Raw genomic sequence first — 57671 nt, 5'->3', positions numbered from 1 at the left:
GGCCTGCGCCGTGATGATCACCGCACGGGCCCGGTCCAGCCCGAACCACGCCACCCGGTCCAGCTCCGGGAACTCCTGCGTCCGGCCGGACCGCGGCGGCCACTCCATGGTGAAGGTCCCCGGGACGATCGTCTCCGGGTCGAGGTCCGCCTCCACCGCCCATGCCGTGACGATCTTGCCGTTGGCCTGCACGACCTCGCCCAGCGGTACGGCCTCCCCGTCGGGCGGCGCCAGCCCCAGCTCCTCCCGGAACTCCCGCCGGGCCGCCTCCCAGGCGGGCTCCTCCGGGTCGTACTCGCCCTTCGGCACGGTCCAGGCGCCCGCGTCCTTCCTCGCGAAGAACGGGCCGCCCATGTGGCCGAGCAGGACTTCCGGTCCCTCGGCGGTGTGCCGGAACAACAGCAGTCCCGCACTGCGCTTCGTCGTCCGTACCGTCACGGCCTGACCTCCGGGTGGGCTGCCAGCAGGGCCTCCACGGTATCGGCTTCCTCGGGCCGTTTGTCCTCGCGGTAGCGGACCACGCGGGCGAAGCGGAGGGTGACGCCGGCCGGGTAGCGCGTGGAGCGCTGGAGGCCGTCGTAGGCGATCTCGACTACCAGCTCGGGCCGCACCCGGATGCCCCAGCCCCGTTCCTCGACCGCCAGCCGACGGAGCCGCTCGGTCTGCCAGGCGAGCATCGCGTCCGTCATGCCCTTGAACGTCTTGCCGAGCATCGCGAAGGTGCCGTCCGGGTTGCGGGCGCCCAGATGGAGGTTGGACAGCCTGCCGGTGCGCCGCCCGTGGCCCCATTCGGCGGCCAGCACCACCAGGTCGAGGGTGTGGACGGGCTTGACCTTGAGCCAGGAGGCGCCGCGCCGGCCGGCGCTGTAGGGCGCGTCGAGCGCCTTGACCACCACGCCCTCGTGGCCGCGGGCCAGGGTGTCGGCGAGGAACCGTTCCGCCTCCGGGGTGTCCGGCGGTCCCGAGGCCACCGTGCGCCGGACCCGCATCGGCTCGGGCACCAGCCGGGCCAGTTCGGTGTGCCGCTCGGCGAACGGCAGGTCGAGCAGGTCACGGCCGTCGACCGAGAGGACGTCGAAGAAGACGGGGGAGACCGGGGTCTCCTCGGCGGCCCTCGCCACGTCCGTCCGGGAGCCGACCCGGCCCGCCGTCTCCTGGAAGGAACGGGGCCGGCCCGCCGCGTCGAAGGAGATCACCTCGCCGTCCAGGATGAACCGCTCGCCGCGCAACTCCAGCGCGGCGGCCGTCACTTCGGGCAGCCGCTCGGTGATGTCGTCCAGGGTGCGGGTGTGGATCCGTACCGTGTCGCCGTCCCGGTGGAGCTGCACCCGGATGCCGTCCAGCTTCTCCTCCACCGCGCAGGCGCCCAGCTTCTCCACCGCCTCGGCGACCGACGACGCGCTGTGTGCCAGCATCGGCAGCACCGGGCGGCCCACGGTGAGCCGGAACCGCTCCAGCGCCGCGGGCCCCTCCCCGAGCAGGGCCTGGGCCACCGTCTGCAGCGATCCCGCGAGCATCACGGCCCGCCGTACGTCCGCCGGGGCCGCGCCGGTCGCCTGCGCCAGGCCCTCCACCGCGACCGCGTCCAGGGCCCCCTGGCGGACCTCGCCGGTGAGCAGGCCGAGCAGGAAGCGCTGTTCCTCCTCGGTGGCCGCGCCCATCAGGTCCCCGACGATCCGGGTCCGCTCCGCCTGGGAGCCCGGCCCGGACACCTCGCCCAGCTCGGTGAGCCGGGCGTCGACCTCCCGGACCGTGAGGCCCGGCTCCGCGGCGGGCGGCACCCGGCGGCCCAGCACCTTCCAGCCGACGCCGAGCCGGCCCTGCGGGAGCCGCCCGGCCAGGTAGGGGATGACGATCGGCACGTCGTCCGCCTCCGCGTCCCGGAACAGCTCCGCGAGCAGCGCGGTCTTGCGGGACCGGGCCGCCGTGGCGGCCACCTCCCGGGACACCTGGGCGAGCCGGGTCAGCAGCATGCAGTCATGGTGCCTCAGCGCTCCGCCGGACGCGCGGAGCCTGCCCGTGGGGCCCGTCGTGTCCCGCGGCCGGTCGCGTCCGTGCGGAGGCAGCCGCGTGCCCGGCGCAGCCCCGCGCCCCTCACGGGGCGTGCCCGTCCAGGTCGGCCATGAGCAGCTCCCCGTTGATCGCCGCCCCGGCGCGGTACCCCCGGCTGGCCGCGTTCACCACCTGCTCGGCGAAGCCGCTCGCGTTGCCCGCCGCCCACAGTCCGGGCACGCTCGTCAGGCCCCGCTCGTCGGTCACCGGGTAGCTGCCGAACGGCGTCTCGCGCAGTTCCGCGCCCAGCGCGACCAGCAGACGGTTGTCCGGGACGGCGCGCGGGGCCGCGTACAGCACCTCACGGTCGTGGACCGTGCCGTCCGCGAGCCGGATCCCGGTGAGCCGGTCGCCGGCGATCACGAGCTCCGCCACCGCGCCGGGCACGACCGTGACCCCGGCGGCGGCCAGCCGGCGCACGTCCTCCCCGGTCAGCTCCGCCTCGCTCACCTCGTGCAGGAAGAGCCGTACGTCCTTCGACCACTGGGTGACCATGAGCGCCTGGTGCACGCTGAGCGCGGAGGTGGCGAGGACGCCGGTCGGCAGGTCACGGGCCTCCCAGCCGTGGCAGTACGGGCAGTGGACCACGTCCCGGCCGAACCGCTCGGCCAGCCCCGGGACCGGCGGCAGCTCGTCCCGCAGGCCGGTGGCGAGCACCAGCTGCCGGGCCCGTACGGTCCGGCCGCCGGCGAGGACGACGGTGAAGTCCCCGTCCCGGCTCGCGTCCACCACCCGGTCCCGGACCAGCTCCACCCCGTACCGGGCGATCTCCGCGTGCCCCACGGCCAGGAACTCGGCCGGGGACATGCCGTCCCGGGTCAGGTACCCCTGCATGTGCGCGGCCGGCGCGTTGCGCGGCTCGCCCGCGTCGACGACCAGCGTGCGGCGCCGTGACCGGCCCAGCACCAGCGCGGCGGACAGGCCGGCGGCTCCGCCTCCGACGACGACTGCTTCGTAGCTGTTGTTCTCGGTCATGAGGCGACCGTCGCCCGGAGCCTGCGGGATTGACAAACGGATTTGCCGTTCCCGCAATAGTCGTCATGAGCACAGACGACGTACTGGCGGACGTGGGGCCGAGGCTGCGCCGCATCCGCAAGGAGCGGGAGGTGACCCTGGCCGCCCTGTCCGAGGCCACCGGTATCTCCGTGAGCACGCTCTCCCGGCTGGAGTCCGGCCTGCGCAAACCCAGCCTCGAACTGCTGCTGCCCATCGCGCAGGCCCACCAGGTGCCGCTGGACGAGCTGGTCGGAGCGCCGCCGGTGGGGGACCCGCGGGTGCGGTCCAAGCCGATCGTCCGGGGCGGGCGCACGCACTGGCCGCTGACCCGCCAGCCCGGCGGCCTGCAGGCGTTCAAGGTCCTGGAACCGCAGCGCAGGCAGGAGCCGGACCCGCGCACCCACGAGGGATACGAGTGGCTCTACGTCCTCTCGGGCCGGCTGCGCCTGGTCCTCGGCGACCACGACGTCGTGCTGTCGCCGGGGGAGGCGGCCGAGTTCGACACGCGTGTGCCGCACTGGTTCGGCTCCACGGGGGAGGGGCCGGTCGAGTTCCTGAGCCTGTTCGGGCCGCAGGGGGAGCGGATGCATGTCCGGGCCCGGCCGTCGGCCGGGAAGTGAGACCGGCGGACTGTTCCCTGATCGGCAAGCGACCGCTTAGTATGCGAGCGGACCCGGTCAGACGAAGCAGTCGCGTGGAGGCCCCGCATGCAGGCATGGCAAGTGCACGAGAACGGCGAGCCGAGCGAGGTGATGCGCCTGGCGGACGTGGAGCGCCCCGCGCCCGGTGACGGCCAGGTGCTGTTGCGGGTGCGCGCCGCCAACGTCAACTTCCCGGACGCGCTGCTGTGCCGGGGCCAGTACCAGGTACGCCCGCCGCTGCCCTTCACCCCCGGCGTGGAGATCTGCGGCGAGACCGAGGACGGCCGCCGGGTGATCGCCACCCCCGCGCTGCCGTACGGCGGTTTCGCCGAGTACGCCCTCGCCGACGCCCGCGCGCTGCTGCCCGCCCCCGAGTCGCTGGACGACGCCGAGGCCGCCGCGCTGCACGTCGGCTACCAGACCGGCTGGTTCGGCCTGCACCGCCGCGCTCACCTCCAGGCGGGGGAGACGCTGCTCGTGCACGCCGCCGCCGGTGGCGTGGGCAGCGCCGCCGTACAGCTCGGCAAGGCGGCCGGCGCCACGGTCATCGGCGTCGTGGGCGGCGCGGACAAGGCCGCCGTCGCCCGGGAGCTGGGCTGTGACGTGGTGGTCGACCGGCGCGCCGAGGACGTCGTCGCCGCCGTGAAGGAGGCCACCGGCGGCCGCGGCGCCGACGTGATCTACGACCCCGTGGGCGGGGCGGCCTACGCCCAGTCCGCGAAGCTGGTCGCCTTCGAGGGCCGGATCGTCGTCGTCGGCTTCGCCAGCGGCACCATCCCGAGCCCGGCCCTCAACCACGCCCTGGTGAAGAACTACTCGATCCTCGGGCTGCACTGGGGCCTGTACAACACCAAGAACCCGAAGCTGGTCCAGCACTGCCACGAGCAGCTCACCGAGCTGGCCGCCCAGGGCGCCGTCAAGCCGCTGGTGAGCGAGCGGGTACCGCTCGACGGGGCGGCCGGCGCCGTGCAGCGGGTCGCCGACGGGGTGACCACCGGCCGGGTCGCCGTCGTGCTGGAGAACGGAGCCGCCGCATGACCGACGCCGAAGAGCTGCGCAGCCGTACCAGGGACCTGCTGGCCGCGCACCCGCCCGCCACGACCGACCGCCTGGAGTTCCTCCGGGCCCGGTTCGACGCCGGCCTCGCCTGGGTGCACTACCCGCAGGGCCTCGGCGGACTGGGCGCCCCGCGCTCCCTCCAGGGCGTCGTGGACGCCGAACTGCAGGCCGCCGGGGCGCCGGACAACGACCCGCGCCGCATCGGCATCGGCCTCGGCATGGCCGCGCCGACGATCCTCAAGTACGGCACCGAGGAGCAGAAGCGGCGCTTCCTGCGGCCCCTGTGGACCGGGGAGGAGGTCTGGTGCCAGCTCTTCAGCGAGCCCGGCGCCGGCTCCGACCTGGCCGCGCTCGGCACCCGGGCCGTCCGGGAGGCCGGGGCGGACAGCGGGGGGGACTGGGTCGTCAACGGGCAGAAGGTGTGGACGTCGAGCGCGCATGTGGCCCGCTGGGCGATCCTGATCGCCCGCACCGACCCGGACGTGCCCAAGCACCGGGGCATCACCTACTTCGTCTGCGACATGACCGACCCGGGTGTCGAGGTCCGGCCGCTGCGCCAGATCACCGGCGAGGCCGAGTTCAACGAGGTCTTCCTCACCGACGTCCGCATCCCCGACACCCGCCGCCTCGGCGAGGTCGGCGACGGCTGGCGGGTCGCCCAGACCACGCTCAACAACGAACGCGTCGCCATCGGCGGCATGGCCCTGCCCCGTGAGGGCGGCATGATCGGCCCGGTCGCGAAGGCCTGGCGCGAACGCCCCGAACTGCGCACCCATGAGCTGCACCAGCGGCTGCTGAGGCTGTGGGTCGAGGCCGAGGTGGCCCGGTTCACCGGCGAACGCCTGCGCCAGCAGCTCGTCGCCGGCCAGCCCGGCCCCGAGGGCGCCGGCATGAAACTCGCCTTCGCCCGCCTCAACCAGGAGATCAGCGGCCTGGAGGTGGAACTCCGCGGCGAGGAGGGCCTGTTGTACGACGACTGGACCATGCGCCGGCCCGAACTGGTCGACTTCACCGGCCGGGACGCCGGCTACCGCTATCTGCGCTCCAAGGGCAACAGCATCGAGGGCGGTACCAGCGAGGTGCTGCTGAACATCGTCGCCGAGCGGGTCCTGGGCCTGCCCGCCGAACCGCGCACCGACAAGGACGTCGCCTGGAAGGACCTCGCCCGATGACCGATCTTCTGTACTCCGAGGAGGAGGAGGCGCTGCGGGCCGCCGTCCGCGACCTGCTCACGGACCACTGCGCGGCGGCCGGCGTGATCACTCGCACCGAGTCGGACGCGCCCCACGACCGGGCCCTGTGGAAGTCCCTCGCCGAGGGCATGGGCCTGGCCGGCCTCCTGGTGCCCGAGGAGCGGGGCGGCCAGGGCGCCTCGCACCGGGAAGCGGCCGTCGTGCTGGAGGAACTGGGCCGGGCCGTCGCTCCCGTGCCGTACCTCACCAGCGCGGTCGTGGCCACCGAGGCGCTGCTCGCCTGCGGTGACGACGAGCTGCTGGGGCAACTGGCCTCCGGGCGCACCATCGGCGCCCTGGCGGTCGGCCTGCACGCGGGCCCGGACGCGGACCTCAAGGCCGTACGCGTCGAGAACGGCACCCTGCACGGCGAGTTGACCGGCATCGCGGACGCGGCCGTCGCCGACGTGCTGCTCGTCCCGGCCGCCGACGGCGGGCTGTACGCCGTCGCCGCCGACGCCGTGACCGTCACCCCGCAGCTCTCGCTGGACCTGACCCGCCCCCTGGCGACCGTCCGCCTGGAGGGTGCCTCCGGCCGCCGCCTGGGCGATGCCGAGCCCGCCGTACGACGTGCCCTGCGCGCCGCCGCCGGGCTGCTCGCCTCCGAGCAACTGGGCGTGGCCGACTGGGCGTTGACCGAGACGGTGCGGTACCTGAAGGAGCGCAGGCAGTTCAACCGGCCGGTCGGCGGCTTCCAGGCGCTCAAGCACCGGCTCGCCCAGCTGTGGCTGGAGACGGTCAACCTCCGGGCCGCGGCCCGCGCCGCCGCCGACGCCCTCGCCACGGGAGAGGACACCGACGTCACGGTGGCCGTCGCCCAGGCCTACGCCGCCCCCGTCGCCGTACACGCCGCCGAGGAGGCGCTGCAACTGCACGGCGGGATCGGCATGACCTGGGAACACCCGGTCCACCTCTACCTGAAGCGGGCCAAGGCCGACTCGATCGCCTACGGCACGGCCGGGGCGCACCGCGAGGCACTGGCCGCACTGGTCGGCCTCCAGGCACCCTGAACCCGTCACGGTGAAGCCCGCCCCACCGGGGGCGGGCTTTTCCGCGCCCGGCCGCCGGTGAAGTGAACAGAGCGCCAACTCCCCGCGAGAGCAGGGACCTTGAGCTGCGGTTGCACGCATACTCTCTCCGGTCCCATCCGGCACCCCCAGGGAGGCAGCGCATGGCCCTCACCACCCGTCGCAGAGCCCTCACCGCCCTCGGCGCCGCCCTCGCGGGCACGTTCGCCCTGCCCGCGAGCCGCGCGTCGGCGGGTGAACGCAAGCACCACCCGCGCCCGCTGTGGCACGCCCACGCCCACAACGACTACGCGCACCCGCGGCCCCTGTACGACGCCCTGGACCACCGCTTCGGCAGCGTCGAAGCGGACATCCACCTCGTCGGCGACCAGCTCCTCGTCGGCCACGAGCCCTCCGATCTCGACCCGTCCCGCACCCTCGAATCCCTCTACCTCGACCCGCTCGCCGCCCGCGTCCGGGCCGGCCACGGCTCCGTCCACCCGGGCTGGCACCGGCCGCTCCAGCTCCTCGTCGACATCAAGACCGAGGGCTCCGCCGCCTACCTCGCACTCGACCGCCGGCTGCGCCGCCACCCGCAGCTGTTCACCCGGTACGCGCACGGCCGTGTCCACCCCGGTCCCGTCACCGTGGTCGTCTCCGGCGACCGGGCGGCCCGCTCCCCGATGGAGGCGCAGACCGAGCGGCGCGCCTTCTACGACGGCCGGCTGACCGATCTGGGCAGCTCGGCCCCGGCCTCGTTCATCTCGCTGATCAGCGACAACTGGACGCAGAACTTCACGTGGACGGGCGAGGGCGCCTTCCCGGAGGCCGAGCGGCGCACGCTGCGGAGCCTCACCGGCGCCGCCCACGCGCGCGGACAGCAGGTCCGGTTCTGGGCCACCCCCGACACCGCGGGGCCGGCCCGGGACGCGTTGTGGACGGAGCTGCTCGCCGCCGGGGTCGACTACCTCAACACCGACGACCTCGCCGGCCTGGAGGCCTTCCTCGACGCCCACCCCTTCGCATAACACCACACGATCGGAGGACACGTCAGCAGCCCGGACGAACCCTCCGCTACGCCACACTTGCGGCCGAACGCCGCACACGGGGCGTGGCGGAGGAGGTTCCCGATGGTCATTTCCATCTCTGTGGTGCTGCTGCTTCTGACCCTTGCCGTGATCTTCATTCGCAACTGCTCGCTGAAGATCTCCCATGCCCTGGTCTGCACGATCCTCGGCTTCTATCTGGCCTGTACGAGCATGGCGCCCACCATCCACAGCGGACTCGACGCGACCGCCGACCTGGTGAGCAGCCTGCGTCCCTGAGCCGGCCGGCGCGGCGTCGGCCGGCTCAGGACCAGTCGGTCCCGGGGCGGACGGCTTCGGGTCAGCCGGCGGAGAAGACGCCGATACCGTTGGGCACCGGGCGCTCGGCGCCGCCGCTCGGGTGGTTGCGCACCGTCACGGCGGTGTCGCCCGAGTCACGGGTGACCATCTCCGTCGAACCCCCGCCGTCGAGGTTGAAGGCGTCGGTGGCCCCCAGCGCCCGCAGGGTGGCCGCCTCCTCGGCGACGGTGACACCGGTGCGGTAGCCGGCTCCGCCGTCCAGCGCCAGCAGCAGCAGTCGCCGCCCGCCGTCCGCCAGGCCCACACCCGTGCGCACCGCCGAGGTGACGTCGTCCAGGCCGGACAGCGGGGTGCCGCCCCGCAGGACCGGGAAGCCGCCGATCGCGAACGAGTACGGCACCCCCGACGAGGCCGCCACCAGGGTGTGCGTGACGTCCACCGGGTCTCCGGCCGACAGCTCGCGCAGCTGCCGCGCGCCCTCCTCACGGCCCACCAGCACCGTGGTGTCCGCGGGGATCGTCCCGCTGCCCGGCGTGTCGGCGGCGGAGACCACCCGGCCGTCGCGCACCGTCACCTCGTACGTGTCGCCGCTGCACGGCGCCGCACGCTGGGTGTCGGTGCCGCAGACGGCGCGCATCCGGGAGGCGCTGCCCCAGCGCGCGGTGAAGGCGCCGACGGAGTCCACCGCGAGCGCGTACTGGTTGAGCCCCCGGAGCGGCAGCCGGCCCTCCGGCGTGCCCACCGAGCCGGTCAGGGCGAGGCGGTCCAGACGGGCCCGCCGGTCGGTGCCCACGCCGAGGACGTCCAGGGTGTCCGTGCCCGGGGGCAGCGAGGGGCCGAACCGCTGGCCCTTCGGCACCGCCGCCTTGAGCGCCTCTCCCGCCGCCACGGCCGGTCCGACGGCCGCACCGGTGGCCTCCACGCCCGGGTGCTGCGTCTCGGTGATGTGGAAGAAGTCGCCGTTCACCCCGGCGACCGCCCCGGCCGAGTCCGCCAGCCGGGAGACCGTGGCCCGGGCCGCCACCGAGCCCGGGTACAGCAGATCGACGCGGACGTGCGGATCGGCCAGGTCCACCGTGACCAGGTGGGCGCGGGCCGGTCCCGCCGCCGCGTCGATGTCGAACTGCCGGTAGGTGACACCCGGCGCGATGCGTCTGCCCGCCGGTACGGCACCGGCCGGTGCCGCTTCCGCCAGGGCGGCCCCGGCCAGTACACCGAACGCCGTGACCACCGTGAGAACCGCTCTGCCCGCTGCCGAACGCCTGCGACGTCTGGTCACCGTGCCCCCTGATGCCTCGTCAACTGTCCCTAGGTGCAGGGGCAGTGGACCAGACTCGGGGGGCCGGCGGGCCGACTAGGCGTCGACGACGCGAGAACGGGTGAGAAAACGCACCCCCTCGGGTGCCTCCAGCGAGAAGCCGCTGCCCCGTCCGGGTACGACGTCCACGATGAGCCGGGTGTGGCTCCAGGCCGCGTACTGGCTCCGGGACATCCAGAACGTCACGGGCTCCGGCACGCCCTCCACCGCCAGCTCGGCCAGCAGGACGTCCGAGCCGCCGGTGCGGAACTCGCCGTCCACGTAGCACATCGGGGCGCTGCCGTCGCAGCACCCGCCGGACTGGTGGAACATCAGCGGGCCGTGCTCGGTCCGCAGGCGGCGCACCAGCTCGGCGGCCAGCGGGGTGAGCTCGACGCGCGGGATCTCCTCTTCCATGTCACCGTCCTCGACAGCCGGACCTCGGATCCGCTACCAGTCTCACGGTTGGTCAGGAACCCGTCCAGAACGCGTCGTCGCCCCGCGCGGCGCGCTGATCCGTCCGGGGCCGCACCGGGCGGCGGACGGTGACGGCGGCCCGGACGCTGCCGGGGACCGGGGCGGTGACGGAGTCTCAACGGTGGCGGTCGCCCTGTGGGGTGGTGAAGGCGCCGCGCATCAGCAGCGCGTACACCCCCGAGGCCACCACCAGACCCGCCGGCAGGGCCAGGTCGACACCGCCCAGGGCGGCGGCCACGGGCCCGGTGTACACGGTGTCGACGCACAGCGCGGCAGCCGTCACGCCCGCTCCCAGGGCCAGCGCCCCGGCCCGGTTGACGCCGCCCGTGTACCAGAAGGGGCCCGCGGGGGTCTCGTCGGTGAGGGCGGCACCGTCGTAACGGTTGCGGCGCAGCAGGATGTCCGTGGCGTAGACGGCCGTGCTGGGGCCGAGCAGGACCACGGTCAGCTGGAGCACGTTGCCGACGGTGTCGAGGAAGTCCGAGACCAGCAGCGCGTACAGGGTGAGGGAGACGGACACGGCGCCGTCCACCAGGACGCTGAGCGAGCGCCGGACGCGGAGACCCACGGCCTGCAGGGCGAGCCCGGCGCTGTAGGCCGTCAGCGCGTTCAGCGCGATCGTGCCGAGGACCAGCGCCAGCAGGAAGACCGGGCGGAACCAGCCGGGCAGCAGCCGCTGGAGCGAGGACTCCGGATCGCTCATGTCGACGGCGGTCGCGGCACACGCGCCGAGTCCGCACACCGCGATGCTCGGCACGAACCCGCCGAGCGCCGTCCAGCCGGCCACCGCCTTCGCGGGCGTGCTGCGGGGCAGATAGCGGGAGAAGTCGGCGCTGGTGGTGTAGGAGAGCGGGCCCGAGGCGATGAGGGCGACGCCGGCCAGCAGGGTCGCCCACAGGGCGCTCCCGGTCAGGGGCCGGTCGGGGACCTGGCCGAAGTCGGTGTGCCGGAGCACGGCGACGCCCAGCACGGCGAACACCGCCGTCAGGACGAGGGTGATCGGCACGTAGAGCCGGACGATCGCGGCATGACCGTAGACGCTGATGGCGAGGGTCACGGCGGCGATGAGCACCACCACGGCCGCCTTCGTGGCCGTGTTCACCGGCAGGCCGGCCCGGTCCACCAGGGAGAAGGCGGCGGTCGCCGCGGCGGCCAGGTTCAGCGCGAAGTAGCAGACGGAGATCGTCCAGCCGGTCACCGCGTTGTTCACCCGGTTCCCGCGCACCCCGTACAGCGCCCGCGTGACCACCTCGCTGGGCGCGCCCGCCGCCGGGCCCGGGACGGCCAGCAGGCCGGTGAGCACCCAGAACAGATTGCCCACGACGATCACGGCCAGCGCCTGCCACAGGCTCAGCCCCGTCAGCACGAGCGCGCCGCCGACCACCAGACTCAGGTAGGTGACGTTCGCGGCGGCCCACACGGAGAACAGCTCGCGCGGCCGGCCCCGGCGCTCGGAGTCCGGGATGGGGTCGATCCCGTGCGCCTCGATGCCGCCGGGCCGCTCGGGGGTCCGCTCGGAGGTCCGGGAGGCGGCGGCGATCCCGGCGGCGGCCGTGGGCCGCGCGTCGAGGTGCGGGTCGGGGAGCGGGGACGCCATGAGGCCCTCCGGGAGCGGTGGGATCGGCCCGGTCACGCTTATTGGTCACGCGACCAGTTGCTTATTGGTCGCACACTCAATAGCATCGCCGTCATGTCGTCAAGCGTTCAGCGCAAGCGGATCCGCAAGGACCCGGCCGCCCGGCGGGCGGAGATCGTCGACGCCGCCGCGGCCGTCGCCCTGGCCGAGGGCCTGGAGTGCGTCACCCTGCGCCGGATCGGTGAGGAACTCGCCGTCCGCCCGGGACTGATCAGCCATTACTTCCCCTCGGCCGAGGACCTCGTCGCCGAGGCGTTCGGCAGCGCCGCGACCGAGGAACTCGACCGCCTCCTCCCGGCCGGGCGCCCCGAGGGCACGCCCACGGGCGACCTGGCCCGCTTCCTCGCCCGCACCTCGGGGGAGGCGTACGACGCCATCAGCCGGCTCTGGATCAACGCCCGCCACCTCAGCCGCTACCGGCCCGTGCTCCGCGACCGGGTCGCGCGGCAGGAGGCCGCCTGGCGCGGACGGCTGGAGACCCTGGTCCGGGACGGCGTGGCCGCCGGCGAGTTCCGCACGGCCGACCCCCTGGCGGCCACCATCCAGATACTCGTCGTCCTGGACGGGCTGGGCGCCCATGTCAACACCGCGACGCCGGAGCGCCCGGCCGCGGTGCTCCGGATGGCCGCCACGACCGCCGAACGCGAACTCGGCCTGCCGCCCGGCGCGCTCGACCGGACCGCCGACTGAGCCCCGCCTCCCGCCGGCCTCCCCTGCCCGTTCCCTCCTCGCGTTCCCTCCTCCCGTTCCGCTGCCCGTGCCCTCTGTCCGTGCCCCCTGCCCGTGCCCTGTCCGTTCCCCTGCCGGCTCTCCCCGTGAAGCCCCCCCGTGAGTCAAGGAGCCCGCGTGCCCGCCGATCTCGTCCTGCTATCCGCCCGGCTGCTCGACCCCGGTACGGGCCGCTTCCTTCCGCACACCGCGCTCGCCGCCGACGAGGGGCGGATCAGCTTCCTCGGCGACGACCGGGACGCCCGCGCCCTGGCCGGACCCGGCACCACCGTGCTCGACCTGCGCGGCGCGGTCGTCACCGCGGGCCTGACCGACGGCCATCTGCACCCGGTCTCCGGCGCCGAGCGCACCATGGGCGTCGACCTGTCCGGCTGCCGCGACCTGGACGCCGTACGCACCGCGCTCGCCGGGGCGGCACGGGAGCTGGCGCCGGGCGCCTGGCTGCGCGGCTGGGGCCTGGACCCCAACGCCTTCGGCACCGCCCCGGTCGGTACCGCGGCCCTCGGCCCCGTCCTCGACGGCGTGCCCGCCCTCATCGACCTGTTCGACGCCCACTCGGCACTGGCCAGCGAACGGGCGCTGGAACTGGCCGGTGTCGACGGGCCGCGCACCTTCGAACAGGGCTCGGAGATCGTCTGCGACGCCGACGGCCGGCCCACCGGCCTGCTGCTGGAGGACGCGGCCTGCGCCCTCGTCGAGTCCGTCGCCCCCCGGCCCACCGAGGCGGCGGTACGCGCCCGGACCGCGGAGGTGCTGGCCGCCATGGCCGCGTCCGGCCTCACCGGCGGGCACGCCATGGACGCCAACGGGGACAGCCTCGCCGTCTACGCAGCCCTGGAGGCCGAGGACGCCCTGCCCCTGCGGCTGCGGATCGCCCCCTGGTGCCGGCCGGAGGCGGACGACGCCGCCGTCGGCGAACTGGTCCGGCTCCAGGGCACCGGCGGTGCCCTGTGGCGGGTGGCGGGCGTGAAACTGTTCATGGACGGCACCATCGACAACGGCACCGCCTGGCTGGAGACCCCCGACTGCCACGGCGAGTCCGGCCACGCCCACTGGCCCGACCCGCGGCGGTACACCCAGGTGATCACGGCCCTCCACCGGGCCGGAGTGCCCACGGCCACCCACGCGATCGGCGACGCGGCCGTACGCCATGTGCTCGACTCCGTCGAGAAGGCACAGGCGGACGGTCCGAGCGCGGTGCGCCACCGGGTCGAGCACATCGAGACCGTCCCGGACGACAGCGTCCGGCGCTTCGCGCCGCTCGGGGTCGCCGCCTCGATGCAGCCGACGCACTGCTGCGAGTTCACGCGGGCGGACCACACCGACAACTGGTCCCGGCGGCTCGGTGCGGAGCGGGCCGGGCGGGCGTTCCGCTGCCGTGATCTGTGGGAGGCCGGGGCGCGGGTCGTCCTCGGCTCCGACTGGCCCATCGCGCCGTACCCGCCGCTCCAGGTCATGGCCGGGGCCCGGCACCGCCGCCCCGCCGACCTCTCCCTGCCCCCGCACGGCCCCGGCCAGGCCCTCACCGCCCTCCAGGCGCTCCAGGGCATGACCGTCAACGCCGCCTGGGCCGCCGGCGAGGAGGACCACGCCGGCCGGCTCGCCGTCGGCCGCCGCGCCGACCTCACCGCCCTGGCCGACGATCCGCTGCGGGTGCCCGACACCGCACTGGCCGATCTGCCGGTGGTGCTCACGGTGGTGGCGGGGCGGGTCACGCACCGGGCGGCGCGCCTCTAGGGGGCTTCCCCCTGGCCCGACGAGCCGGGGCCGGCCCGCCGCTTACGGCGGGCGCGGCGGGCCTCCGGCAGCAGGGGCAGCAGGGAGAGGACGACGACCAGCGCGACCAGCGGCAGCAGATAGTCGTCGATGTGCGGGACGGAGGCACCCAGGGTGTACCCGGCGAGGACCAGCGTCTGCGACCACAGCACACCGCCCACGGTCTGCCAGAGCGTGAAGGTCCGCACCGGCACGCCCAGCGCCCCGGCCACGGGGTGCAGGACCGACCGCAGCAGCGGCACGAACCGGCCGATCACCAGCGCCTTGCCGTGGCCGTAGCGCGCCAGCAGCCGCTCCGCCCGCGCCGCCGCGCCCTTCACCCGCACGCTGGACGTGCGCGTCAGCAGCGCCCGCCCGCCGCGTTGCCCGATCAGGTACCCCACCTGGCCGCCCGCCACCGCCCCGACCGCCGCGCACAGCAGCACCTGCCACAGTGCCAGCCGCGGCGGCTGATGGGCGCTGCCCGCACACAGCACCCCGGCCGGGAACAGCAGCGTGTCACCGGGCAGGAAGAAGCCGACGACCAGCAGCCCCGACTCGGCGAAGATCACCACCAGGACGCCCAGCGCCCCGAAGGCGGCCAGCACCGAGGCGCTGTCCATCGGGTTGACGGCGATCACCGGCCGAGCCTCCTGGCCTCCTCGGGGACCTGTCCGCTCCCCAGCATCGCCTGCCCGGCGCACCCGTGCGACGCCGGCCGCGGAGGTCAGTCGTACGAGATGTGCCGCGACCGCAGGAGGATGACGTCGCCGTCGACGGTGAGGACGTCCTCCAGCAGGCAGCTGGGCCAGATGTCCGGGACCTTCTCCCCGCGCCGGGTCCGCACGACCAGCGCGTAGAGGGTGGCCCGGACCGAGTCGTCGGGCAGCGGTGTCAGCACGATCTGGGTGAAGTAGTGCCGCCTGGTGACCAGGTCGTCCTTCGTCGCCTCCCGGTGGGCCTCGGCGGTGGCGAGGATGCCCGCCCGGGTGCGGGCCGGCGGGGCGTCGGGGGAGTGGTGGAAGACCGCGTCCTCGGTGAACGTGTCCACGTATTCCTTGAAATTCCCGCTGTCCAGTGCGTGCGTCTGACGGGCGTAGAAGTGCTGTACCCGGGCGTACAGCTCCGGCGTCACCTGCCGCATCGTCGAACTCCTCCGTGAAGCGCCGTGGCGAATGGTCCGGGACGGAACCTATGTCCGGGTGCTGGAGGCGGAGTGGAACAGCGCTGAACGCCGTACCGGCGACGCGTCGCCCGGTCCGGCGGGCTGGAGCGGTGTTCCAGACGGGTTCCAGCGCGCGGGCCGAGGATCGGGCACCGACGGATGCGGCACTGCTGGAGAGGACGCTGATGCGCTGATGCCGGGAAACGAAGACGGTCTGGCCGGTCTGGTCGCTGCGGGACGCCGGCTGGCGGGAACGGCCGCACCGCACGCGCCGAAGTCGGAGACGGCCCGGCGGCTGACGCCGGAGGTGGCGGACGCCATCGTGGAGGCAGGGTTCCCCCGCCACTTCGTGCCCGCCCGCTGGGGCGGCACCGAGGGAACCTTCGCCGACTGTGTGCGGGCGGCGGCGCACACCGCGGAGGGCGATCCGTCCGCCGCCTGGGTGGCCTCGGTCGTCGCCTCGCTCGGCCGGATGGCCACCTATCTGCCCGAGGCCGGGCAGCAGGCCCTGTGGCAGGCGACGCCGGACACCTTCATCGCCTGCGGTCTGGTGGCGAGCGGCACCGCCGTGGAGGAGGACGAGGGCTGGCGGGTGAGCGGCGTCTGGCAGTACGTCAGCGGCGTGCACTTCTCCGACTGGGCCCTCGTCGCGTGCCCCGTGCCGGCCGGCGACGGCGGGCACGAGGTGCGCTTCCTGCTGGTGCCCCGGTCGGCGTACACCGCCGAGGACAGCTGGTTCACGGTCGGCATGCGGGCCACCGGAAGCGACAGCCTGCGCATCGAGGGGGCCTTCGTGCCCAGGGAGTTCTCCTTCCCCCGCGGCGCGCTGCTGGCCGGTACGCCCCCCGAGGGCGCGCCCCGCGCCTCCGCCGTGCCGCTGCGCGCCGTGAGCGGGCTGACGTTCGCCGGTCCGGTCCTCGGCGCGGCGCGCGGCGCGCTGCGGGCCTTCGGCGCCGACCTGGCGGGCCGCCGGGCGAGCGGCCCCGGCCACCGGGTGCTGGCCGGGAACGACGCCGCCGCGCAGACCGCGCTCGCCCGCGGCCTCGCCCGCGCCGAGGCCGCCGGGCTGCTGCTGGACCAGGCCGCGGCGGCGGCGGACGACGGCGTCGGGCCGGGCACCGACACGGCCCGGCTCGCGCTGCACCACGCCGTGGCCGCCGAACTGCTCGCCGACACCGTCCAGGATCTCCTGCGGCTGTCCGGCACCTCGTCCCACGACCAGCGGGCGCCGTTGCAGCGCTTCTGGCGGGACGCGACCACCGCGGCCAGCCACGCCGTGCTGCGGCTGGAGCCGGCGGGCCGGGAGTACGTGGACGCGCTCGTGGCCGGGCACGCCTTCGACGGCGCGCACACCGAGGAAGGGGAGGCGGGGCGTTGACGATCACCCCGGGGAAGATCGTCCTGCCGGGCTCGGTCGAGCCCGTGCGCTGGACGGTGGAGGCGGGCCGGTTCCTGCTGCGCGGCACGGACACCGGCGGGCTGTTCTCACTGATGGAGTTCATCACCCCGCCCGACGGGGGCCCGCCGCTGCATCTGCACGAGAACGAGGACGAGACCTTCGTCGTGACCAGCGGGGCCTACGAGTTCCGGCTCGGGGACCAGCGGTACGAGGGCGGCGTGGGCACCGTGGTCTACGGGCCCCGCGGCACCGGCCACGCGTTCCGGAACATCGCCGGTACGACCAGCACGATGCTGTGTTTCGCCACGCCGGGCGGCGCCGAGCTGATGTTCGAGGAGCTGATCGAGCTGCGCAGCAGTGAGCCGAAGCTCACCTGGCAGGACATCCTGGGGCTGGCCGCCAAGCACCGGATCAGCTATCCCGAGGGTCCGCCGCCCGGACGCGGCTGACCTCCCCGGCGTACCGCGTCCGCCCCGCGAGCCCCGAAGGCCGTGCGGGGCGGACGCTCCGCTGTGTGCGGACCGGGGCCCGGTCAGGCCTCGACGGCCGCGTCCTCGCTCGCGGGCTCGGGCGCGGGCGCGTTGGCGCGGGCCACCGTCCTGGTGATGACGTGGATGAGAAGGGTCATCAGGAACGTGATGCCGAACGCCGCCCACGCCGAGACCTCGGCCGCGTGCGCGTACGCGCCGGTGCCCGAGCCGCCGCCCAGCGTGGCGAAGAACAGGGTGCCCACGCAGGCGAGACCGGTGACGCTGGCGAACTGCTGGAACGTGGACAGCATGCCGGACGCCACACCCGCCTGCGCCGGCTCGACGGTGGACAGCGGCACACCCACCAGCGACGGCAGGATCAGGCCGTTGCCCAGGCCCATCAGCGTGAGGGCGACGAGGAGCACCGGCACCGAGTTGCCGTCGCCGACGACGTTCAGGCCCACCGCGACGACCAGGACGCTCACCGTGGTGACCGCCGAGCCCAGCGTCATGATCCAGAGCCCGTACGAGGCGATGAGCCGCCGTCCGATCAGCGAGGTGACCATGGCACCGACCGCGAGCGGCACGAAGCACAGGCCGGCCCGCAGCGGGCTGAGTCCGAGACCGTCCTGCACGAAGAGGCTGAGCACGAAGCTGATGCTCATGAAGAAGAGCATGAAGGCGGCGTTCATCGCCATGCCGACGTTGAAGACACGGCTGCGGAAGAGTGTCACGTCGAGCAGCGGCTGACCGCCCGTCCGGCTGATCCGGTGCTCCCAGCGGACCGTGAGGACCAGCGTGGGCACGGCGGCCACGAGGAACACCCAGATCCAGCCGGGCCAGCCGAGTCCCCGGCCGAAGATCAGCGGGACCAGGGCCAGCCCGAGGGAGCCGGAGACGCCCGCCACACCGACGAGGTCCAGCCGGGGCCGCTTGTCCGTGGCCGTCCGGGGCAGCAGCCGGTGGCCGAGCGTCACGAGCACGGCGCCCACCGGCACGTTGACCAGGAAGATGGTCCGCCAGCCGAGGCCGGCGACGTCCGCGACCAGCAGCAGACCGCCGACGATCTGGCCGAAGATGCCGGCGAGGCCGGCCGTGACGCCGTACCAGGACAGGGCCCGTGGGCGCTCCTCCGGCGGGAAGATCACGGTGACCAGGGCGAGCATCTGCGGCACCATCGCCGCCGCCGCGAAGCCCTGGAGCAGCCGGCTCACCACGAGCTGGGCCGGGGTCTGGGACGCGGCGCAGAGAGCGGACGCCAGGGTGAAGGCGGTCATGCCGCCCAGGAACATCTTGCGGTAGCCGATCAGATCGCCGAGCCTGCCGCCCGTCACCAGGCCGGTCGCGTACACGAAGACGTAGCCGCCGACGACGAGTTCGAGCGCGGCCTCGCCGGCGTGCAGATCGTGGCGTAAGGACGGAAGCGCGACGTTGACCACCTGCGCGTCGAATCCGTACATGAAGAAGGCGGACATGATGACGGGCAGGGTGAGCCAGCGCCGTGTGTTGTCGGCCTGCACGGTACCTCCTCGGTGAAATGTGAAGAATCTGTGGACGGTAATTCCGGGAAATGAATTCGCAATCCTAAAGGAATTGCGTCACGGGGAGTCGTTTCATGTCACAGGGGTTCGGGATATTACCCTGAATAAGTTGTGCATATAGCAAGGACGGGGTAAAAATGTGCACCTGACCAGGGTGATTGGCGTGAACCTTGCGGTGCCGCGTACCTGCTGTTAGCGTGATCAAGATCGGCTTTCCGGGCGTCGGCTGAATGAATGTGACGGACGGCCGGATTCGATGTATTACGCCTTTCTGGGAGTGTTCGATAATGGGGGATTCGTACATCGTTGGGGTGGTTCACGGGCACCCGTTGATCCGCTGGGCCATGGACCGGATCCTGAGCAGCGACCCGGCCATCACCGTCATCACCGTCATTCCCGACCTCGACGGCCGCGGGCTTCCCGAGCTGGACGCCGTCGTCACCGACTCCCCGCTTCCGGCGCGCATCGGGTGCCGGGTGCCCGACGCCAAGGTGCTGATGCTCGGACCCGACGACCGGCCCTCGCCGCAGGAACTCATCGCCTCCGTCCGGGCCGTGCTCGGCACCCCGGCGGCCGAGGGCGGTGACCGGCAGATCCCGCTGACGGTCCGTGAGCGCCAGGTCCTGCGCCATCTCGCGGCCGGCCTGACGCAGCGGCAGGTGGCGCGCCGGCTGCAGATCAGCCCCCACACGGTGGACACGTACGTCAGACGGATACGCAAGAAGACGGGGCCGGGAAACAAGGCGTACCTCACCCGGGCCACCCTGGTGCAGCGGGTGTGACATCGGGTGGGAGCATACATGTTGTGTCGTCAGCGACGGCTGACACCAGATGTTGTGTCTCCGATGGGTCGGCGGTTCGGACACCCCGTGAAGCGGGCGGCCCTTACCGCGTTTCCAGAGCGCTTCCAGAGCCTGCGGCGAGGCTGATCCCGGCAGTGCCCGGTCGGGGCACGGGCTCCGGCGTGCGCCGGGGGAAGCGAAAGGTGATCAAAGATGGCTGAAAGTCGGTCCGTCACCCACAGCATCGAGATCGAGGCACCGGCGACGGCGGTGTACGGCCTGGTGGCCGACGCCGCACGCTGGCCGGTGGTCTTCGGGCCGACCGTCCACGTCGACCTGCTGGAGCACGGCCCCGCCGAGGAACGCTTCCGGATCTGGGCCTTCGCCAAGGGCGCGGTGGCGTCCTGGTCCTCGCGCAGGCACTTCGACACCGAGAATCTGACGGTCGGGTTCCGGCAGGAGCGCAGCGTGCCGCCCATCGCGTCGATGGGCGGGCTCTGGGAGTTCCGGGATCTGGGCACGGACGGGGCGGGCGGAAGCCGGACACGGGTGCTCTTCCGGCACGACTTCACCCTCGCCGAGGACACCCCCGAGACCCTCCGGCGGATCACGGAGATCCTCGACCAGAACAGTACGGCGGAGTTGCAGGCACTCAAGGACGTGGCCGAACTGGGCGTTCCGGTGGACGAGTTGGTGTTCTCCTTCGAGGACACCGTGGAGTACGAGGGGGAGCCGGAGCCCGCCTACCGGTTCGTGTACGACTGCGCGGCCTGGCCGCGGCGGCTGCCGCACGTCGAGGCCCTCGACGTCACCGAGGACGTACCGGGCGTCCAGCACATGGAGATGGAGACGAGGGCCGCCGACGGCACCACGCACCGCACCACGTCGGTGCGGGTGTGCATGCTCGGCGAGCGGATCGTCTACAAGCAGACCAAGCTGCCCGAGGTCCTCCTCGGGCACAGCGGCAGCTGGCACTTCACCAGGACCGCGGACGGCCGGGCCGCCATCACCTCCCGGCACCTGGTGATGCTCGACCCCCGCCGGGTGGCACCGGGCGGCCTCGCGGCGTTCCGGGACCAGGTCGAGTCGACGCTGAAGCGCAGCAGCCGCACCACGATGGAGGCGGCCCGCGCCGCCGCGCTCGGGGAGCCCGCGGCACCCGTGCCCGGCGCCTGAGACGCCGGACGCCCCGGCGGGCCCGTGCCGGACGAGGAAGGCCGCACGCCCCGCCGGACCGGCGTCGGACGAGGAAGATCGCACGTCCTGCCGGACCGGCGTCGGCCGTGAAGGCCCGGTCCGCCGTCCGGCCCGCGTCGGACGGTGAAGCCGGAGCCGGTCCGCGCGACCGCGGTCGCGCGGACCGGCAGCGACGCGGCGAACCGCGCCGGCCGTCGCCCCGAGAGGCACGGACGCGGCGCGGCGGGGGTCAGGCCCGGACGGGGGCGGGAGCGGGGGTGCCCCGGGTGGCGGACAGGTCGAAGGCCCGGGCCGCCTTGCGGATCAGCTCCAGCCGTCCGCCGTGGTCGGTGCGCGCGGGGGAGAGCATCACCGTCAGCGTCGTCGCCCCGGCCGCGGCGAACTCCCGCATCCGCTCGGCGACCCGCTCCACCGGACCGATCAGGGAGACCCGGTCGATCAGCTCGTCGGGTACGGCCTGCGCGGCCCTGGCCAGGTCGCCCTCGGCGGCCCGCCGGTGGAACTCGGTCATGGCGGCGCCGTACCCGAGCCGGCGGGCCAGCGCCGTGTACACGTTGCGCTCCGGGTCGCCCATGGCGAGGAAGTGCGCGTAGTGCCCGCGCAGCCGCTGCACACCTTCGGCCACATCGTCGACGAACAGGGTCGGCACGCTCGGCGCCACCTCGAACCCGGTCATGTCCTTGTGCGCGCGCGCCCGCCCGTCGCCCAGGTCCCGCACCGCGTCCACCAGTGACTCCGGCGAGACGAACGCACCGATCCAGCCGTCGGCGATCTCGCCGGTCAGCCGCAGGTTCCGGCCGCTCAACGCCGCCAGGTACAGGGGGATGCGGGCGCCGCCGGCATCCGGGAGGTGCAGCGGTGCCGCGTCCCGGCCACCCGCCGGCAAGCGGTAGTGCGCACCGTCGTACCGCACCGGCCCGCCGCTCAACGCGGCACGGACGATCTCCACGTACTCCCGGGTCCGCGACAGCGGCCTGTCGAACGGCACCCCGTACCAGCCGTCGGACACATCGGGATTGGACACACCGAGGCCCAGCCGGAACCGGCCCCCGCTCAGCGCGTCGAGCGTCACGGCGGTGAGCGCGGCGAGCCCGGGGGAGCGGGCCGGGATCTGCATCACGCCCGAGGCCAGCCCGATGGTCCGGGTCTGCCCGGCGACCAGGCCGAGCACGCTGGCCGCGTCGCTGCGGTAACCCTCTCCGCAAATGACGAGATCGAATCCGGCGCGCTCCGCGCAACGCGCCAGTTCTCCGGCGTTTTCATGGACGAGATGTGCGGCGATGCGCATACGGAAAACCTTTCGCGAGGAGGGGGGATCCGGGACGGGGAGCCGGTCGCACACAGCCTCCGCGCGCGCCCTGTATTCGCGATGGAGACAGCCTGGACCTCGGCTCGGCACGCATTGATTCCGGGCGGCTCCAGAACTCTTCCGCAGCCGCTCCAGAAGCGCCCGAATACTTGTCGAATGCAGGCAACGAAAAGCGATCGGGAAGCGGCCGGCCGACAGGACGGCGGCGATCCCCGCCAGGAGGAGACAGCATGATTGTGGTGACCGGGGCGACCGGAAACGTCGGTCGGCATGTGGTCTCGGACGTCACCGCGGCCGGTCACCCGGTCCGCGCCGTGACCCGGAACGCCGCCGGTGCCCCACCCGCCCCCGGCGCGCAGGTCGTCGAGGCGAACCCGGCCGACCCCGCGACGATGGAAGAGGCGCTGGACGGAGCGACCGCCCTCTTCCTCAACTATTCGGCGGTCCGCGAGTCGACCCCCCAGCTCCTGGCGCTGGCCAGGAAACAGGGCGTGCGCCGGGTGGTCCTGCTGTCGTCCGCGGCCATCGAACGCGAACCGGGCGCCCCCGCCAACCCGATCGCCCGGCTGCACCGCACCCTGGAAGAGGCCGTGGAGGAGTCCGGTCTCGACTGGACCTTCCTGCGCCCCGACATGTTCGCCGTCAACACCATCCGGTTCTGGGGCGCGCAGATCCGTGACCACGGCGTGGTCCGCGCCGCCTACGGCGACGCCGCCCTCGCACCGATCGACGAGCGGGACGTGGCGGCCGTCGCGGCGACCGCGCTGACCGACCCCTCCCGCCGCCACACGGGACAGCGGTACCTCCTCACCGGGCCCGAGGCCCTCACCCAGCGCCGGATGGTGGAGCTGATCGGCGCCGCCCTCGGCCGGCCGCTGCGCTTCGAGGAGCTGACCCGCGAGCAGGCCGTCGCCGAGATGGCCGGGCTCGGCGTGCCCGAACCGGTCGCGCAGGGCCTGCTCACCATGCACGAGGGGTTCACCCGCGAGCCCATGCCCGTCGCCGAGCCGACCCGGCTCATCACCGGAAAGCCGGCCCACACCTTCGAGCAGTGGGCCCGGCTGCACGCGTCCGACTTCACCGCCGACACCACCGCCGCCTGAGGGACACCCCCGTGCGGACGGCAGCCCGAGAGGAAACAGGAACACGGATGAATCGACGTACGGTCATCACAGGACTCGCGGTGCGCACGCCCGGTGGTGGCAGCACCAAGGAGTTCTGGGACCTGATCAGCAACGGCCGGTCCGCCACCCGGATCATCACCCGCTTCGACCCCTCGCCGTACCGGTCGCAGGTGGTCGGTGAGTGCGACTTCGACCCGCGGCTGGAGAATCTGACGCCGCGGGAGATCCGGCGCATGGACCGGGCCGCGCAGCTCGGCGTGGTCTGCGCGCGGGAGGCACTGGCGGACAGCGGGCTCGACGCCCAGGCCCTGGACCCGGCGAAGGTCGCCGTCAGCGTCGGCAGCGCCATCGGCTCGCCGACCAGCCTGGAGCACGAGTACCGCGTCCTGTCCGACGGCGGGCGCCACTGGGAGGTCGACGAGGCCTATCTGTCGCCGCACATGTTCGACTTCATGGTGCCGAGCGCCATCGTCAAGGAGGTCGCCTGGGCGGTCGGGGCCGAGGGCCCCGCCATGATGGTCTCCGACGGCTGCACCTCCGGCATGGACGCGATCGGACACGCCCGTGACCTGATCACCGAGGGCAGCGCCGACATCGTCCTCGCCGGCGGCACGGACGCCTCCATCTCCCCGATGGTGGTGGCCTGCTTCGACGCGATCAAGGCCACGACACCGCGCGTCGACGAACCCGAGCGGGCCTGCCGGCCGTTCGACCGGACCCGCAACGGGTTCGTCCTCGCCGAGGGCGCCGCCATGCTGGTCCTGGAGGAGTACGAGCACGCCCGCCGCCGCGGCGCCCGGATCTACGGAGAGGTCGCCGGCTACGCCACCCGCTGCAACGCGTACCACATGACCGGCCTCAAGACGGACGGGACCGAGATGGCCGAGGCCATCCGGCACGCCCTGGACGAGGCCCGGGCCGACCCCACCGACGTCGACTACATCAACGCCCACGGCTCCGGCACCACCCAGAACGACCGCCACGAGACCGCCGCGTTCAAGCGCAGCCTGGGCGAGCACGCCTACCGCACGCCCGTGAGCGGCATCAAGTCGATGATCGGGCACTCCCTCGGCGCCATCGGCGCCATCGAGATCGTCGCCTGCGCCCTCGCCCTGGCCCACGACGTCGTCCCGCCGACGGCCAATCTGCACGACCCGGATCCCGCCTGCGACCTGGACTACGTGCCCCTGACGGCCCGTGAGGCGGAACTCGACACCGTGCTCAGCGTGGGCAGCGGCTTCGGCGGCTTCCAGAGCGCCGTCGTGCTGCACGGTCCCCGGAAGGCGGCGGCATGACGAAGCGCACCGTGGTGACGGGCATCGGCGTGATCGCCCCCAACGGCCTGACCACCGAGGACTACTGGGCCGCCACCCTGGAGGGCCGCAGCGGCATCCGGGAGATCGCGTTCGGCGACACCCGCTACTCCGCGCGGTTCGGCGGCCGGATCGCGGACTTCGACGACAAGCGGCACATCCCCAGCCGGCTGCTGCCGCAGACCGACCGGATGACCCGCCTCGCGCTGTACGCCGCCGAGTCGGCCTTCCGCGACGCCGAGCTGGAACCGGAGGCCGTCGAGGGCTACGGCAGCGGCGTCACGCTGTCCAACGCGGCCGGCGGGTTCGCGCTCAGCCACCGTGAGCTGAAGAAGCTCTGGGGCGAGGGCCCGAAGTCGGTCAGCGCGTATCTCTCCTTCGCCTGGTTCTACGCCTGCAACAGCGGCCAGATCTCCATCCGGCACGGGCTGCGCGGCCCGAGCGCCGCGCTGGTGGCCGAGCAGGCCGGCGGGCTCGACGCGATCGGCTACTCGCGGCGCAGCGTGCGCCGCGGCACCCGGACGATGCTGACCGGCGGCGTCGAGTCGGCGCTGGACCCCTGGGGGTGGATCTCGCACATCTCCAGTGGCCGGGTCGCCCGTTCCGGCACCGCCGACCGGGCCTACCTCCCCTTCGGCGCCGAAGCCGGCGGCTACGTCCCCGGCGAGGGCGGTGCCGTCCTGGTGCTGGAGGACGAGGACGAGGCCGACAGCCGCCGGGCGCCGCGCCGGTACGGCGAGATCGCCGGGTACGCGGCCACCTTCGACCCGGCGCCCGGCACCGGCCGGCCGCCCGGTCTGCGCCGGGCCGCCGAGAACGCCCTCGCCGACGCCGGGCTGGCCCCCGGGGAGATCGACGTCGTGTTCGCGGACGGCGCGGGCAGCCCCGACCTCGACCGGGCCGAGGCGGAGGCGATCAGCGCGGTCTTCGGACCGCGGGCCGTGCCCGTCAGCGTGCCCAAGGCACTGGTCGGCCGGCTCTACGCGGGGGGCGCCCCGCTGGACGTCGCCACCGCGCTGCTGGCCATCCGCGACGACGTGATCCCGCCGGCCCCCGCCACCGTCGAGCCCGACCCGGAGTACGGCATCGACCTGGTCGTCGGCGCACCGCGCCAGGTCCCGGTGCGGCGCGCCCTCGTACTGGCCCGCGGCCGGGGCGGCTTCAACTCCGCCGTGGTGGTCACGGCGGCCTGAACAGCACCGGAATCCGCGAACACCCCCTCAGGAGACAGGAGACACCATGTCCGCATCCGCTTCCGAACTCACCGTCGACAGCCTGCGCGCCATCCTCGTCGAGGTCGCCGGCCAGGACGAGTCGTTCGACGCCGACACCGACATCGCCACCATGACCTTCGACGAGCTGGGCTACGACTCGCTGGCCCTGATGGAGCTGTCGGCCACCATCGAGCAGCGGTTCGGCATCACGATCGACGAGGAGGAGCTGTCCAGCCTGTCCACGCCGGAGGCCCTCGTCCTGTTCGTGAACGGCATGCTGGCCGAGGTGTCGTGAAGCTGCCCGCACCGCTCGGCCTCGCCGGGCACACCTGGTACCCGCAAGGCCGCGACCTCACCGCCGACGCGGTCCGGGAGGGCCGCGTCGACGCCAAGACCGCACGCGAACTCGGTTACGAGGGGCTGCTGCTGTCGGCGGACACGGCACCGCCCGACATGGCGGTCCGGGCCGCCCGGCCGCTGCTCGAACGCATCGGCTGCCCGCCGGACGCCCTGGGCACGCTGTTCCACGCCAGCATCCACTACCAGGGCCACGACATCTGGTCGGCCCCCCACTACATAGCCCGCGAACTCGGCAGCACGGCCCAGCCCGTCGGCCTGCTCCAGCAGTGCAACGGCGGGGCCACCGGGATCGAACTCGCCGCGACGGCACTGCTGGCGGACCCGGAGTGCGGGCCGGGCCTCGTCACCACCGCCGACCGCTTCGAGCCGCCGGTGTGGGACCGCTGGCTCGGGGACTTCGGCATGGCCGTGGGCGACGCCGCCACCGCGGTTCTCGTGCACCGGGGCGACTACCCGGCGGACCTCCTGCTGCACGCCACCGGCACGGTGTCGGTACCGGAACTGGAGGAGATGCACCGCGGGAACGACACCCTCAACACCGCGCCGCTGGAACACAGCCGGGTGATCGACGTCCGCCGCACCAAGCGGGCCTTCATCCGGCGCCACGGCATCGACCGGTTCTACAAGGCCGCCCACCAGGGTGTCCGCCGGGCCGTGGCGGAGAGCCTCGCCCACGCCGGCCTCGCACCCGACGATCCGCGCCTGCGCTGGGCGGTCCTGCCCCGGCTCGGCAAGAAGGCGATGGAGGAGGCGTACATCCCGCCCCTGGTGCAGGTCACCCCCGCCGAGCTGCTGGACCTCGGCACCCCCACCGGCCACCTGGGCGCCGGCGACCTGAACGCCTCCCTCACCCAGCTGGCCCGCGAGGAGCGGCTGGCACCCGGCGAGTTCGCGCTGATCCTCAACAGCGGCGGCGGGTTCACCTTCAGCAGCTTCGTCGTCGGGCGGCCCTGACCGGCGCCGCGCCGTACGGCACAGCCTTCCGGCACCTCTTCGAGAGCCCACCATCCAGAAGGGACACGACCCATGCCCGTGGGAATCCTCCGGGTCGGCGGTCACACACCCGCCGAAGTCGTCAGCAACGAGCGGATAGCCGAGTGGAGCGGCACCACCCCCGAGTGGATCGCCGAGCGCACGGGCATCCGGGAGCGCCGCTACGCCGACGCGCACACCACCACCTCCGACCTCGCCGCCCACGCCGTGCGCCAGGTCTTCGCCGAGGCCCCCGACGCCCCGGAACGCATCGGCGGCATCATCGTCGCCACCTGCACCCCGGACGTGCCCCAGCCCGCCACCGCGGCGGTCCTCCAGCACAAGCTGGGCCTGCGCGACGTCCTCGCCTTCGACATCAACGCCGTCTGCAGCGGCTTCCTCTACGGGCTCACCCTCGCCGACGGGCTGCTGAGCCGGACCACCCGGCAGGACCAGCTGCTCCTGGTCGGGGCGGACAAGTTCTCCACCATCATGGACCGGAGCGACCGGCGCACGGTCTCGCTCTTCGGCGACGGCGCCGGGGCGGTGCTGCTCGGCCGGGTCCCGGACGGCTACGGTCTGCTCGCCTCGCGTCTGGTCTCCAACGGAGAGCTGCACCACTACGTCGGCGTCGAGGCCGGCGGCACCCGCGCACCGCTGGACGAGGCGGCCCGGGCGGCGGGCGACCACCTGCTGCGCATGGACGGGCGCGCGGTGAAGGACTACGCGGTGACCACGATGCGCAAGCTCGTCGAGCAGGTCCTCGACGACAGCGGACTGTCCGTGGAGGACATCGACCGCTTCGTCTTCCACCAGGCCAACACCCGGCTGCTGGAGGCGTTCGCGGCCGACCTGGGCATCGACCCGGCCCGGGTCCCGCTCACCGCGCCCCGCCTCGGCAACACCGCCGCGGGCTCCATCCCGCTGACGCTGCGGGCGACGGCGGACGAGCGGCCCCTCCGGCGCGGCGAGCACCTGCTCTTCGCCGCGGTGGGCGGCGGCATGACGGCGGCGGCCGCGGTCCTGCGTTGGTACTAGCCACCACGAAACGTCGGACACAGAGGGCGACAGGGAGAAGGAAGACATGCGTCTCGCAGGCCGTGTGGCCGTGATCACCGGCGGCACGAAGGGCCTCGGCCTGGCCATCGCCACGGCCTTCCTCGCCGAGGGGGCCCGGGTGGTCTGCGCCGCCCGCAACCCCCACGACATCGGCAAACTGGAGGCGGAGGCGCCCGACCGCGTCCTCTACCGCCCCGCGGACGTCGCCGACGAGCAGTCCGTACGGGACCTGATGAACGCCGCGGTGGAGCACTTCGGCGGGCTGGACGTGCTCGTCTGCAACGCCGGCACCAGCCGGGACGGCAAGATCGTGCGGCTGGGGCTGCCCGAGTGGCAGGAGACCGTGGCCACCAACCTCACCGGCACCTTCCTGTGCACCAGGGAGGCGGCACGGCACATGACGGAGCGGGGCACGGGCCGGATCGTCACCGTGTCGTCCAGCCTGGCCGGCCGGGTCGCGCTGGGCGCGGCGGCCTACAGCGCCAGCAAGGCGGCGGTGGAGATGTTCACCCGGACGGCCGCGGCGGAGCTGGGCCCCAAGGGGATCCACGTCAACTGCCTCTCGCCCGGCTATGTGGACGAGGGCATGGGCAAGCGGTTCTCCGCCGACCCGGCCGTCTGGGACGCGCACAAGTCCCGGCTCTCCCTGGGCCGCATGGGCCGGGCCTCGGAGATCGCGGACGCCGCCGTCTACCTCGCCGGCCCGGAGAGCACGTACGTCAACGGGCATGTGCTGGAGGTCGACGGTGGCCTCGCCTAGCCCCACCACACCGGGCACCCCACAGAAAGGGACGACCGTGAACGGCAAGACCGAGGAGCGGCTCGAAGAGCTGGGCGACGGCGTGTACGCCCACGTCCAGCTGGACGGCGGCTGGTGTCTGAACAACTCCGGCATCATCGTGGGCTCCGACTCCACCGTCGTGGTCGACACCGCCGCCACCATGCGGCGCGCCGCCCTCCTGCGCGACACCGTCGCCGGACTGTCCGCGCGGCCGGTCACGACCGTGGTGAACACCCACCACCACGGCGACCACTGCTTCGGCAACTGCGTGTTCGGACCGGAGACGTCGATCGTGGCCCACGATCTGGCGCGCACCGAACTGGACGCCGGCGGGCTCGCCCTGACGAAGCTGTGGCCGGACGTCGACTGGGGTGACGTCAGCCTCAGGCTGCCCGACCTGACGTTCCCGCACCAGATCACCCTGCACCAGGGCGGGCACGAGATCCAGCTGATCCACGTCGGCCCGGCGCACACGACGAACGACATCGTGGCGTGGCTGCCGGGCCCGCGCGTGCTCTTCGCCGGGGACGTGGTGATGAACGGCGCCGCACCGTTCATCCTGATGGGGTCCGTGCAGGGCTCCCTCGCCGCGCTCGAGCGGCTGCGCGCGCTCGACCCGGAGGTGATCGTGCCCGGTCACGGCCCGGTGGGCGGCCCCGGACTACTGGACGCGAACGCCCGCTACCTGCGGTGGATCCAGCGCCTGGCCGCCGCCGGCAGGACGGCGGGACTGACGCCGATCGCCGTGGCGCGCTCCGCCGACTTCGGCGAGTTCGCCGAACTGCTCGACGGCGAACGCATCGTCGGCAACCTGGTCCGCGCCTACGCGGAGGCCGGGGGCGGCGAACCCGGTGAACCTCTCGACGTCATGGCGGCCTTCGGGCAGATGATCGAGTTTCATGGAAGCACCCCGACGTGTTTCGCCTGAAGCTCCGCCCCGCGGCGGACGAACAGCGGCCACACCGCGTCGTCCTCCAGTGCCGGGTCGTTCACCAGGATGGCCTGGCGCAGCGCGGCCATGGCGGGCAGCGGGTCCAGCCCGAACTCGTCCGCCATCCGCGCGCGCAGCTGGTCGCACTGGGCGAGAGCGCGGGTGCGCTGCCCGCAGCGGTAGAGCGCGATGATGTACAGCGCCTGGAGGCCCTCGTGCGAGGGGTACTCGGTGGTCAGCCCGGCGAGTTCGCCCAGCACCTGGTGGTGCCAGCCGAGACGCAGATCGATCTCGATGCGCCGTTCGAGGAGCATCTTGCGGGACTCCTCCAGCCGGGTGACCTCGGCGGACAGCCGCGGCCCGGTCTGCACGTCGGCGAAGGCGGGGCCCCGCCACATGTTCAGGGCCGTCGTGATCCGGGCGTGCGCCGAGAGACAGTCGTTGGCCTGGGCCGCCTTGTGTCCCTCGGCGGCGAGCCGGTCGTACTCGGCGACGTCGAACCGGCCGGGTCCGGCGGCCAGCAGATACCCGCCGCCGTCCCGGCGCAGTATGTCCTTCGGATCGACCCGGTTCCCGGTCGGGGAGGTCGCGGCACCGATGAGCCGGCGCAATTGCATGACGTAGGTGTGCACGGTGGTGGCAGCGGTCCGCGGCGGTCGGTCGTCCCAGAGTTCCGAGATGATGACGGAGCTGGACACGACATTTCCGTTGGATGATCCGAGTAGGGCCAGGAGAGTGCGGGGCTTCGCTGCCTTTGGAACGACATTCTCGCCATTGTTCCGGACGGTGAATGGGCCTAACGCGAAGATATCCACGAAAGAGTCATCCTCTGGTTCGAATTGCGGGCGAGGCAGTCCCCATTGACTGCTTTGCTGTTGATCCTTCCTAGCTGGGACAACGAGGAAACGGAATCTCCGGTCCCGTAAAACCGTGACTTGACGGAACGATAGTTGCCTGTAGGCCTCATCCGTCCCTCCTACGCTGTCAACCGGTTCTGGAGCCCGTATGGAGCTGCACTGGTCCGCACCGGCGCCTAATGATCGGGACGGCGTCACGGATTTCGTCGTAAAGAATCATCGGAATGTGGTCTTGAGGAGGGCCGGGCATGTCCACTCCGGTCGATAGGCAGACGCGGCTGATAAAGGACTTCAAGGAGGTGATGAGCCACTGGGCGAGTGGCGTGACCGTGGTCACCACGGCCGGGCCCGCCGGGCGCCCGCACGGTTTCACGGCCAGTTCCTTCACCGTGGTGTCGCTGGACCCGCCGACCGTCCTGGTGTGTCTGGACCGGGCGGCGGACTGTGCCCCGGCATTCGCCGGTGCCCAGTGGCTGGCCGTCCATATCCTCGGCACCGGACAGCGCGAAGTGGCGGGACGGTTCGCCCGGAAGGGCACGGACAAGTTCGCCGGGCTCGTGACCGAGCCAGGCCGGTCGGGCACGCCGCTGCTGCCCGGTGCCGTGGCGACGCTGGAGTGCCGTACGGTACGGCGGCTCCCGGTGGGGGACCACATCGTGCTCTTCGCCGAGGTGCAGGAGGCCCGCACGGCGACGGCGGAGGACGGGCCGGCCGCGGACCCGCCGCTGCTCTACCACCGCCGCGGCTTCCACGCCCTGGACCGCGGCGACTGAGTGCGGACCACCCTCGCTCCAGGACTGCTCCTGTTCGGGTCCATACCCGGCTGCCAGCCTCGGGGCATGCGATCAATCGCCTTCCTCCTGCCGGGCCAGGGTTCGCAGAGCGCCGGGATGGCCACGCGTCTGTACGCGCACGACGAGGTGTTCGCCGCCGCGATGGACGAGTTCTTCGCCGTCCTCGGCGACAACGGCCGGCACCTGCGCGCCGACTGGCTGTCCGCCGACCCGGTCCTGCCCATGGACCACGTCCAGCGCTCGCAACCCCTGCTGTTCGCCGTCGACCACGCCTACGGACGCCTGCTGCGGTCCTGGGGGATCACTCCGGACGCCCTGCTCGGGCACAGCATGGGCGAGGTCGCGGCGGCCGTGCTCGCCGGCGTCCTCGACTTCGCCGAGACCGCCCGCCTGGTCTGGTGGCGCTGCGAACGTCTCGTGGACGCGCCGGCGGGCGGCATGCTGGCCGTCGCCGCGTCCCCCGACGCGGTACGGCCGCTGCTGCGCGGCCAGGTCGTCGTGGGCGGTGTGAACGCGCCGAAGCAGACCATCGTCGCCGGCCCGCGGGAAGCGCTGGACGAGGTGGCCGGGTCGCTGCGCGCGCAGGGCATCACATGTGCGGCCGTACCCTCGCGGACCCCGTTCCACAGTCCCGCGCTGAACGACTCGGTGCCGGCCGCCCGCGAGGCGTTCGCCCGGATCACGCGCCGGCCGCCGGCCGTGCCCGTCGTCTCCTGCTACACCGCGGCCCCCCTGACCGATGCGGAGGCCATGGACCCCGACTACTGGGCTCCGCAGCCGGCCCGGCCGGTGCTGTTCTGGCCGGCGCTGGAGACGCTGCTCGCCTCGGGCGACCACGTGCTGGTGGAGACCGGGCCGGGCCAGGTGCTGTCCCGGCTGGCCCGCCGCCACCCGGCGGTACGCGCGGGACGCAGCAGCGTGGTGCCGCTGGCACCGGTCCGGCCGGGCGGGGAGGTGGAATCGCTGCGGGCGGCCCGGGAGGCGCTCGCGGCGGCGGCGGAGGCGAGCGCGGTCGGCGGCTGAACCCCCCCGATCTCCCGGGCCCCCTTACTCCCACCCGGCTCCCTTACTCCCACTCGGCCGCCCCCTTCCCCCACCCGGCCACCCCTTGACGGCCTCGCCGTGTCGTGCCCGCGGGCGCCCGCGGCGAGGAGGCATGTCCCACCCGTTCCCCCATTTCGGAGGTCAGTCATGAGAGCAAGAACGCGAGCGGGCGTCGTCGCCGTCGCCGCCGTCCTCGGCCTGAGCACGGTCTGGTCCGTCAGCGCCGCCGGCGAGGAGCGCCCGGCCAAGAGCCCGGCGGCCAAGAGCGGCAGCGTCCCCGAGGAGATGCACCAGCTCGACTTCCTGCTGGGCTCCTGGAGATGCCCCACGACGGTCACGGCGCCGGGCTCCCCGTCGGAGACCAGCGTGGTGGTCGGCACCATCAAGCCGGTGCTGGGGGGTGCCTGGTACCAGTGGGACGCGCTGCGGCTGCCCAACGAGCAGATGCCGCAGAAGGCGCTGTCCCGCTGGATGATCGGCGGCTGGAACGCCACCGACCGGACCTTCACCGCCCTCTACACCGACGACCGCGGCACCTACGGGGTCGAGCACACCGAGCCGGGGGCCGCGTCGGCCGGGCAGGCGAAGTTCACCGGCCGATACACGATGGCCAAGGGCACGTTCACCTTCATCGACGAGTTCACCAAGGTCGACGACGACCACTTCCGTGACGTCATCTCCGCCAAGGACGCGGGCGGCAACGTCGTCCCGGCGGGTTCCGTGGAGTGCTACCGGCGCTGAGCCGGGCGACGCGCGGACACGGCGCTGCGGCCGGCCTGCCGGCCGGCCGCAGCGCCTTTCGCCTGCCGCGGGGCGGTCCGCTCAGTAGTTGCCGAGTCCGCCGCACACGTTGAGCGCCTGGGCGGTGATGGAGGCCGCCACGTCTCCGGCCAGATAGCCGACCAGCCCGGCCACCTCCTGCGGGGTGGTGTACCGGCCGAGCGGGATACGGGTGTTGAACCGCTCCAGCACCTCGTCGGTGCCGATGCCCCACTGCTCGGCGTACCCCTCGCGCACATGCACGGCCATCGGGGTCTCCACGAACCCGGGGCAGACCGCGTTGACGGTGATCCCGGACTTGGCCAGCTCCAGGCCGAGCGCCTTGGTGAAGCCCACCACGCCGTGCTTGGAGGCGGAGTAGGGAGCGGCGAGCACGACGCCCTGCTTGCCGCCCGTGGAGGCGATGCTGACGACGCGGCCGAGGCCCTGCTCCAGCATCCCGCCGGTGGTCAGTGCCTCACGGGTGATCCGGAAGACGCTGTTGAGGTTGGTCTCGATGACGTCCTCCCACAGCTCGTCGGGGATCTCCGCGGTCTTCCCGCCGCCCCCGCGCCCGGCGTTGTTCACGAGCAGGTAGAGCGGTCCGAACCGGTCCCGCGCGGCCCGCACCAGGCGGCGGACGTCGTCCTTCGAGGTCACGTCGGCCGCGATGCCGTCGACGTCCAGCCCGCGGCCCCGCAGCTTGTCGGTGACCGCCGTGACGGCACCGCCGTCGCGACCGCACAGGAAGACCGAGTAGCCCTGTTCCGCGAGGAGTTCCACGACGGCGAGGCCGATCCCGCTGGTCCCGCCGGTGACGAGGGCGGCCCGCCGTGCCTGTCCGTCGGACGCTGAGGCCATATGTCATCCACTCCTTGGGTGAGAGGTCACTGCACCCTCAGGTGTATGCCTGGCTGCTGGCGGCCTGCTGGAGTCCGCGTCCAGCGGGGGGCGGCCCGGTGCCGGTACCGGCTCGCTCGGGGCCGGTCGCCGGGCGGGCCGTTCCGGCGGCCCGCCCGGCTTCTCACCAGGTGACCGGCAGGCTCAGCGGGAAGCGGCGAATGGTCCCGGTGTCCCAGCGGACGTCCTCGGGGGCGATGTCGAGGCGCAGGTCGGGGAAGTGGGTCAGCAGGCCGGTGACCGCGCTGTCCAGCTCGGCGCGGGCGAGCGGAGCGGCGAGGCAGTGGTGGCCGCCCCAGCCGAACGTCATGTGCGGGCGCACCGGACGTTCGAGGTCGAGCTTGTGCGGGTCGGGGAAGACGGCCGGGTCGCGGTTGGCCGCCAGGTAGGACACGTGCACGTAGTCGCCGGCGGCGATCGGGGTGCCCTCGATCTCCGCGTCCTCCAGTGCGATCCGCGGGATGCCCACGCCCTTGCGGAAGGGGATGAACCGCAGCAGCTCCTCCAGCGCGCCCGGGAACCGCCCGGGGTCGCGCGCGAGAGCGGCCCGCTCCTCGGGACGGGTCAGCAGCAGGTAGGCGATGTTGCTGATCTGGCAGGTCGCGGTGTCGTTGCCGCTGAGGATGAGCGTCACGGCCAGGACCGCCAGCTCGTCGTCGCTCAACGGCTCCTCGCCCTCCGGCACCGGGGCGGTGGCCAGCGTGCTGAGCAGGTCCTCGCCCGGTGCGTTGCGCCGGCCGGGGATCATCTTGGCGAAGTACGCCCGCAGGTTCGCCTTGGCCTCGGCCGCGTCCTGCCGGGCGTCCGGCGAGGTGGCCAGGAGCCGCATGGTCAGCGTCCGCAGCTCGTCCCGGTCGGTCTCGGGGACGGCCAGGAGTTCGCAGATCGTCAGGTGGGGCAGCGGTACCGACAGATGGGTCACCAGGTCCGCGGGCGGTCCGGCCTCGGCCATCGCCGAGAGCAGCCCGGCCACCACCCGGTCCACCGCCGGCCGCATGGCCGCCACCCGCTCCCGGGTGAACGCCTGGGCCGCCACATGCCGCAGCCGGGTGGCGTGCGGCGGGTCCGTCACGTTGATGGACTCCGGGGACACGATGGGCTCGGGCGTCATCCTCGGATAGTCGCGCCCGACGATCGCGGCGCGGCTGAACCTCGGATCGCACGTCACCTGGCGCACTCCGGCGAAGCTGGTCACGAGCCATGCCTCGGCCTCACCGTAGGGCAACCGGATCCGGGTGACCGGACCGCGCTGCGCCAGCGAGTCCAGCGAGGGGTCGTACTCCAGCGCGTGTGCGAAGTCGAAGGGGCAGTCGAGGACTGCCGGGTCGTGGGACGACATACAGCCTCCTTGTGTGCGCCTGGGGCGCGTCACTTCCGAGGGTGCCGGTCCTTCCCGTGCCGGCCGTGCAGCGTCGGGGCGTGTCGCTGCGGCGGCCCGCAGGGGCGGAAGGCGTCGTTGAAGCGGCCGTGGAGGTCGGGGTCGACGGGCTGATGCCCTCCGAACACCGATGTCCGGGCACGGCGTCCTCCCGGGTCGTCCGGCCTGTAAGAGATCAATCCCGTTCAATATGCAGTAGTCTGCCCGAATTCGCAGTGCGGTAGCCTCAGGCAACTATATGGGCGTCGCTCTGACGACGATGACCCCGTGGAATCGCGAAGAGTGATGCCTTGGCCGTGAGTGTCACGACCTCGTGGCCGATCCGAGGGGCCGCCCGGCCGCGGACGGCCGGCGCGGCCGGGGCACTGCTCCCCGTCCCGCGCCGGCCGGCGGCCGGCCCTGATCCCCCGGTGGCCGCCCCCTGAATTCCCGCTCACTTCGCCAGGAAGGCGAGGAGCGCGGTGTTGACCTCCTCCGCGTGGGTCCACAGCAGGCCGTGCGGGGCGCCCTCGATCTCCACGTAGTCGGCGGACGGCAGCGCCTTGTGGAAGGGGCGCGCGGTGCCCTCGACGGGCAGGATCCGGTCGCCGGTCCCGTGCAGGATCAGGGCCGGGACGTCGATGGCCGGGATGTCGGCCCGGAAGTCGGTGTACCAGGTGGACGGCGCGGCCGCCGCGGCGAAGAAGCCGCCGCCCGCCGCGACGTTCCAGCTGTTGCGCACGGCCTCCTCGCTGATCCGGGTGCCGAGGTTCTCGTCCAGGTTGTAGAAGTCCTTGTAGAAGTCGGTGTAGTACGCGTAGCGGTCCGCCTTGACGGCCGCGACGACACCGTCGAAGAACTCCTTCGGGGCGACTCCGTCCGGGTTGTCGTCGCTCTTGAGCAGGCAGGGCTCCAGCGAGGCGAGGAAGGCGACCTTGGCGACACGCTCGGTGCCGTGGGCGGCCACGTAGCGGGCGACCTCTCCGGTGCCCATGGAGAAGCCGACCAGGACGGCGTCGCGCAGGTCGAGCGTCTCCATGACGGTGTGCAGATCGGCCGCGAAGGTGTCGTAGTCGTAGCCGGTCGTCGGCTGGCTCGACTGTCCGAAGCCGCGGCGGTCGTAGGTGATCACCCGGTAGCCGGCGTCCAGCAGTACGGCGGTCTGCCGCTCCCAGGAGTGGCCGTCGAGGGGGAAGCCGTGGATGAGCACGACCGGCTGCCCGCTGCCGTGGTCCTCGTAATAGAGGTCGATGCTGGTGGAGTTCTCCTGGCCAACGGTGATGTACGGCAAGATCTCGTTCCTTCGTTGGGAGTGAGTGACGCGCGGGACCACGCTCCGGCTCGACGGGGCGGGACGCGCTCGGCCCCTCGGCGACCGGAGCCCGGACGTTCGCGGCACGGTATGCAGGCACGCTACGGCGCCGGTTCCGCCCCCTGTTGTCGGTGAGCGCACCGCTTTTTGCCCTTGAGCGCCCTGAGGGGAGACCTGTGACGGCAGGCTCCCGATCATGGAGCGGGGGGCCTCGTACGGCGTCTTCCCCGTCTCCGCACACCGAACCCAGGGAACACCCATGTCGAGCAAACGCCGCTTCGCCGGTGCGGTATTCACCTTCTTCGCCTTCGTCCTGGCGATGACCCAACCGGCCTCCGCCATCCAGGGAGGCACCGTCAGCAGACACGGCCCGTGGGCGGTGCGGGTGTACACGGACGGCGAACCCTCCTGCACGGGCGCCGTCGTCGCTCCCGAATGGGTGATCACGGCCGGCCACTGCGTCCGGTACGACAACTGGGACGTCACCTTCCGCGTCGGCAGCCTCGACCAGCGGCACGGGACCGTCGTGCACCGCGTCGAGAACGCCACGGTGTTCGCGCCCACGGCCGACGTGGCCCTGGTCCGGGTCCCCCGGCTGAAGACCGCGCCGATCGGGCTGGGCGGCGCCGGCAGCGTCAAGACGGGGCGCACGGTGCGGTCCTACGGCTGGGGAGCCACCTGCGCGCCGCCGAAGAGCGAAGCCTCGTGCCAGTCGAACGTGCTCAAGCAGGCCCAGGTGAAGATCGTCGCGCCCTCGGACAAGCGGTGTGATCTGCTCGCGGGCACCGGGGACTTCTGCGCGCAGCGCGGCAGCGGCCTGCCGGCGGGCGGCGACTCGGGCGGGCCGGCGACGGCGTTCGACAAGGCGGGCCGTGAGGTGCTCGTCGGAGTGCTGGCCGCGTCGGACAGGACGGCCGTCGCGGCGTTCGGCGACGTCACGCGCCTGCGTGCCTGGATCGATGGCGTCATCCACGCCGGGACCCGCGGCGCCGGCGTCGTCTGACCCGGTGGGCCGCGCGGCCCGACGGGCCGCGACGGCCGCCGGGGGAGCGTCAACGCCCCTGGTGGGGTCCGGTGTTGTGCCGCCGGATCGACGGCGAAGTTGCACACCAGGGCACTGCTTTTGTTTCACAGGGCACTGATCGCCTGTGAAGTCGCGGGTGCCGGTGCCCCTCCTGCCAGGATCGTCCTCGAGCAAGTGAGGACGCACCCCGCAGTACACGGGTCCGGCATGGACTTGGATCGATCCGCCGAGATCGGCACGGCTCCTGGCGCTGACGATGCCCGGGTTCTGCTCCTGCCGGGTGCGGTGCCGTGCTCTCGAGAAGGAGCCCCCATGCCTGACAACACAGATGAAGCACGCCCGGTGCCGCGAGTCGTCGTAGAGGCCGACGACCCCCTCACCCGTGACGGCACGGTCGCCTTCCTGGCCGCGGACGAGCGCATCGAACTGCTGACGGACGACGATCTGGCCGACGCCGACATCCTGGTGATGCTCACCGCGGTGGTCAGCGGCAAGACGCTCTCGGCGATGAGCCGCGCCACCCAGTCCACCGGCGGACGGATACGGGTCGTGCTGGTCGCGGACCACATCTCGGAGCAGCAACTGGCGCTCGCGGTCAACCACGGCCTGGCGAGCTTCCTGGTGCGGCCGTTCACCAGCTTCAGCCAGATCGTCATGGCGGCCGTCGAGGCGTACCAGGGGCGATCGGTCGTGCCCCCGGTGCTGATGAACATGCTGCTGGACCGGATGCGGACCATGCAGAAGAGCGAGTCGGCCACCGGGCTGCTGCCGGTCGAGCTGGCACAGCGCGAGATCGACGTGCTCAGGCTCCTGGCCGAGGGGCTGGACACGGTGGAGATCGCCAGCAAGCTCAGCTATTCCGAGCGCCTGATCAAAAGCGTCATACAGACCGTGGTCAAGCGGCTGGAACTGCGCAACCGGACCCACGCCGTCGCCTACGCCATCCGCATGGGCATCCTGTGACCACGCATGGCGAAAAGGGTACGCCGGTTGTGCGAACGTGCATGATCCGCATCCGCCGGTGTAGCTGATCCCGTGCCCTCCTTAGGGTCTGGTCAGCGAGGCGTCCCACCGTGGCCGCCCTCCTTCGAGGTGTGCAGCCGTACTCCACGACCCGTCCTCCGACAACGGTCGGCAGGGCCGGCGCAGGGGCGGGGCCACACCCATCGGTCGCCGTTGATCGATCACCCACCCGTCGACCGGGAAAGGCATGCAGATGAACTACCGTGAGCCGGACGCCGGCGGTCCCGACCAGACCACCGGGCTGCCGGGCGGTGAGGCGGTGTGGGAGAGCGAACTCCCCTGGCAGCTGGCCCCGTTGGGTGAGACGGGACAGCATGGACCGGCCCCCGCTGGGGAGCTCACGGGCCACGGCATCGCCGCACGGGACGCCGGCACGGTCGGCTCTCCCGCCCCGTCCGACCCCGCGCTCACCGCCTCCGCGGCGCACGCGCCGACGACCGAGGCACGGAGCGCCGCAACCGAGCCCCACACCGACGAGGCCCCCGGCGGACGACGCCGGCGGGACCGCGGCGACCGGACGGGCACCGCCGCACCGCAGGGTACGGGGGACGGGCGCGGCAGGCTCCGCCTCGCTCTGGCCAAACCGGTCCTGGCCGGAGCGGGCATGCTCAGCGCCGTGTTCCTGCTGGCGCCGACCGTGTTCGGCGACGACACGCCCGCGCACACCTTCAAGGCGGGAGCGGGAGACGCGGGCGAGGACTACGCCTCCGAGAACCACTACCCGGACTCCGACGGCGGCGCGTCCCCCCGGCCGAGCGCGTCCAGCGGCACCACCACGAAGGACGACGGGCCGCGCCGCATCGCGGAGGTGGCGGCGGCCTCGCCCACGCGGGAGACGCGGACTGTGGAACCGATGTCGCAGAGCCACGCCCCGGCTCCCGGCACGACACCGCGCAGCAGCAGCTCACCGCGACAGCAGCAGTCCCAGCAGCCTCAGCAGCACTGGACGACGACCACGGTGAACGGCACCAGCGTGCTCGAACCCGGGCAGAGCTGGAGCACCAACCGGATCATGATGGCCTTCCAGGGCGACGGAAACCTGGTGCTCTACGACACGAAGGGCACCCCCCTGTGGTGGTCGGGCACCGTGGGACGGGGGGCCAAGGCGGTCTTCCAGGCCGACGGCAACTTCGCGGTGTACGCCCAGGACGGGTCCACCGCCTGGTCCTCCAGGACGGACGGCCACGACGGGGCCCAACTGGTCCTCGGAGCCAACGGAGACGTCACCATCCGCTCGGGCGGCGCGGTGCTGTGGTCGACGGGCACCGCCATGTGACGCGCCCCGTCCCCCGAGGGGCCGCCCCTCCTGATCGTCCGTCCCACCCGCCACCCCCGAGGGCCGGGACGGACTCCCTCCGCGTCGCCCGCCCCTCTCCCCGGAGGCGGGCGGCACGGCAGGGCTCCTCCCTCCGGTCGGCCCCGGTCGGTGCCCGTCACCCCATTGCCCCGCCTCCCGCACAAGGTCTCGCCGGCTGGAGATCCACCTGATGAACACCACCATCGTCAAGCGTCCGCCGCGCGCGTCGGGACCCCAGGCGCCGGAAGGCCAGATCGAACTCGCCCAGCCGCCGGTGCTCGGCGAACCGGCCATGGCCGACCTCGGTTCCGTCGTCGTCATGCTGCCCATGGGCATCGGGGCCGGCGCGATGGGCATGATGTTCGTCGTCGGCGGCTCCACGTCGACGTACATGATGTCCGGCATGATGGGCATCGGGATGATGTCCATGGGACTCGGCCAGCTGGGCCGGTCCGGACTCGAACGCAAACGGCGGATGCGGGCGGAACGCCGCGACTACATGCGCTACCTGGCCCAGTTGCGCGGCCAGGTCCGCGAGGCCGCCGCCGCCCAGGTCACCGCCGCCGTGTACGACAACCCCCCGCCCCGGCAGCTGTGGTCGCTGGTCCAGGGCTCCCGCGTGTGGGAACGCCGCGCCGCCCACGACGACTTCGCCAAGGTCCGCATCGGACTGGGCACCCGCCGCGCCGCGCTGGAGCTGGTCCCGCCGCAGACCAAGCCCGTCGAGGACCTCGACCCGCTCACCGCCATCTCGCTGCGCCGCTTCACCGAGGCGTTCCAGACCGTGCCGGGCATGCCGATCCCCGTCGCCCTGCGCAGCTTCACCAGCGTCGAGTTCGCCGGGGACATCGACGACGCCCTGGACCTCGTACGGGCCATGCTGGGACAGCTGGTCGCCCTGCACTCGCCCGACGAACTGCGCGTCGCCGTCCTCACCGACCCGCGCGACCGGGACGCCTGGGAGTGGGTGAAGTGGCTGCCCCACAACGCCCACCCGCGGGAACGGGACCAGGCCGGCCCCCTGCGCCTGGTGGCCACCGACCACGGTGAACTCATCGACCTGCTCGGCCCGGACGTCCTCGACCGGGGCGACCACGACCCGCAGGCGACCCCCGGCGCCGCCGAACCCTTCGTGGTGGTCGTCGCCCACCGCGCGCCGGTCCCGGCCGACTCGCGCCTGCTGGGCAACGGGCTGCGCAACACCGTCCTGCTCGACCTCACGGGCGCCATGCCGGGCGGCCCCTCCGTCCTGCGCCTGACCGCGGAGAACGGCACCGTCTCCTTCCCGGTCGGCGACGACACCCAGGCCCAGGCCGAGGCGGACACGCTCAGCGTGGACGGCGCCGAGAACCTCGCCCGGCTGCTGGCCCCCCTGCGCACCGGCGGCACCATCGACCTGACCGACAACCCCTTCGACGCCGACTTCGAACTCACCGCCCTGCTCGGCATCCGCGACCCGCGCGCCTTCGACGTCGCCGCCCAGTGGCGGCGCCGCAACGACCAGACCGCGCGGCTGCGCGTCCCCATCGGGGTCACCGAGGACGGCGAGGTCGTCGAACTCGACCTGAAGGAGTCCGCCCAGACCGGCATGGGCCCGCACGGCATGCTCATCGGCGCCACCGGCTCCGGCAAGAGCGAACTGCTGCGCACCCTCGTCATCGGACTCGCCGCCACCCACTCCTCCGAGATCCTGAACTTCGTCCTCGTCGACTTCAAGGGCGGTGCCACCTTCCTCAACACGGAACGCCTGCCGCACACCTCGGCCGTCATCACCAACCTCGCCGACGAACTGCCGCTGGTGGACCGCATGCAGGACTCCATCAACGGCGAGCTGATCCGCCGGCAGGAACTGCTCAGGGCCAGCGGCTACGCCTCGCTGTACGAGTACGAGAAGGCCCGGCTGGCCGGCGCCCCCCTCGCCCCGCTGCCCTCCCTGCTGGTCATCGTCGACGAGTTCTCCGAACTGCTCGCGGGCAAGCCCGAGTTCGTCGAGCTGTTCGTCACCATCGGCCGCGTGGGCCGAAGCCTCGGTGTGCATCTGCTGCTGGCGTCGCAGCGGCTGGACGAGGGACGCATCCACCGCGTCGAGGGACACCTGTCCTACCGCATCGCACTGCGCACCTTCTCCTCCATGGAGTCCCGCAGCGTCATCGGCGTCGCCGGGGCGTACGAGCTGCCCTCCACGCCCGGCAACGGCTACCTGCGGGTGGACACCACCAACCTGGTGCGGTTCAAGGCCGCCTACGTCTCCGGGCCCTGCCCGGAGGCACCCGCCGAGGGACCGGCCGCCGCGCCCACGGCGACGCGGCCCGGCGAACTCGTGGACTTCGGCCTCGACCAGCAGCGCCCGGCACCGGAGCCGGAGGAACCGGCCGCGACCCGCCCGGAGCCCGAGCCCGCCGCCCGGCCGGACAGCGGCGAGAGCCTCCTGGACGTCCTCATCGAACGCCTCTCGGACGCCGGACCGCCCGCCCGGCAGGTCTGGCTGCCGCCGCTCGCCGAGTCGCCCAGCCTCGACCAGCTGCTGCCGGGCATCGTCCCCGACCCGGTCCGCGGCATGACCGCCGAGTCCCCCGACCTGGGCAGCCTGCGGGCGCCGCTCGGCATGGTCGACCGGCCGCACGAGCAGGTCCGCGAACTCCTCGTCGCCGACCTCTCCGGAGCGGGCGGCCACGTGGGCGTCGCCGGCGCCCCGCAGACCGGCAAGTCCGCGCTGCTGCGCACCCTGATGCTGTCGCTGGCCCTCACCCACACCCCCGAGGAGGTCCAGTTCTACTGCCTCGACCTCAGCGGCGGCGGCCTGGTCTCCACCGCCGGACTCCCGCACGTCGGCTCGGTCGCCACCCGGCTGGAGCGCGACAAGGTGCTGCGCAGCGTCGAGGAGATCGACCAGCTCCTGGAGCGCCGCGAGCAGATCTTCACCGCGCGCGGCGTCGAGTCCATGGCGGCCTACCGCGAACTGCGGCGCGCCGGCGGCGTCGACGACCCCCACGGGGACGTCTTCCTGGTCGTGGACGGCTGGGGGACGCTGCGCCAGGAATACGACGACCTCGACGACCGCATCACGGCCATCGCCGCCCGCGGCCTGTCCTTCGGCATCCACGTCGTGGTGTCCGCGGTCCGCTGGTCGGAGATCCGCAACAAGCTGCGCGACCTGATCGGCACCAAGTTCGAGCTGCGGCTCGGCGACACCATCGAGTCCGAGGTCGGCTCCCGCCAGGCCGCGGGCGTCCCCCAGCAGCCCGGTCGCGGACTGACCTCCTCCGGCCACCACTTCCTGTCCGCGCTGCCCCGGCTGGACAGCTCCTCGGCCACCGACGACCTCACCGCGGCCACCAAGATCGCCGCCGCCGAGATCGGCACCTTCTGGACCGGGCGCACCGCCCCCGGCGTACGACTGCTGCCCAGCACCCTGCCCGTCGGCCAGCTGCCCGCGCCCGAAGGGGACCTGCGGGTCAGCCTGGGCTGGGACGAACAGCGCCTCCAGCCGGTCTGGCACGACTTCTCCGCCCATGCCAACCTGCTCGTCTTCGGTGACGGCGAGACCGGCAAGACCAACGCCCTGCGGCTGATCGCCCGGGCCATCACCACCCGCTTCACACCCGACGAGGCCCGCATCCTGCTCGGCGACCCCGAGCGCGGACTCCTCACCGACGTGCCCGAGGAATACCGCGCCGGATACGCCGTCGACGCCGCCGGGCTGCGGGAGCTTGCCAACAGCGCCGTGGTGTCCATGTCCAAGCGGCTGCCCGGACCCGACGTCTCGCCCGAGCAACTCGCCCAGCGGGACTGGTGGCAGGGCCCGCGGCTGTTCGTCCTGCTCGACGACTACGACCTGTTCGTCACCAGCAACCTGGACAGCCCCACCACCCCGCTCCTCCCGCTGCTGGCCCAGGGAGCCCACATCGGCATGCACCTGATCATCGCGCGCTCCACCTCGGGCGCCATGCGCGCCATGATGGAACCGCTGCTGCGCCGTATCTGGGAACTCGGCAACCCGGCCCTGGTGCTCTCCTACCCGAAGGAGGAGGGCAAGTTCATCGGCGAGGCCCGGCCGCGCACCCTCGTCCCCGGCCGCGCCCAGCTGGTCACCCGGCGCGGCATCCGGCTCGTCCAGACCGGCCTGGTCGACGACGCCTGACCCCGCCCCCCGGCGGACCGGACCCCGCCGCCCCGCCACCACCCAGGCCGCCCCACAGGAGACCCAGCCCCCCATGTCCCTCTCCAGCATCATGCCGGACCTCGACGGCACGGCCGTCTGCCGGATCACCGTGGCCGGACCCGAGAGCCGCGCCGACCTGGGCGTGCCCGCGACCGTCACCCTGGCCACGCTGCTGCCCGTACTCACCGCACGGCTCGCGCCCGACGGCGCGCCCCCCGGCGGATACGTCCTGCAACGTCTGGGCGAGGAACCGCTGGACCTCGACGACACCCCGGAGTCTTTGGGGCTGCGCGACGGCGACGTCCTCCACCTGCGCCCCGTGGAGCAGATCCTGCCGCCGCTCGTCTTCGACGACATCGCCGACGGCGTCGCCACGGTCGTCGGCACCCGCTCCGACCGCTGGCGCCCCGAGCTGACCCGGCGTCTCTTCCTGGCACTGGCCTGCCTCGCGCTGGCGGTGCTCGCCCTGTTCACCCTCGCCGCGGAATCCGCGGGAGCCGGGGCGGCGCAGTCGGGTGCCGTCGCCGTGGTACTCCTCACCGGATGCGTCATGGCCGCACGGGCCGGCGCCGACACGGGCACGGTGCTGGTGAGCGGTGTGGCGGGCTGGGCGTACGCCGCGGCGGCCGGTCTGACCGCCTGGCGCGGCCCCATCGGACTCCTGGCGCCCACCGGACACGAACTCCTCGTCGGCGCCGCCTGCGCGGCCGTCGCCGCCACCGCGCTGCTGCTCTCCGGCAAGGTGCCCGTCCAGGTGTTCGGCGCGCTGCTGACGGTGGCGGTCGCCGCCGAAGCCGGCTCCCTGCTCACCCTCGACCTCGACTGGTCCGTGACCACCGCCTGTTCGGTGGTCGCCGTCACCCTGTTCGTGCTCAGCACCGTCGCGCCCCGGCTCTTCCTGCGCCTGGCCGGGCTGCGCGTGCCGCAGCTGCCGCGCAACGCCGACGAACTCCAGGAGGACATCGAGCCCGCCACAGAGCCCGCCGTCGCGCGCCGGGTCGCCGCCGCCGACGCCCACCTCACGCTCTTCACCGTCGGCGCGTCCGTGGTCTACGCCCTGGACCTCGTGCTCCTGACCCGCCGCTCCGGCTGGTCCGACTGGCTGCTCGCCCTGACCCTCGCCGCCGCCGTGACCCTGCGCTCCCGCAGCGTCACCGAGATCTGGCAGCGCGTCTCGCTGGCCCTCGCCGGCACACTCGGCCTGATCCTGTCCCTGGCCTGGCTGCTGGTGCCCGGCGGCCCCCAGGCCCGGGCCGTGCTGGCCGTGCTCCTGCTCGCGGCCGTGGCGGCGCTGCTCGCCGCCCGGCGGCTGCCCTCCCTGCGGCTCCTGCCGATCTGGGGGCACACCGCCGACATCCTGGAGACGCTCACCGCCGTCGCCCTGATCCCGCTGCTCCTCCAAGTGCTGCACGTCTACTGGTACTTCCGCACCCTGGCCGGCTGAGAGGACCCCGTGCAAAGCCGTCGTGACCACGTCCACGCCTATCAGTTCGCCACCGGAAGGCTCGCGGCAGCACTGGTGTCGGGAGAACCCGCCACCGGGGAGCCGCCGGCCCGCCGGAGCGTCCTGGGCGTGGTGCTCGGAGTACTCTTCGGCGTCATCGCCTGTGCCGGATTCGCCGTCTACGGACTGATCAAACCGGGCGGCAACACGGCCTGGGCCAAACCGAACGCCATCGTCGTGGAGAAGGAGACCGGGACCCGCTTCCTCTACGTCGACGGCGTCCTGCACCCGGTGGCCAACTACGCCTCCGCGCTGCTGGGCGCCGCCGGCGGGGGCGCCGGCACCGGCGTGCACACCGTGTCCCGCAACTCGCTGGCCGACGTGCGCCGGGGAGCGGAGATCGGCATCCCCTCCGCCCCCGACTCCGTACCCCAGGCCTCGGCGCTGCTCACCGGTGACTGGACCCGGTGTCTGACGCCGGGCCGGAACAAGGGCGAGACGCTGGATCTCGCCCCCGCCGACCCGTCCGCGGCCCCCGCCCCGGTCACCGGCCGGCGCGCCCTGCTGCGCGCCGCCGACGGCACCGAGTACCTGCTGTGGAACGGGCTCCGGTACCGCCTCGGCGACCGGTCCGCACTGATCGCGCTGCAACTGGACGGACAGGACCCCCTCCCCGCCCCCGACAGCTGGCTCGCGGCACTGCCCGCCGGACCCACCGTGGCCGCCGCGGACGTACCCGGCCACGGCAAGCAGGGCCGCCGGGTCGGCGACCGCCCGGCCCGCATCGGCGACGTGTTCACCTCCGCCGAGGACGGCCGGAGCGCCGCCCAGTTCTACGTCCTGCGCCCCGACGGCCTGGCCCCGCTGACCCGGACCGAGTTCGAGCTGCTCGCCACCAGCAAGGGCGCGGCCGAACCCCGCGGGGTGACGCCCCGGGACATCGCCGCCGTCGGCGCCTCGGACGACCGGTCCCTGCTGCACCGGCTGCCCGACTTCCTCGCGGGCCCCGTCCTGCGCCCGGGCGCCTCGGCCGTGTGCCTGCGCCAGCACGTCACCGGCGGCACCAAGGTGCGTACCACGGTGACCCTCGAGAAGCATCCCGCCGCCACGGCACCGGCCGTCGACGTCCCCGTCGGCCACGGAGCGCTGGTCCAGGGCCTCCCGCTGCCACCGCGCGGCGTCACCCCCCAGGTCTACCTGATCACCGAGCTGGGCGTGAAGTACCCCCTCGCGGACACGGACACGCTGTCCGCGCTGGGCTACGGCGGCGGGCAGACACGCGCCGTGCCCCGGGCCGTCCTCGACCTGCTGCCCACCGGCCCGGCGCTGTCCCGAGCCGGCGCCCTGGCGGTCGTACGCGCCTACCCCTCCGGTACGCCCGCACCGTCCGCCTCCCCCTCCCAGGGCCGCTGATGGCGCTCGGAGCGAGGCTGCGCCGGGACGCCGAGACACCCGACCTGGGCTCCCGCAGGGCCGGCCACGCGCTGCTGATCCACCCGAGGGGCGAGCTGAGCCCACAGGCTCTCGCCTTCGCCGAGGGACTCCCCGACGACCCCGACCACCAGGTCGTCGTCCTCGACCTGCCCCGTGACCCCGCCGACGGCACCTGGCAGGTCGTCGCCCGGCTGCTGGGCCGCGGCGCCGCCGGCGGCTACCGCCTGGTCATGGGCCGCACGCTGCGGGGCGGGACCGTACCCGTGGGGCAGTGGCTCGCCGACCGGCTGGACCGCGCGGTCGTCGTGCCCGACGGCGCGGTGGTCCCGGCGGCCGGCGGTGTGCTCTACATCCCCGCGGACCGGGGACCGGGCTGGGTACGGCTGCTGCCGCGCCGGTCGCCCACCCCCGTCTCGCGCCGGTTCCCCCAACCGGCCTGGGAGTTCACCGTCTCCGACCAGGCCTGGCGGACCAGCGGCCGGACGGTGGTCGATCCGCTGCCCAGCGGGGTGTGGCTGCACGGCGACGGCCACGAGGGCGCGCTCACCCCGCACCGTGACCTGCTGGTCTCCCGGTTGGCGTACCGGCCCGAGCTGCTGACCGTCGTCCTCGGCTGCCCGGGCGGGGAGGCGCTGTCGCTGGACGACATCTCCCGGTTCTGGCACTCGCTGCTGCCCGGCGTCCGTGACCTGGTCAGATTCGTGCCCTACGGGCCCCTGGCGGTACCGGACGGCCCCGGACCGGGCCAGGCCCTGGCCGACCGGCTCGACGTCCCCGTGACCTTCGACAACGGCCTGCCGGTGAGCCACACCGCCGGGGACGCACCGGAGGTCCACGCCCTGGACGCCGACGGCTCACCCGGCTGGGCGGCCTTCGTCCGGCAACTGCGCTTCACCCCGGCCCGGCTGACCGGCGGACGGCCGACCGCGCCCGTGGTGGTCGGCCACCGGCCCGCCTTCGACGACCTCCTGGAGACGGCCCCGGGCCGCTACCGGTACGACGACGCCGTGCTGGAGGTGGTACCCAGCGGCCTGTGGCTGCGCCCCTCCGAGGAATCGGGGGAGCGCGGGGAATCCGGAGAGGGGGGAGGGCGCGGGGGGCGCGGCGAACCCCGGGGATCCGCAGGACCTGGGGCGTCCAGGGGATCCGGGGGATCCTTCGACGCATCGGAGGAGGCCGCCGTCATCCGGTCGGCCGCGCCGTCCGCCCGGCACGTCAACGTCGTCTTCGGCACCGCCGGGCACAGCGGCGGCCGGATGCGCGAACTCGCCGAACGCCTGCTGCAACGGCTCGATCCCGCGCTGCGCGCCATGGCCAGACTGGTACCGGCGGTGCAACTGGTCCGGGAGGCGAGCACACGCGAACCGGCCGAGGGCCGTGCTTCGGTGACCGACGGGGCCATGGGTGCCCGCACCTACACCGACACGGGCACCGACACCTACACCGGCGCCGCCACCGACACGGGCCCGGAGCCGACCGCGTACGGGTACGGGTACGGGTACGGAGCGGAGGGTTCCGCCGGTGTGACCCCGGGGCCGGCCGACGACGCGTACGGAGCCGAGGCCGCCGCTCCCGCGCCCAGGGTCGCCTCCGCGCACGCCGGTGCTCCGGTGACCGTTCAGGGACCGGGGGGCAGCGGCCCACGGCTACGGTTGGCGACCGCCGCACCGGTCCTCGGCGACGCGCGCGGCGAGCAGGCCTCCGCGGCGGCCGTGACCGGAGCGACGTCACCGGAGACCGTACGGACGGCCGCGTCGACGACCGGGGCCGCACCGAACGGGACACCACCGGACGCCGCCGACCGGACTCCGGCGGGACAGCGGATGCCCGTGCCGCCCGCCGGTGCGGCCGGTCCTGGTCCGGGTGGACCTGGGTACGGGGCGGGTGTGGGCGAGCTGGCTCTGTCGGGGGAGCGGAGGCCCGCGCCGCCTGGTGGCGCGGGTGGTCCCGGGCCGGGTGTTCCCGGGGACCCGGTGGGTGCCGTCGCGGCGCCGGTGGCGGAGCCTTCCGTGGACGAACACGGTCCTCAGGCGCCCGCCGGTGCTCCGGAAGCCCCCGCGGCGGACCTGCCGCCGACCCCGCCGGAGGAGCCCGTCGGCCCGGTGACGGGCGGGGTGCCGTCCGGGGGTGAGCCGTCCGCCGGTCCAACTGTCCCCGGGCCGTCGCTGTCCCCGGGGCCGTCCCTGCCGTCGGTCAGGCTGGTCTCGGCGCCCGGACTGCCCGCGCCCGGTCCGGTGCCCGGGTCCGCCGCCGGGGACAGCGGAGCGCCCGGCGTTCCCGGCACCGGGGGGCCGGACGAGGACGCCGGGGCGCAGCCGCCGGTCAGCCCTGTTCCGCCGTCGGCCGCGACCCCGCCGGACCCCGCCGGCGCCCGTGCCGCAGCCGTATCCCCGGGCCCCGCCGGCACCGCCCGCACCGAAGCCGTACCCCCGGCCCCGGACGCCGGTACCGGCGGAGCCCCGGAGCGGACGCCGGACGCGGCACAGGCCGTGGCGGACGGGCGGCCGGAATCCCCGGCCGCCCCCGCCGGTGCCCGCGTCCAGGCCGTACCGAGCCCGGCCGCCTGCGCGGTCCCGCCCCGCAACGGCATCGCGCGGGAACGCGAATGGCTGCGGGGTGCCTTCCGGCAGCAGTACAACGACGGCGCCGGCGCCGTCGCCCGCCTCCTCTCCGAGGTACCGGGACTGCGCGGCACCGCCCAGACCCCCACCGAGGACGTCCTCACCGACCTCGTGGCCGCCCGCCTCTACCTGCGCGGCGACAGCGCCCTGCTCGACCGTCAGGTCCGCGAGGCCACCGTGGGGCCGCACATCCCGCTCGCCCGCTGCGTGGCCGCAGGAGTGCGCAGACTGCCCTCCTACCGGGGCGCCACCGTCCTGCGCGCCGCGCTCGGCGGCGCCGAACGGGACTGGTACCGGCACCGCACCCTCGTCACCGAGTGGGCGTTCTGCTGGGCGCTGACCACCGCCGCGCCGGAACTGCCCGGTGACACCGACGTCCTGATCTGGTCGATGACCGCGCGCCGCACCGCCCTGCTCGCCCCGGACCAGCCGGCCCGCGTGCTCTTCCTGCCCGGCACGACCTTCAAGGTGCTGTCGGTCCGCGACGGCGACCGGCGGGCCGTACTGCTGCGCGAACTGTCCGCGTCGGAGATCTCCGCCGACGGCCGCGTCGACACCGGCCGCACCGCGCTGGACGACATGGCCCTGTCCGGACTCGAACAGGCGGACCGGACCTGGCAGGCCGGCGACCCCGCAACGGCCCCGGGCCTCCCGCCCGAGCAGGCCGTCCGGTTCACCGCCCCGCCCGGACTCGTCCTTCCCCCACCCCCCGCCCCACCGCCCCCGCCCGGAAAGAGGACAACACCATGAGCCGGCAGATGCTGCTGGTCTCCCAGGACGGCTCGGCGCCCTACCGCACCATCGGCCAGGCCCTGGCCGACGCCGCCGACGGCGCCCTGATCACCATCGCCGCGGGCACGTACCGCGAGGCCCTCGTCATCGACCGGGTCGTCACCCTGGCCGCGGGCTCCGAGCCGGGCGGCGTCCGCGTCGACGGCGGCACCGCCAGCGCCGTGGTGATCGCCGCCGAGGCGGCCCAGCTCAACGGGCTCGCCCTGGAGGGCGGCAGCGAGCAGATACCGGTCGTGGAGGTACGCCACGGCGAGGCGTCCCTCCAGCAGTGCACCGTCTCCGGAGACGCCTGGGCCGGCATCCTCGCCTGGCAGCGCGGAACCCTCATCGCCCGCTCGTGCCGGGTGACGGGAGCCGGCGGCGCGGGCATCGTGGTCACGTCGTCCGGCGCCAACGTGGTGGAACAGACCACGGTGGCACAGACCCGGTCCTCCGCGATCGTGGTCGCCGAACACGGACGGCTGACCGTACGCGACTGCCGACTGGAGGAAACCGGCGGCAACGGCGTCTGCGTCAACGGCCAGGCCCGTGCCGTGGTCGAGGCCACCGAGATCACGGCCAGCGCCCAGCCCGCCCTGGTCGTCGAGCAGAGCGGCGGCGCCGAACTGCGCGCGGTCACCGTGACCGCCAGCACGGGACTCGACGCCTACCTCACCAGCCGCGGCGAGGTCGTCCTCACCGACTGCGTGTTCACCGGCTCCCGCGCGGAGTCCGTCCTCGTCAGCGCCGGCTCGGCCCCGCGACTGCGCGGTTGCTCGATCACGGGCGCCGCCCGCACCGGCGTACGGATCACCGAGTCCGCGAAGCCGTACCTGGAGAGCTGCCTGGTGACCGGCTCACCCGTCGGCATCCTGGTGGACGGCGGCGCCGCACCCGTGCTCCGCTCGGTCCGGGTGAGCGACGCGAGCGGCGAGGGACTCCTGGTCGACGGCGCCACCGTGGACGGCGAGCAGCTGTCCGTCTCCGGCGGCACCGGCGCACGCGTGACCGGCGGCGCCGAACTGACGCTACGCGACACGGAGCTGGCGGCGGCGTCCGGCCCGGCCGTCGACGTCCGCGAGGGCGCGACCGCCCGGCTCACCGGCGTACGCCTCGGTGCCGTGGGCGCGCCCGGCCTGGCGGTCGCCGGGGCCACCGCCGTCGCCGCGGCGTGCGTCCTGCGGGACTGCGGAGTGCTCGTCGGGGCCGACGCACGGGCGGAACTGAAGGACACCGAGGTCGTCGCGTCGGACGCGGACGGCGTCCGGGTGGCGGGCGGCGGCGACCTCACGGCCGTCGGCTGCCGGGTGCACGGCGCCCACGGCCACGGGGTGCACATCCAGGCCGGTGGCCGCGCCGACGTCACCCACTGCGTGGTCTTCGACAACACCGGGGACGGCATCCGCACCAACACCGAGGAACCGGTGCGGATCCAGGACTGCGAGCTACGGGACAACGGCGGACAGGCGCTGCACCAGCTGCGCCAGAACCCCCGGTTCGACGCCGTGAACGTGACCGGGGCGGAGGACGGCGGGACCGCACGGGCGGAGCCCGGGCACCGGTGGTCGCAGCCCGGGGACGCCGCCGGCCAGGACGCGGGCTCCACCGCGCGCCACGTCGGCACCGGCCCGCTGGCCGAAATGGACGCGCTCGTCGGTCTGGAGAGCGTCAAGCAGGAGGTCACCGGCCTCATCAACCTGAACAAGATGGCGCGGCGGCGCGAGGAGATGGGCCTGCCCATGCCGCCGATGAGCCGGCACCTGGTGTTCGCCGGGCCGCCCGGCACCGGCAAGACCACGGTGGCCCGCCTCTACGGCGCCGTCCTCGCCGAACTCGGCATCCTGACCCAGGGACACATGGTGGAGGTGTCCCGCGCCGACCTGGTCGCCCAGATCATCGGCGGTACGGCCATCAAGACCACGGAGGTCTTCAACCGTGCCCTGGGCGGTGTGCTGTTCATCGACGAGGCGTACACCCTGACCAACCAGTCCAAGGGCACCGGCCCGGACTTCGGTCAGGAGGCCGTCGAGACCCTGATGAAGCTCATGGAGGACCACCGCGACGAGGTCGTGGTCATCGCCGCCGGCTACTCCGAGCACATGGACCAGTTCCTGGCCTCCAACCCCGGTATGGCCTCGCGTTTCTCGCGCACGGTGGAGTTCCCCAACTACACGGTCGAGGAACTGGTCACCATCGTGCGGGGCCTGTGCGCCAAGCACTTCTACGAACTCACCGACGGCGCCCTGGAGGCCGTGGGCCGCTACTTCGCGCACATCCCCAAGGGGCCCACGTTCGGCAACGGCCGGGTCGCCCGCCAGGTCTTCGAGTCGATGATCAACAGACAGGCGTCGCGGCTCGCCGTCTCCCCGCCGGGCAGCGACTCGGAGCTGAGCCGGCTGACCGAGGCCGATGTCGAGACGGTGCCCGAGCCATCCGGAGGCCCGGAGGAGAACGCCGCCGCCGCTCCCGAGGGCGCGGGAGCGGGCGCAGGCACGACGGCGGCCCAGGCTCCCCCCGATGCCGTGGCCGGCCACGCCCTCGCCCGGCTCGCCGGACTCGTCGGCCTCGACGAGGTGCGCCGGGCGCTCCACGACCGCCTGACCGCCCTGGTGCCGTCGCACCACCGGGGCGAACCGCTGGCCGGGCGGGCCAACCTGGTGTTCGCGGGCGCCGAGGGCAGCGGCCGTGACGCGGTGGCGGTGCTGTACGCCCGGGCGCTCGCCGAACTCGGCCTGCTGCCCACCGGCGCGGTGTACCGGGTGCCGATGTCCGCCTGGCCGGCCCGCTGGCCCGGCCAGGCGGAGATCAACGTGCTGACCGCGTTCGACGAGGCGACGGGCGGCGTACTGGTGCTGGAACTCGACGAGTTCTTCGCGGCCCGCACCCTCCCCGAGCGCACCGCGCTGCTCACCGCGGTACGGGAGCTGGCCGCCCTCCGGGACGACGTGGTGCTGGTCCTCTCCGGCGAGCCCGGTCCGCTGGCCGGCCTCCTGGGCAGCGCACCGGGAACCGAACTGGCCGCCGCCTTCGCGGGACGGGCCGACTTCGCGCCGTACGCCCCCGAGGAACTGGCGCAGCTGGCCGTACGGCGGCTGACGGTGACCGGACTGGAGGCCGGTGACGGGACGGTCGAGGCTCTGGTGGAGTACTTCACGCGGGTTCCGGCGGCGCGGGGCGCCTTCGACGCGCACGCCTTCGCCGACCGGCTGGCCGACGTCGCGGTCTCGCGCGTACTGACCGGAACCGACGTGGCCGACCTGCTCGACGAGGACACTGCCGAGCCGGAGGCCGCGACCCTGCCCGTCGCCTGAGAGGCGCCCCCGTACGGCTCGCAGGGGCAAAGAGCCTGTCCCACCGGGCAGCACGGCTCTCCATCGCTGTCCACGGGTGCGGCGGGCGAACAGGATGGAGGGCACGAGGACACGGGTTCCGTGTCAACCGCGCATACATCGGAGGAATCGGTATGGCGTCGGGAATTGAGGCAGTCAGCCTTGACGGTTTGGCAGGCTCGATCAAGGTGCACCTGTCCGCGCTGGAGGGCGTGGGCATGACCTACGGCGAGATGCAGCAGCTGGCGGAGCAGGCGGAGGCCGGCTGGAAGGGCACGGCCGGGCAGAACTTCAAGCAGGCGCTCGATGCCTGGCTCGCCAACTACAAGAAGGTGCACGAGTACGTCGACACCATGAACCAGAAGATGAACGCCCATCTGAACAACACCACAGAAGCACACAACACCACGAGCAACGCCACGGCGACGCTGGCCTCGGGCATGGTGACGCCCATCGGCCTCAAGGGCTTCTGACGAAAGTCTCCGATCCTCGTGTCGTGGAGCCGACTCCCGGGGGCCGCGGCACCTTACCTGTGAACCGGGCAGTGCCCTGGAAAGGGGAACAGCATGGCTGAGACGTACATGATCAACTGGGGTGCGGTCAACGAGGTGCTCGATCGGCTGAAGGTCGTACAGAGCCACATCGACGCTCTCACGAACGACTTCGACTCGGGCAACACCAACGCGCTCGCCGAGTGGGCGAGTGACGTCCGGGACGCGTTCAACGCGCACAAGGTGGACTGGATCAAGCGGTCCCAGGAGATGCAGGCGCAGGCCGCGCAGGCCCAGTCCGTGGCGGACTCGTGCAAGAACGAGTATCACGGGGCGTACGTCACCGGACTGCAGCTCTTCGCGGGCGGCCGATAGGCATGGCCGCCCTTCCCACTCGGGGCGGCTACGAGCCCCCGGACGATCCGGCACCGGACGGCGGTCCTCCGCAGGCGTGGGACCCTACCAGTGTCCACCGGCCCGACACGCCCAACGGACCGGAACCGGGCAAGGTACCGGATCCGCCCTCCGTACCCACGGGGGGCGGGAAGGGATCCGGCAAGGAGGCCGTGAACACGGCGTCCATGGACCTCTTCGCCAAGAACGTCGCGGCTCTCGTGCCGCACGTCGTCGAGGCACGCAACCGGATGGCCGCCGGCTCGGCCTCGGTCGTCCAGCCGGGCGCCTTCTACGACGCCTACCAACTGCGCTCCCAGACATCGGGACCCAACGGCGGCGCCGGTCTCCAGCAGAAGTACTACAACGTCCTCGCCGACCTCGCCGAGGGGTTGCAGGACGTCAGTACCGGCATGCTGAAACTGAGCAAGACCCACAGCACGGCAGAGGAACGCAACCGCATGAAGACCAGTGACCTCCTGGAGGCACTGGGCAACGCCTCGGCGGACTTCCAGCGGCTGGGAAACGACAGCGGTGCAACCGTCACGTCCACCGGTGGATCGTCGACCAGCACGGGCTCCGGAAACGGCAGTACCAAGACATAACAGCAACACCCGCCGCTGTCGGTGGCACCGGGACCCGGTGCCACCGACAGCGGCTCAGGCATGGACGTAAACAGCGCTCGGTCCCTCCGCCGCGGTCGTGCTCGTGTGCCGGAGGCCGAGGCCCAGACGAGAGCGCAGGCTGATGCCGGACTACAACCAGGGCGGATTCCACGAGGACGGCAGTGGCATCTATGTCGACCCCACGGTCCAGGGCTCCCCGTCCGACTACGACAGCTGGGACTGGAAGCAGATCATGGCGGCCGTCACGGGTGGCTCCGCCCTGGTGCCCGGTGGGGGCGGGGAGGCGCGTGCGTCGGCGGTGTCCTCACCGCAGAGCCTGGTGAAGGCGGCGAACGACTTCCAGTACGTCCAGCAGGTCATGGCGATGGTCGCCAAGAGCCTGGCGGACCAGGCGAAAGCCCTGGCCGGTGGCGACGGCGCGCCCTGGCAGGGCGGCGCGGCGGACGCCTTCATGGACACGATGACCACGTTCTCCAAGCAGGTCGCCTCCAACGCCGAAGCCCTCGGCGGCGGTGCCACCGGCAGTTCCGTCGGCCAGAACCTCGTCTGGAGCGCCAACGCGCTCACCGTCGCCCAGGCCAACATCCACGCCATCGACAGCTGGTACGCCAACCAGGCGGCGCGGCTCGGCGTCAAGCCCATGGCCAACGGGCTCATGCCGATCAGCCAGAAGCCCGAGCTGGTCCAGATGATGACGGACGACATGCGTGCCGAGCTGAAGAAACTCGCCACCAACTACGCCCAGGTGAGCCAGGTGCTCGGCCGTGTGCAGCCCAAGCCGGTCATGTCCCCGGTCAAGGACCCCGGCAGCACCGGCGGCGGGACGGGCGGCCCCGACCTGAGCAGCACGGGTGGCGGCGGCAGCGGTGGTGGGCCCGACCTGAGCACCCTCGGCGGTGGCAGCGGCGGCAGCGGTGGTGGGCCCGACCTGAGCACCCTCGGCGGTGGCAGCGGCGGCAGCGGTGGCGGGCCCGACCTCAGCACCCTGGGCGGTGGCGGAGGAGAGGGCGGCGGCACGGGATCGCCGTCCCCGTTCCCCGGCGGTACCTCCCTGCCCGACCTGGCCACTACCGGCGGAGGGGCCGGGGACCCCGGCGGGATCGGGGATCCCGGGACCACCGGTTCGATCTCCCCGTTCCCCGGCGGCACCTCGACCGGCGGCCCGGGATCCGGCGGGCCGGCCGCACCCGACCTGACTCTCCCCGGCACGGGCAACGCCGGCGGCACGGGCGGTGCCGTGGACCCGTTCACCGGCGGCGCCACGACGCCCGACCTGCCCACCGGTACTGGTACCGGTGGCACGGGAACGGGCGGCACCGGCACGGTCGAGCCGTTCCCCGGCTCCACGGGCACCGGTCTGAACGACATCCTCAACCCGTCCACCGGCGCCGGCACGGTCCCGGGCAGTGCCGTCCCCCTGCCCGGGTTCGGCTCCGTGGCCACACCGACGACGGGGAACACCGGTTCCTCGACCTCGGGCCAGGGCCTGACCGCACCCGTCTCGGCGTGGACCGGCGGTGCCGACGCGCCGGAGCTGGGCGCAGGTGGCACGGGAACCGTTCTGCCGGAGACCGGCGGCGCCGCGCTGCCGGAGGTCGCAACGGTCGGTACGCCGGACGTCGGCTCCGTCGGCGGTACCGGTGCGGCGGCACTGCCGAGCGACCTCCTGAGCGGCGCCCCCGGTGTCGGCACACCCTCCGCGATGCCGTCCGCCAACCTCGTCTCCACCCCCGGCATGCCCGAGGCGTCGGCAGCGGGCTCCGCCGGCGGTGCCGGTATGCCGATGATGCCGATGGCTCCGGGCATGGGTGCGCCGGGGGCCGGTGCGCAGGGTGGTGCGGGGGCCGAACGGCCGGACTCGTCCGGGCTGTTGGGCGGTGAGGTGAAACCGTGGTCCGGTGGTGCCGAGCTGGGCGGGTTGCCGGAGGCGGAGCCGGTGGCGGGTGTGGCGGCCGGTGGTGCGGGTCTGTCCGGCCTGGACACGGCGGACACGGGGAGTGCGGTGGAGCCGGTCACCGGCCTCGCCGAGTCTCCGCAGCCGGCGGGGGCCTCGGCGCCTGGCGTGGGTGAGGGCGCCGGGTCGGCTGCCGGTGTGCCGATGATGCCGATGGCTCCGGGCATGGGTGCGCCGGGGGCCGGTGCGCAGGGTGGTGCGGGGGCCGAACGGCCGGACTCGTCCGGGCTGTTGG

General features: G+C 73.3%; 49 protein-coding genes (1 of these 49 running past the window's edge). 35 read left to right on the top strand and 14 right to left on the bottom strand.

Annotated elements, in window-relative coordinates:
• From ACZ7KF_RS26515 to ACZ7KF_RS26505, 3 genes are all read right to left on the bottom strand, one after another.
• Positions 1-438, bottom strand: the 5' portion of a protein-coding gene (locus ACZ7KF_RS26515; RefSeq protein WP_471079852.1) for an NUDIX hydrolase. It extends 36 nt beyond the left edge of the window; 438 of the gene's 474 nt are visible here — the first part of the coding sequence; it begins with the start codon at positions 436-438; its stop codon lies off the left edge, out of view.
• Positions 435-1973, bottom strand: coding sequence for an ATP-dependent DNA ligase (locus ACZ7KF_RS26510; RefSeq protein WP_471079849.1), 1539 nt, complete (start codon positions 1971-1973; stop codon positions 435-437). Before ACZ7KF_RS26510 ends, ACZ7KF_RS26515 begins: the two co-directional genes overlap by 4 nt.
• A 121-nt stretch (positions 1974-2094) precedes the next feature.
• Complete coding sequence (locus ACZ7KF_RS26505; protein WP_471079846.1) at positions 2095-3027, bottom strand: NAD(P)/FAD-dependent oxidoreductase; 933 nt, start codon at positions 3025-3027, stop codon at positions 2095-2097.
• A gap of 65 nt (positions 3028-3092) precedes the next feature.
• Between ACZ7KF_RS26505 and ACZ7KF_RS26500 the strand changes: the two genes are divergently transcribed.
• The 6 genes from ACZ7KF_RS26500 (at position 3093) to ACZ7KF_RS26475 (ending at position 8312) form a co-directional block, all read left to right on the top strand.
• On the top strand, positions 3093-3668 hold the full coding sequence (locus tag ACZ7KF_RS26500; protein ID WP_471079843.1) for a helix-turn-helix domain-containing protein: 576 nt from the start codon (positions 3093-3095) through the stop codon (positions 3666-3668).
• Between the two features lie 87 nt (positions 3669-3755).
• Positions 3756-4727, top strand: coding sequence for an NADPH:quinone oxidoreductase family protein (locus ACZ7KF_RS26495; RefSeq protein WP_471079840.1), 972 nt, complete (start codon positions 3756-3758; stop codon positions 4725-4727).
• Positions 4724-5920 carry an acyl-CoA dehydrogenase family protein gene (locus ACZ7KF_RS26490; RefSeq protein ID WP_471079837.1) on the top strand — a complete coding sequence of 399 codons (1197 nt, stop codon included), beginning with the start codon at positions 4724-4726 and terminating at the stop codon, positions 5918-5920. Before ACZ7KF_RS26495 ends, ACZ7KF_RS26490 begins: the two co-directional genes overlap by 4 nt.
• Positions 5917-6990: an acyl-CoA dehydrogenase family protein gene (locus ACZ7KF_RS26485; RefSeq protein ID WP_471079834.1), complete on the top strand. Its 1074-nt coding sequence runs from the start codon at positions 5917-5919 to the stop codon at positions 6988-6990. Before ACZ7KF_RS26490 ends, ACZ7KF_RS26485 begins: the two co-directional genes overlap by 4 nt.
• A gap of 161 nt (positions 6991-7151) precedes the next feature.
• Positions 7152-8015 carry a phosphatidylinositol-specific phospholipase C/glycerophosphodiester phosphodiesterase family protein gene (locus ACZ7KF_RS26480; protein ID WP_471079831.1) on the top strand — a complete coding sequence of 288 codons (864 nt, stop codon included), beginning with the start codon at positions 7152-7154 and terminating at the stop codon, positions 8013-8015.
• A 102-nt stretch (positions 8016-8117) separates the two neighbouring features.
• A complete protein-coding gene (locus tag ACZ7KF_RS26475; protein WP_471079828.1) occupies positions 8118-8312 on the top strand; it encodes a hypothetical protein in 195 nt (64 codons plus the stop codon).
• 61 nt (positions 8313-8373) lie between these two features.
• Here the strand turns inward: ACZ7KF_RS26475 and ACZ7KF_RS26470 are convergent, their stop codons facing one another.
• The 3 genes from ACZ7KF_RS26470 to ACZ7KF_RS26460 form a co-directional block, all read right to left on the bottom strand.
• On the bottom strand, positions 8374-9564 hold the full coding sequence (locus ACZ7KF_RS26470; RefSeq protein ID WP_471079825.1) for a phosphodiester glycosidase family protein: 1191 nt from the start codon (positions 9562-9564) through the stop codon (positions 8374-8376).
• A gap of 123 nt (positions 9565-9687) precedes the next feature.
• Positions 9688-10047, bottom strand: coding sequence for a DUF779 domain-containing protein (locus ACZ7KF_RS26465; RefSeq protein WP_471079822.1), 360 nt, complete (start codon positions 10045-10047; stop codon positions 9688-9690).
• Positions 10048-10222: 175 nt separating this feature from the next.
• A complete protein-coding gene (locus tag ACZ7KF_RS26460) occupies positions 10223-11704 on the bottom strand; it encodes a purine-cytosine permease family protein (protein ID WP_471079820.1) in 1482 nt (493 codons plus the stop codon).
• Between the two features lie 93 nt (positions 11705-11797).
• Between ACZ7KF_RS26460 and ACZ7KF_RS26455 the strand changes: the two genes are divergently transcribed.
• Both ACZ7KF_RS26455 and ACZ7KF_RS26450 read left to right on the top strand, forming a co-directional pair.
• Entirely contained in the window at positions 11798-12433 is a 636-nt protein-coding gene (locus ACZ7KF_RS26455) for a TetR/AcrR family transcriptional regulator (RefSeq protein WP_471079817.1), read from the top strand.
• Between the two features lie 156 nt (positions 12434-12589).
• The gene (locus ACZ7KF_RS26450) at positions 12590-14209 is read left to right on the top strand and encodes an amidohydrolase (RefSeq protein ID WP_471079814.1); all 1620 of its coding nucleotides are present in this window, start codon (positions 12590-12592) and stop codon (positions 14207-14209) included.
• Here ACZ7KF_RS26450 and ACZ7KF_RS26445 read toward each other — a convergent pair.
• Positions 14206-14868 (bottom strand): DedA family protein, encoded by a 663-nt coding sequence (locus ACZ7KF_RS26445; RefSeq protein WP_471079811.1) that lies wholly within the window; start codon positions 14866-14868, stop codon positions 14206-14208. The genes ACZ7KF_RS26450 and ACZ7KF_RS26445 overlap by 4 nt on opposite strands.
• An 86-nt stretch (positions 14869-14954) precedes the next feature.
• Entirely contained in the window at positions 14955-15371 is a 417-nt protein-coding gene (locus ACZ7KF_RS26440; RefSeq protein WP_471079808.1) for a nuclear transport factor 2 family protein, read from the bottom strand.
• A 214-nt stretch (positions 15372-15585) separates the two neighbouring features.
• On the opposite strand from ACZ7KF_RS26440, the gene ACZ7KF_RS26435 reads away from it, so the two are divergent.
• Together ACZ7KF_RS26435 and ACZ7KF_RS26430 are read left to right on the top strand one after the other, a co-directional pair.
• Positions 15586-16770 carry an acyl-CoA dehydrogenase family protein gene (locus ACZ7KF_RS26435; protein ID WP_471079806.1) on the top strand — a complete coding sequence of 395 codons (1185 nt, stop codon included), beginning with the start codon at positions 15586-15588 and terminating at the stop codon, positions 16768-16770.
• Positions 16767-17240, top strand: coding sequence for a cupin domain-containing protein (locus tag ACZ7KF_RS26430; RefSeq protein WP_471079803.1), 474 nt, complete (start codon positions 16767-16769; stop codon positions 17238-17240). The genes ACZ7KF_RS26435 and ACZ7KF_RS26430 overlap by 4 nt, the downstream gene beginning before the upstream one ends.
• An 83-nt stretch (positions 17241-17323) precedes the next feature.
• Here ACZ7KF_RS26430 and ACZ7KF_RS26425 read toward each other — a convergent pair whose 3' ends face one another.
• Entirely contained in the window at positions 17324-18781 is a 1458-nt protein-coding gene (locus ACZ7KF_RS26425; RefSeq protein WP_471079801.1) for an MFS transporter, read from the bottom strand.
• Positions 18782-19113: 332 nt separating this feature from the next.
• On the opposite strand from ACZ7KF_RS26425, the gene ACZ7KF_RS26420 reads away from it, so the two are divergent.
• Both ACZ7KF_RS26420 and ACZ7KF_RS26415 read left to right on the top strand, forming a co-directional pair.
• Positions 19114-19584: a response regulator transcription factor gene (locus ACZ7KF_RS26420; RefSeq protein WP_471079798.1), complete on the top strand. Its 471-nt coding sequence runs from the start codon at positions 19114-19116 to the stop codon at positions 19582-19584.
• A gap of 213 nt (positions 19585-19797) precedes the next feature.
• Positions 19798-20760: an aromatase/cyclase gene (locus tag ACZ7KF_RS26415; RefSeq protein ID WP_471079795.1), complete on the top strand. Its 963-nt coding sequence runs from the start codon at positions 19798-19800 to the stop codon at positions 20758-20760.
• 250 nt (positions 20761-21010) lie between these two features.
• On the opposite strand, the gene ACZ7KF_RS26410 is transcribed toward ACZ7KF_RS26415, so the two are convergent.
• Complete coding sequence (locus ACZ7KF_RS26410; protein ID WP_471079793.1) at positions 21011-22069, bottom strand: LLM class flavin-dependent oxidoreductase; 1059 nt, start codon at positions 22067-22069, stop codon at positions 21011-21013.
• Between the two features lie 251 nt (positions 22070-22320).
• Here ACZ7KF_RS26410 and ACZ7KF_RS26405 point away from each other — a divergent pair, with 251 nt between their 5' ends.
• The 8 genes from ACZ7KF_RS26405 to ACZ7KF_RS26370 all read left to right on the top strand — a co-directional run bounded on the left by ACZ7KF_RS26405 (position 22321) and on the right by ACZ7KF_RS26370 (position 29841).
• On the top strand, positions 22321-23193 hold the full coding sequence (locus ACZ7KF_RS26405; protein ID WP_471079790.1) for an NAD(P)H-binding protein: 873 nt from the start codon (positions 22321-22323) through the stop codon (positions 23191-23193).
• Positions 23194-23240: 47 nt separating this feature from the next.
• Positions 23241-24509 (top strand): beta-ketoacyl-[acyl-carrier-protein] synthase family protein, encoded by a 1269-nt coding sequence (locus tag ACZ7KF_RS26400; RefSeq protein WP_471079787.1) that lies wholly within the window; start codon positions 23241-23243, stop codon positions 24507-24509.
• Positions 24506-25720 carry a ketosynthase chain-length factor gene (locus tag ACZ7KF_RS26395; RefSeq protein ID WP_471079784.1) on the top strand — a complete coding sequence of 405 codons (1215 nt, stop codon included), beginning with the start codon at positions 24506-24508 and terminating at the stop codon, positions 25718-25720. Before ACZ7KF_RS26400 ends, ACZ7KF_RS26395 begins: the two co-directional genes overlap by 4 nt.
• A gap of 46 nt (positions 25721-25766) precedes the next feature.
• Positions 25767-26036 carry an acyl carrier protein gene (locus tag ACZ7KF_RS26390; protein ID WP_225829254.1) on the top strand — a complete coding sequence of 90 codons (270 nt, stop codon included), beginning with the start codon at positions 25767-25769 and terminating at the stop codon, positions 26034-26036.
• Positions 26033-27055, top strand: a complete 1023-nt coding sequence (locus tag ACZ7KF_RS26385; protein WP_471079780.1) for a ketoacyl-ACP synthase III family protein — start codon at positions 26033-26035, stop codon at positions 27053-27055. The genes ACZ7KF_RS26390 and ACZ7KF_RS26385 overlap by 4 nt, the downstream gene beginning before the upstream one ends.
• A 72-nt stretch (positions 27056-27127) precedes the next feature.
• Positions 27128-28111, top strand: coding sequence for a 3-oxoacyl-ACP synthase III family protein (locus tag ACZ7KF_RS26380; RefSeq protein ID WP_471079777.1), 984 nt, complete (start codon positions 27128-27130; stop codon positions 28109-28111).
• A gap of 46 nt (positions 28112-28157) precedes the next feature.
• Positions 28158-28892, top strand: a complete 735-nt coding sequence (locus ACZ7KF_RS26375; protein ID WP_471079774.1) for an SDR family NAD(P)-dependent oxidoreductase — start codon at positions 28158-28160, stop codon at positions 28890-28892.
• 37 nt (positions 28893-28929) lie between these two features.
• Complete coding sequence (locus ACZ7KF_RS26370; RefSeq protein ID WP_471079771.1) at positions 28930-29841, top strand: MBL fold metallo-hydrolase; 912 nt, start codon at positions 28930-28932, stop codon at positions 29839-29841.
• Here ACZ7KF_RS26370 and ACZ7KF_RS26365 read toward each other — a convergent pair.
• Positions 29811-30659 (bottom strand): AfsR/SARP family transcriptional regulator, encoded by an 849-nt coding sequence (locus tag ACZ7KF_RS26365; protein WP_471079768.1) that lies wholly within the window; start codon positions 30657-30659, stop codon positions 29811-29813. The two genes, ACZ7KF_RS26370 and ACZ7KF_RS26365, sit on opposite strands and share 31 nt — an antisense overlap.
• A 290-nt stretch (positions 30660-30949) precedes the next feature.
• Between ACZ7KF_RS26365 and ACZ7KF_RS26360 the strand changes: the two genes are divergently transcribed.
• From ACZ7KF_RS26360 to ACZ7KF_RS26350, 3 genes are all read left to right on the top strand, one after another.
• The gene (locus tag ACZ7KF_RS26360) at positions 30950-31474 is read left to right on the top strand and encodes a flavin reductase family protein (protein ID WP_471079766.1); all 525 of its coding nucleotides are present in this window, start codon (positions 30950-30952) and stop codon (positions 31472-31474) included.
• Positions 31475-31540: 66 nt separating this feature from the next.
• Positions 31541-32518, top strand: coding sequence for an acyltransferase domain-containing protein (locus ACZ7KF_RS26355; RefSeq protein ID WP_471079763.1), 978 nt, complete (start codon positions 31541-31543; stop codon positions 32516-32518).
• 168 nt (positions 32519-32686) lie between these two features.
• Positions 32687-33280 carry a DUF1579 family protein gene (locus ACZ7KF_RS26350; RefSeq protein WP_471079760.1) on the top strand — a complete coding sequence of 198 codons (594 nt, stop codon included), beginning with the start codon at positions 32687-32689 and terminating at the stop codon, positions 33278-33280.
• Between the two features lie 81 nt (positions 33281-33361).
• Here ACZ7KF_RS26350 and ACZ7KF_RS26345 read toward each other — a convergent pair whose 3' ends face one another.
• The 3 genes from ACZ7KF_RS26345 to ACZ7KF_RS26335 form a co-directional block, all read right to left on the bottom strand.
• On the bottom strand, positions 33362-34159 hold the full coding sequence (locus tag ACZ7KF_RS26345) for an SDR family NAD(P)-dependent oxidoreductase (protein WP_471079757.1): 798 nt from the start codon (positions 34157-34159) through the stop codon (positions 33362-33364).
• Positions 34160-34322: 163 nt separating this feature from the next.
• Positions 34323-35537, bottom strand: a complete 1215-nt coding sequence (locus ACZ7KF_RS26340; RefSeq protein WP_471079754.1) for a cytochrome P450 — start codon at positions 35535-35537, stop codon at positions 34323-34325.
• Positions 35538-36009: 472 nt separating this feature from the next.
• On the bottom strand, positions 36010-36846 hold the full coding sequence (locus ACZ7KF_RS26335) for an alpha/beta fold hydrolase (RefSeq protein ID WP_471079751.1): 837 nt from the start codon (positions 36844-36846) through the stop codon (positions 36010-36012).
• Between the two features lie 280 nt (positions 36847-37126).
• Between ACZ7KF_RS26335 and ACZ7KF_RS26330 the strand changes: the two genes are divergently transcribed.
• The 12 genes from ACZ7KF_RS26330 to ACZ7KF_RS26275 all read left to right on the top strand — a co-directional run.
• Positions 37127-37870, top strand: coding sequence for a S1 family peptidase (locus ACZ7KF_RS26330; protein WP_471079748.1), 744 nt, complete (start codon positions 37127-37129; stop codon positions 37868-37870).
• A gap of 333 nt (positions 37871-38203) precedes the next feature.
• Positions 38204-38854 carry a response regulator transcription factor gene (locus ACZ7KF_RS26325; RefSeq protein WP_471079746.1) on the top strand — a complete coding sequence of 217 codons (651 nt, stop codon included), beginning with the start codon at positions 38204-38206 and terminating at the stop codon, positions 38852-38854.
• Between the two features lie 247 nt (positions 38855-39101).
• Positions 39102-40190: a hypothetical protein gene (locus ACZ7KF_RS26320; protein WP_471079743.1), complete on the top strand. Its 1089-nt coding sequence runs from the start codon at positions 39102-39104 to the stop codon at positions 40188-40190.
• 211 nt (positions 40191-40401) lie between these two features.
• Positions 40402-44352 (top strand): type VII secretion protein EccCa, encoded by a 3951-nt coding sequence (gene eccCa / locus ACZ7KF_RS26315; protein WP_471079740.1) that lies wholly within the window; start codon positions 40402-40404, stop codon positions 44350-44352.
• Positions 44353-44425: 73 nt separating this feature from the next.
• Entirely contained in the window at positions 44426-45817 is a 1392-nt protein-coding gene (eccD, locus tag ACZ7KF_RS26310; RefSeq protein WP_471079737.1) for a type VII secretion integral membrane protein EccD, read from the top strand.
• A 9-nt stretch (positions 45818-45826) separates the two neighbouring features.
• Positions 45827-47230 carry a type VII secretion protein EccB gene (eccB, locus tag ACZ7KF_RS26305; RefSeq protein WP_471079735.1) on the top strand — a complete coding sequence of 468 codons (1404 nt, stop codon included), beginning with the start codon at positions 45827-45829 and terminating at the stop codon, positions 47228-47230.
• A complete protein-coding gene (locus ACZ7KF_RS26300) occupies positions 47230-50622 on the top strand; it encodes a hypothetical protein (RefSeq protein WP_471079732.1) in 3393 nt (1130 codons plus the stop codon). The genes eccB and ACZ7KF_RS26300 overlap by 1 nt, the downstream gene beginning before the upstream one ends.
• Positions 50619-53954 (top strand): right-handed parallel beta-helix repeat-containing protein, encoded by a 3336-nt coding sequence (locus ACZ7KF_RS26295; RefSeq protein ID WP_471079729.1) that lies wholly within the window; start codon positions 50619-50621, stop codon positions 53952-53954. The genes ACZ7KF_RS26300 and ACZ7KF_RS26295 overlap by 4 nt, the downstream gene beginning before the upstream one ends.
• 188 nt (positions 53955-54142) lie before the next feature.
• A complete protein-coding gene (locus tag ACZ7KF_RS26290) occupies positions 54143-54445 on the top strand; it encodes a hypothetical protein (protein WP_471079725.1) in 303 nt (100 codons plus the stop codon).
• Positions 54446-54538: 93 nt separating this feature from the next.
• Positions 54539-54838, top strand: coding sequence for a hypothetical protein (locus tag ACZ7KF_RS26285; protein WP_471079723.1), 300 nt, complete (start codon positions 54539-54541; stop codon positions 54836-54838).
• Between the two features lie 191 nt (positions 54839-55029).
• A complete protein-coding gene (locus tag ACZ7KF_RS26280) occupies positions 55030-55461 on the top strand; it encodes a hypothetical protein (RefSeq protein ID WP_471079720.1) in 432 nt (143 codons plus the stop codon).
• A 142-nt stretch (positions 55462-55603) separates the two neighbouring features.
• Positions 55604-57671: WXG100 family type VII secretion target (locus tag ACZ7KF_RS26275; RefSeq protein ID WP_471079718.1), on the top strand; the 2068-nt coding region annotated here is incomplete at its 3' end.

It is taken from the genome of Streptomyces sp. NPDC038200 (assembly GCF_055600785.1).
Note: the sequence above shows the minus strand (reverse complement) of the source record. Positions and strands in the feature narration are given on the sequence as shown.

What these genes read in the sequence shown, in the direction of transcription:
- ACZ7KF_RS26460 (WP_471079820.1), bottom strand. Translation starts at nt 11,704, where the DNA reads ATGGCGTCCCCGCTCCCCGACCCGCACCTCGACGCGCGGCCCACGGCC.
- eccCa (WP_471079740.1), top strand. Translation starts at nt 40,402, where the DNA reads ATGAACACCACCATCGTCAAGCGTCCGCCGCGCGCGTCGGGACCCCAG.
- ACZ7KF_RS26480 (WP_471079831.1), top strand. Translation starts at nt 7,152, where the DNA reads ATGGCCCTCACCACCCGTCGCAGAGCCCTCACCGCCCTCGGCGCCGCC.
- ACZ7KF_RS26295 (WP_471079729.1), top strand. Translation starts at nt 50,619, where the DNA reads ATGAGCCGGCAGATGCTGCTGGTCTCCCAGGACGGCTCGGCGCCCTAC.
- ACZ7KF_RS26330 (WP_471079748.1), top strand. Translation starts at nt 37,127, where the DNA reads ATGTCGAGCAAACGCCGCTTCGCCGGTGCGGTATTCACCTTCTTCGCC.
- ACZ7KF_RS26355 (WP_471079763.1), top strand. Translation starts at nt 31,541, where the DNA reads ATGCGATCAATCGCCTTCCTCCTGCCGGGCCAGGGTTCGCAGAGCGCC.
- ACZ7KF_RS26435 (WP_471079806.1), top strand. Translation starts at nt 15,586, where the DNA reads ATGCCGGGAAACGAAGACGGTCTGGCCGGTCTGGTCGCTGCGGGACGC.
- ACZ7KF_RS26410 (WP_471079793.1), bottom strand. Translation starts at nt 22,069, where the DNA reads ATGCGCATCGCCGCACATCTCGTCCATGAAAACGCCGGAGAACTGGCG.
- ACZ7KF_RS26380 (WP_471079777.1), top strand. Translation starts at nt 27,128, where the DNA reads ATGCCCGTGGGAATCCTCCGGGTCGGCGGTCACACACCCGCCGAAGTC.
- ACZ7KF_RS26345 (WP_471079757.1), bottom strand. Translation starts at nt 34,159, where the DNA reads ATGGCCTCAGCGTCCGACGGACAGGCACGGCGGGCCGCCCTCGTCACC.
- ACZ7KF_RS26340 (WP_471079754.1), bottom strand. Translation starts at nt 35,537, where the DNA reads ATGTCGTCCCACGACCCGGCAGTCCTCGACTGCCCCTTCGACTTCGCA.
- ACZ7KF_RS26505 (WP_471079846.1), bottom strand. Translation starts at nt 3,027, where the DNA reads ATGACCGAGAACAACAGCTACGAAGCAGTCGTCGTCGGAGGCGGAGCC.
- ACZ7KF_RS26320 (WP_471079743.1), top strand. Translation starts at nt 39,102, where the DNA reads ATGCAGATGAACTACCGTGAGCCGGACGCCGGCGGTCCCGACCAGACC.
- ACZ7KF_RS26440 (WP_471079808.1), bottom strand. Translation starts at nt 15,371, where the DNA reads ATGCGGCAGGTGACGCCGGAGCTGTACGCCCGGGTACAGCACTTCTAC.
- ACZ7KF_RS26400 (WP_471079787.1), top strand. Translation starts at nt 23,241, where the DNA reads ATGAATCGACGTACGGTCATCACAGGACTCGCGGTGCGCACGCCCGGT.
- ACZ7KF_RS26395 (WP_471079784.1), top strand. Translation starts at nt 24,506, where the DNA reads ATGACGAAGCGCACCGTGGTGACGGGCATCGGCGTGATCGCCCCCAAC.
- ACZ7KF_RS26475 (WP_471079828.1), top strand. Translation starts at nt 8,118, where the DNA reads ATGGTCATTTCCATCTCTGTGGTGCTGCTGCTTCTGACCCTTGCCGTG.
- ACZ7KF_RS26375 (WP_471079774.1), top strand. Translation starts at nt 28,158, where the DNA reads ATGCGTCTCGCAGGCCGTGTGGCCGTGATCACCGGCGGCACGAAGGGC.
- ACZ7KF_RS26405 (WP_471079790.1), top strand. Translation starts at nt 22,321, where the DNA reads ATGATTGTGGTGACCGGGGCGACCGGAAACGTCGGTCGGCATGTGGTC.
- ACZ7KF_RS26490 (WP_471079837.1), top strand. Translation starts at nt 4,724, where the DNA reads ATGACCGACGCCGAAGAGCTGCGCAGCCGTACCAGGGACCTGCTGGCC.
- ACZ7KF_RS26300 (WP_471079732.1), top strand. Translation starts at nt 47,230, where the DNA reads ATGGCGCTCGGAGCGAGGCTGCGCCGGGACGCCGAGACACCCGACCTG.
- ACZ7KF_RS26510 (WP_471079849.1), bottom strand. Translation starts at nt 1,973, where the DNA reads ATGCTGCTGACCCGGCTCGCCCAGGTGTCCCGGGAGGTGGCCGCCACG.
- ACZ7KF_RS26325 (WP_471079746.1), top strand. Translation starts at nt 38,204, where the DNA reads ATGCCTGACAACACAGATGAAGCACGCCCGGTGCCGCGAGTCGTCGTA.
- ACZ7KF_RS26465 (WP_471079822.1), bottom strand. Translation starts at nt 10,047, where the DNA reads ATGGAAGAGGAGATCCCGCGCGTCGAGCTCACCCCGCTGGCCGCCGAG.
- ACZ7KF_RS26360 (WP_471079766.1), top strand. Translation starts at nt 30,950, where the DNA reads ATGTCCACTCCGGTCGATAGGCAGACGCGGCTGATAAAGGACTTCAAG.
- ACZ7KF_RS26500 (WP_471079843.1), top strand. Translation starts at nt 3,093, where the DNA reads ATGAGCACAGACGACGTACTGGCGGACGTGGGGCCGAGGCTGCGCCGC.
- ACZ7KF_RS26455 (WP_471079817.1), top strand. Translation starts at nt 11,798, where the DNA reads ATGTCGTCAAGCGTTCAGCGCAAGCGGATCCGCAAGGACCCGGCCGCC.
- ACZ7KF_RS26390 (WP_225829254.1), top strand. Translation starts at nt 25,767, where the DNA reads ATGTCCGCATCCGCTTCCGAACTCACCGTCGACAGCCTGCGCGCCATC.
- eccD (WP_471079737.1), top strand. Translation starts at nt 44,426, where the DNA reads ATGTCCCTCTCCAGCATCATGCCGGACCTCGACGGCACGGCCGTCTGC.
- ACZ7KF_RS26350 (WP_471079760.1), top strand. Translation starts at nt 32,687, where the DNA reads ATGAGAGCAAGAACGCGAGCGGGCGTCGTCGCCGTCGCCGCCGTCCTC.
- ACZ7KF_RS26485 (WP_471079834.1), top strand. Translation starts at nt 5,917, where the DNA reads ATGACCGATCTTCTGTACTCCGAGGAGGAGGAGGCGCTGCGGGCCGCC.
- ACZ7KF_RS26495 (WP_471079840.1), top strand. Translation starts at nt 3,756, where the DNA reads ATGCAGGCATGGCAAGTGCACGAGAACGGCGAGCCGAGCGAGGTGATG.
- ACZ7KF_RS26285 (WP_471079723.1), top strand. Translation starts at nt 54,539, where the DNA reads ATGGCTGAGACGTACATGATCAACTGGGGTGCGGTCAACGAGGTGCTC.
- ACZ7KF_RS26415 (WP_471079795.1), top strand. Translation starts at nt 19,798, where the DNA reads ATGGCTGAAAGTCGGTCCGTCACCCACAGCATCGAGATCGAGGCACCG.